Source organism: Nostoc sp. JL33 (assembly GCF_017114985.1).
Lineage (GTDB): Bacteria > Cyanobacteriota > Cyanobacteriia > Cyanobacteriales > Nostocaceae > Nostoc.
In genome coordinates, this window is record NZ_JABXKP010000038.1 from 1 (window position 1) to 57,671 (window position 57,671).

At 42.9% G+C, this 57,671-nt stretch carries 45 protein-coding genes and 1 pseudogene (1 of these 46 running past the window's edge); 33 read left to right on the forward strand and 13 right to left on the reverse strand.

Going from position 1 to position 57,671, the window contains the following annotated elements; translation table 11 throughout:
• Positions 1 to 105: 105 nt before the first annotated feature.
• Positions 106 to 285, reverse strand: a complete 180-nt coding sequence (locus tag HWQ23_RS08925; RefSeq protein ID WP_292827144.1) for a hypothetical protein — start codon at positions 283 to 285, stop codon at positions 106 to 108.
• On the opposite strand from HWQ23_RS08925, the gene HWQ23_RS08930 reads away from it, so the two are divergent.
• The 10 genes from HWQ23_RS08930 (at position 255) to HWQ23_RS08975 (ending at position 11,343) form a co-directional block, all read left to right on the forward strand.
• Complete coding sequence (locus HWQ23_RS08930; protein ID WP_292826600.1) at positions 255 to 2,918, forward strand: efflux RND transporter permease subunit; 2,664 nt, start codon at positions 255 to 257, stop codon at positions 2,916 to 2,918. The two genes, HWQ23_RS08925 and HWQ23_RS08930, sit on opposite strands and share 31 nt — an antisense overlap.
• 116 nt (positions 2,919 to 3,034) lie before the next feature.
• Positions 3,035 to 4,084, forward strand: coding sequence for a hopanoid-associated sugar epimerase (gene hpnA / locus HWQ23_RS08935; protein WP_292826603.1), 1,050 nt, complete (start codon positions 3,035 to 3,037; stop codon positions 4,082 to 4,084).
• A 63-nt stretch (positions 4,085 to 4,147) separates the two neighbouring features.
• Complete coding sequence (hpnH, locus tag HWQ23_RS08940; protein WP_292826606.1) at positions 4,148 to 5,167, forward strand: adenosyl-hopene transferase HpnH; 1,020 nt, start codon at positions 4,148 to 4,150, stop codon at positions 5,165 to 5,167.
• Positions 5,168 to 6,173: 1,006 nt separating this feature from the next.
• Positions 6,174 to 6,695 carry a phycocyanin subunit beta gene (locus HWQ23_RS08945; protein WP_292826609.1) on the forward strand — a complete coding sequence of 174 codons (522 nt, stop codon included), beginning with the start codon at positions 6,174 to 6,176 and terminating at the stop codon, positions 6,693 to 6,695.
• 84 nt (positions 6,696 to 6,779) lie between these two features.
• Positions 6,780 to 7,268 carry a phycocyanin subunit alpha gene (gene cpcA, locus HWQ23_RS08950; RefSeq protein ID WP_292826612.1) on the forward strand — a complete coding sequence of 163 codons (489 nt, stop codon included), beginning with the start codon at positions 6,780 to 6,782 and terminating at the stop codon, positions 7,266 to 7,268.
• 167 nt (positions 7,269 to 7,435) lie between these two features.
• Positions 7,436 to 8,248 (forward strand): phycobilisome linker polypeptide, encoded by an 813-nt coding sequence (locus HWQ23_RS08955; RefSeq protein ID WP_292826615.1) that lies wholly within the window; start codon positions 7,436 to 7,438, stop codon positions 8,246 to 8,248.
• Positions 8,249 to 8,369: 121 nt separating this feature from the next.
• Positions 8,370 to 9,239, forward strand: coding sequence for a phycobilisome linker polypeptide (locus tag HWQ23_RS08960; protein ID WP_292826618.1), 870 nt, complete (start codon positions 8,370 to 8,372; stop codon positions 9,237 to 9,239).
• Positions 9,240 to 9,342: 103 nt separating this feature from the next.
• Complete coding sequence (locus HWQ23_RS08965) at positions 9,343 to 9,621, forward strand: phycobilisome linker polypeptide (protein ID WP_375466467.1); 279 nt, start codon at positions 9,343 to 9,345, stop codon at positions 9,619 to 9,621.
• Entirely contained in the window at positions 9,596 to 10,438 is an 843-nt protein-coding gene (locus tag HWQ23_RS08970; protein ID WP_292826621.1) for a HEAT repeat domain-containing protein, read from the forward strand. Before HWQ23_RS08965 ends, HWQ23_RS08970 begins: the two co-directional genes overlap by 26 nt.
• 170 nt (positions 10,439 to 10,608) lie before the next feature.
• Positions 10,609 to 11,343 carry a HEAT repeat domain-containing protein gene (locus HWQ23_RS08975; RefSeq protein ID WP_292826624.1) on the forward strand — a complete coding sequence of 245 codons (735 nt, stop codon included), beginning with the start codon at positions 10,609 to 10,611 and terminating at the stop codon, positions 11,341 to 11,343.
• A gap of 339 nt (positions 11,344 to 11,682) precedes the next feature.
• Here HWQ23_RS08975 and HWQ23_RS08980 read toward each other — a convergent pair whose 3' ends face one another.
• Positions 11,683 to 12,333 (reverse strand): HD domain-containing protein, encoded by a 651-nt coding sequence (locus tag HWQ23_RS08980; RefSeq protein ID WP_292826626.1) that lies wholly within the window; start codon positions 12,331 to 12,333, stop codon positions 11,683 to 11,685.
• 315 nt (positions 12,334 to 12,648) lie between these two features.
• On the opposite strand from HWQ23_RS08980, the gene pruA reads away from it, so the two are divergent.
• Both pruA and HWQ23_RS08990 read left to right on the forward strand, forming a co-directional pair.
• Positions 12,649 to 15,636, forward strand: coding sequence for an L-glutamate gamma-semialdehyde dehydrogenase (pruA, locus tag HWQ23_RS08985; protein ID WP_292826628.1), 2,988 nt, complete (start codon positions 12,649 to 12,651; stop codon positions 15,634 to 15,636).
• Positions 15,637 to 15,798: 162 nt separating this feature from the next.
• On the forward strand, positions 15,799 to 16,236 hold the full coding sequence (locus HWQ23_RS08990) for a GNAT family N-acetyltransferase (RefSeq protein WP_292826631.1): 438 nt from the start codon (positions 15,799 to 15,801) through the stop codon (positions 16,234 to 16,236).
• A 67-nt stretch (positions 16,237 to 16,303) separates the two neighbouring features.
• Here HWQ23_RS08990 and HWQ23_RS08995 read toward each other — a convergent pair.
• Positions 16,304 to 17,908: pseudogene (locus HWQ23_RS08995) on the reverse strand (ATP-binding protein); the annotation flags it as partial.
• 265 nt (positions 17,909 to 18,173) lie between these two features.
• Between HWQ23_RS08995 and HWQ23_RS09000 the strand changes: the two are divergent.
• Positions 18,174 to 19,100 carry a cobalamin-binding protein gene (locus HWQ23_RS09000; protein WP_292826634.1) on the forward strand — a complete coding sequence of 309 codons (927 nt, stop codon included), beginning with the start codon at positions 18,174 to 18,176 and terminating at the stop codon, positions 19,098 to 19,100.
• Between the two features lie 127 nt (positions 19,101 to 19,227).
• Here HWQ23_RS09000 and HWQ23_RS09005 read toward each other — a convergent pair whose 3' ends face one another.
• The 3 genes from HWQ23_RS09005 to HWQ23_RS09015 all read right to left on the reverse strand — a co-directional run bounded on the left by HWQ23_RS09005 (position 19,228) and on the right by HWQ23_RS09015 (position 20,513).
• The gene (locus HWQ23_RS09005) at positions 19,228 to 19,530 is read right to left on the reverse strand and encodes a TMEM165/GDT1 family protein (RefSeq protein ID WP_292826637.1); all 303 of its coding nucleotides are present in this window, start codon (positions 19,528 to 19,530) and stop codon (positions 19,228 to 19,230) included.
• 100 nt (positions 19,531 to 19,630) lie between these two features.
• Complete coding sequence (locus tag HWQ23_RS09010; protein ID WP_292826640.1) at positions 19,631 to 20,062, reverse strand: TMEM165/GDT1 family protein; 432 nt, start codon at positions 20,060 to 20,062, stop codon at positions 19,631 to 19,633.
• 100 nt (positions 20,063 to 20,162) lie between these two features.
• Positions 20,163 to 20,513, reverse strand: a complete 351-nt coding sequence (locus HWQ23_RS09015; protein ID WP_292826643.1) for a YkgJ family cysteine cluster protein — start codon at positions 20,511 to 20,513, stop codon at positions 20,163 to 20,165.
• Between the two features lie 240 nt (positions 20,514 to 20,753).
• Here HWQ23_RS09015 and psb30 point away from each other — a divergent pair, with 240 nt between their 5' ends.
• Positions 20,754 to 20,888 carry a photosystem II reaction center protein Ycf12/Psb30 gene (psb30, locus tag HWQ23_RS09020; RefSeq protein WP_292826646.1) on the forward strand — a complete coding sequence of 45 codons (135 nt, stop codon included), beginning with the start codon at positions 20,754 to 20,756 and terminating at the stop codon, positions 20,886 to 20,888.
• Between the two features lie 198 nt (positions 20,889 to 21,086).
• On the opposite strand, the gene HWQ23_RS09025 is transcribed toward psb30, so the two are convergent.
• The 4 genes from HWQ23_RS09025 to HWQ23_RS09040 all read right to left on the reverse strand — a co-directional run bounded on the left by HWQ23_RS09025 (position 21,087) and on the right by HWQ23_RS09040 (position 27,271).
• Positions 21,087 to 23,186: a single-stranded-DNA-specific exonuclease RecJ gene (locus HWQ23_RS09025; RefSeq protein ID WP_292826649.1), complete on the reverse strand. Its 2,100-nt coding sequence runs from the start codon at positions 23,184 to 23,186 to the stop codon at positions 21,087 to 21,089.
• 82 nt (positions 23,187 to 23,268) lie between these two features.
• A complete protein-coding gene (locus tag HWQ23_RS09030) occupies positions 23,269 to 23,694 on the reverse strand; it encodes a hypothetical protein (protein WP_292826652.1) in 426 nt (141 codons plus the stop codon).
• A gap of 550 nt (positions 23,695 to 24,244) precedes the next feature.
• A complete protein-coding gene (locus HWQ23_RS09035) occupies positions 24,245 to 25,153 on the reverse strand; it encodes a response regulator transcription factor (protein ID WP_292826655.1) in 909 nt (302 codons plus the stop codon).
• A gap of 138 nt (positions 25,154 to 25,291) precedes the next feature.
• The gene (locus HWQ23_RS09040; RefSeq protein ID WP_292826658.1) at positions 25,292 to 27,271 is read right to left on the reverse strand and encodes a scytonemin biosynthesis sensor histidine kinase; all 1,980 of its coding nucleotides are present in this window, start codon (positions 27,269 to 27,271) and stop codon (positions 25,292 to 25,294) included.
• A 1,837-nt stretch (positions 27,272 to 29,108) separates the two neighbouring features.
• Here HWQ23_RS09040 and scyA point away from each other — a divergent pair.
• The 19 genes from scyA to HWQ23_RS09135 all read left to right on the forward strand — a co-directional run bounded on the left by scyA (position 29,109) and on the right by HWQ23_RS09135 (position 55,289).
• Positions 29,109 to 30,989, forward strand: coding sequence for a scytonemin biosynthesis protein ScyA (gene scyA / locus HWQ23_RS09045; protein WP_292826661.1), 1,881 nt, complete (start codon positions 29,109 to 29,111; stop codon positions 30,987 to 30,989).
• Positions 30,990 to 31,302: 313 nt separating this feature from the next.
• Entirely contained in the window at positions 31,303 to 32,364 is a 1,062-nt protein-coding gene (gene scyB / locus HWQ23_RS09050) for a tryptophan dehydrogenase ScyB (RefSeq protein WP_292826664.1), read from the forward strand.
• 25 nt (positions 32,365 to 32,389) lie between these two features.
• Complete coding sequence (scyC, locus tag HWQ23_RS09055; RefSeq protein ID WP_292826667.1) at positions 32,390 to 33,358, forward strand: scytonemin biosynthesis cyclase/decarboxylase ScyC; 969 nt, start codon at positions 32,390 to 32,392, stop codon at positions 33,356 to 33,358.
• A gap of 87 nt (positions 33,359 to 33,445) precedes the next feature.
• Positions 33,446 to 34,702 carry a ScyD/ScyE family protein gene (locus tag HWQ23_RS09060; protein ID WP_292826670.1) on the forward strand — a complete coding sequence of 419 codons (1,257 nt, stop codon included), beginning with the start codon at positions 33,446 to 33,448 and terminating at the stop codon, positions 34,700 to 34,702.
• A gap of 58 nt (positions 34,703 to 34,760) precedes the next feature.
• Entirely contained in the window at positions 34,761 to 36,137 is a 1,377-nt protein-coding gene (locus HWQ23_RS09065; protein WP_292826673.1) for a ScyD/ScyE family protein, read from the forward strand.
• 171 nt (positions 36,138 to 36,308) lie between these two features.
• Positions 36,309 to 37,505 carry a scytonemin biosynthesis PEP-CTERM protein ScyF gene (scyF, locus tag HWQ23_RS09070; RefSeq protein ID WP_292826676.1) on the forward strand — a complete coding sequence of 399 codons (1,197 nt, stop codon included), beginning with the start codon at positions 36,309 to 36,311 and terminating at the stop codon, positions 37,503 to 37,505.
• Positions 37,506 to 37,714: 209 nt separating this feature from the next.
• Positions 37,715 to 39,004: a glycosyltransferase family 4 protein gene (locus HWQ23_RS09075; RefSeq protein WP_292826679.1), complete on the forward strand. Its 1,290-nt coding sequence runs from the start codon at positions 37,715 to 37,717 to the stop codon at positions 39,002 to 39,004.
• Positions 39,005 to 39,022: 18 nt separating this feature from the next.
• Positions 39,023 to 40,105, forward strand: coding sequence for a bifunctional chorismate mutase/prephenate dehydrogenase (tyrA, locus tag HWQ23_RS09080; RefSeq protein ID WP_292826682.1), 1,083 nt, complete (start codon positions 39,023 to 39,025; stop codon positions 40,103 to 40,105).
• A 344-nt stretch (positions 40,106 to 40,449) separates the two neighbouring features.
• The gene (locus HWQ23_RS09085) at positions 40,450 to 41,097 is read left to right on the forward strand and encodes a DsbA family oxidoreductase (RefSeq protein ID WP_292826685.1); all 648 of its coding nucleotides are present in this window, start codon (positions 40,450 to 40,452) and stop codon (positions 41,095 to 41,097) included.
• The gene (locus HWQ23_RS09090; protein ID WP_292826688.1) at positions 41,091 to 42,299 is read left to right on the forward strand and encodes a 3-dehydroquinate synthase; all 1,209 of its coding nucleotides are present in this window, start codon (positions 41,091 to 41,093) and stop codon (positions 42,297 to 42,299) included. Before HWQ23_RS09085 ends, HWQ23_RS09090 begins: the two co-directional genes overlap by 7 nt.
• Positions 42,300 to 42,681: 382 nt before the next feature.
• On the forward strand, positions 42,682 to 44,889 hold the full coding sequence (locus tag HWQ23_RS09095; protein ID WP_292826691.1) for an anthranilate synthase: 2,208 nt from the start codon (positions 42,682 to 42,684) through the stop codon (positions 44,887 to 44,889).
• A gap of 168 nt (positions 44,890 to 45,057) precedes the next feature.
• Positions 45,058 to 45,882 (forward strand): indole-3-glycerol phosphate synthase TrpC, encoded by an 825-nt coding sequence (gene trpC / locus HWQ23_RS09100; protein ID WP_292826694.1) that lies wholly within the window; start codon positions 45,058 to 45,060, stop codon positions 45,880 to 45,882.
• Positions 45,883 to 46,102: 220 nt separating this feature from the next.
• Positions 46,103 to 46,936, forward strand: coding sequence for a tryptophan synthase subunit alpha (trpA, locus tag HWQ23_RS09105; RefSeq protein ID WP_292826696.1), 834 nt, complete (start codon positions 46,103 to 46,105; stop codon positions 46,934 to 46,936).
• A 159-nt stretch (positions 46,937 to 47,095) separates the two neighbouring features.
• Entirely contained in the window at positions 47,096 to 48,349 is a 1,254-nt protein-coding gene (locus HWQ23_RS09110; RefSeq protein ID WP_292826699.1) for a tyrosinase family protein, read from the forward strand.
• Between the two features lie 50 nt (positions 48,350 to 48,399).
• Entirely contained in the window at positions 48,400 to 49,641 is a 1,242-nt protein-coding gene (trpB, locus tag HWQ23_RS09115; RefSeq protein WP_292826702.1) for a tryptophan synthase subunit beta, read from the forward strand.
• A gap of 46 nt (positions 49,642 to 49,687) precedes the next feature.
• Positions 49,688 to 50,785: an anthranilate phosphoribosyltransferase gene (gene trpD / locus HWQ23_RS09120; protein ID WP_292827121.1), complete on the forward strand. Its 1,098-nt coding sequence runs from the start codon at positions 49,688 to 49,690 to the stop codon at positions 50,783 to 50,785.
• A 279-nt stretch (positions 50,786 to 51,064) separates the two neighbouring features.
• The gene (gene aroF, locus HWQ23_RS09125; protein ID WP_292826705.1) at positions 51,065 to 52,126 is read left to right on the forward strand and encodes a 3-deoxy-7-phosphoheptulonate synthase; all 1,062 of its coding nucleotides are present in this window, start codon (positions 51,065 to 51,067) and stop codon (positions 52,124 to 52,126) included.
• Positions 52,127 to 53,073: 947 nt separating this feature from the next.
• Positions 53,074 to 53,757, forward strand: a complete 684-nt coding sequence (locus HWQ23_RS09130; protein ID WP_292826708.1) for a hypothetical protein — start codon at positions 53,074 to 53,076, stop codon at positions 53,755 to 53,757.
• Positions 53,758 to 54,011: 254 nt separating this feature from the next.
• Positions 54,012 to 55,289, forward strand: a complete 1,278-nt coding sequence (locus tag HWQ23_RS09135) for an autotransporter outer membrane beta-barrel domain-containing protein (RefSeq protein WP_292826711.1) — start codon at positions 54,012 to 54,014, stop codon at positions 55,287 to 55,289.
• Positions 55,290 to 55,548: 259 nt separating this feature from the next.
• On the opposite strand, the gene pstB is transcribed toward HWQ23_RS09135, so the two are convergent.
• The 3 genes in view from pstB to pstC are tightly spaced (at most 51 nt apart) and all read right to left on the reverse strand, a layout consistent with a single transcriptional unit that may run on beyond the window.
• Positions 55,549 to 56,376, reverse strand: coding sequence for a phosphate ABC transporter ATP-binding protein PstB (gene pstB / locus HWQ23_RS09140; protein ID WP_292826714.1), 828 nt, complete (start codon positions 56,374 to 56,376; stop codon positions 55,549 to 55,551).
• A gap of 51 nt (positions 56,377 to 56,427) precedes the next feature.
• The gene (gene pstA / locus HWQ23_RS09145; RefSeq protein ID WP_292826717.1) at positions 56,428 to 57,327 is read right to left on the reverse strand and encodes a phosphate ABC transporter permease PstA; all 900 of its coding nucleotides are present in this window, start codon (positions 57,325 to 57,327) and stop codon (positions 56,428 to 56,430) included.
• Between the two features lie 6 nt (positions 57,328 to 57,333).
• Positions 57,334 to 57,671 carry the 3' portion of a phosphate ABC transporter permease subunit PstC gene (pstC, locus tag HWQ23_RS09150; RefSeq protein WP_292826720.1) on the reverse strand. 604 nt of this gene lie beyond the right edge of the window, so 338 of the gene's 942 nt are visible here — the last part of the coding sequence; its start codon lies beyond the right edge, outside the window; its stop codon occupies positions 57,334 to 57,336.

The following is a 57,671-nucleotide window of genomic DNA, read 5'->3' on the forward strand; positions in this document are numbered from 1 at the left end:
GGGTTAGTTATTTCCGGATTGATTACCGTGATTCACTATCCAACGAATCGCACTATTCTGCTCCCTGAGGTACCAGAATTGTGTTGATGGGCAAAAAATTAGGCACTATATAGTACGGCTTAAATTAAAAATTTTGCCATATCTGAGTGACAATAAGTAATATTGCCGTTTAGTAATAACCAAAACTCCCAAATCCAAGGTGATTGCTGTAGCATGACTAAATAATTGTGTCACCCACACGATAATTTTCCCAGATGGTAAAGCCTCATAACTCCAAATCCGCACGAGAACTCTTCAATATTTCCAAATTGGCAATTCAATTTTCGTGGCTGACAGTGAGTTTTTGGATTGCCGTAACGGTAGCTGGTGTTCTGGCTTTCAGTTCCCTTAAGTATGCCTTGTTTCCAGATATTACCTTCCCAGTAGTGGTTGTGAATGCTACAGCCCCCCTGACAACTGCCCTGGATACGGAGGCGAAGCTCACCCAACCCCTGGAAGAACGTCTTCGCTCCCTAAAAGGACTGGAAGATATCCGCTCATCCACTTATCCTGGACAAACTGCTGTTAGCCTTTCTTTTGCGGTTGGGACGAATTTAGAAACATCGACCAAAAAGGTTGAAACTGCGCTCAAGCAGTTGACTCTACCTCCGGGAGCAACTGACAAAATTATTCCCCTGAATCTAAACGAGTCAGCCGCCATTAGCTATGCCATTGAAAGTCCGACGCGGAATCTCAAAGATTTGACGAAGTTGGCGCAAGATGAGATTGTGAGTGCGATCGCTAAACTACCAGGAGTCCTGAAAGTCTCACTACTAGGGGCTACTACTGCAACTCCAAAGCTAAATCCAGCGAATGCGAGTGCAATCCCCCAAACCGGGGCAACATTAGTACGGTTTAATGGCCAAGATGCACTCGCATTTCAGGTAATCAAACGCGGCAGTGCTAACACCTTAGAAGTAGTGAGTCGAGTTGAGAAAGAAGTTCAAAGGCTCCGTTCTACCCTTAAGGATGTGAAGCTGACTTTAGCAGCCACCCAAGCAGAATATATCCGCCAAGCCACCCAGTCAACAATCGATGCTTTGCTGGAAGCAGTCTTGTTGTCAATAGTGGTAATTTTTCCTTTTTTGTGGAATTGGCGGGCAACTCTGATCTCTGCCTTGGCGATTCCGACATCTTTATTGGCGACGTTTATCGTCATGGCGATTTTCGGCTTTAACCTAGAGACGATTACGTTGCTGGCTTTAGCTTTGGTGATTGGTAGTATTGTTGATGATGCGATCGTGGATGTAGAAAACATCATGCGACACGTCGAAGATGGGGAAACTCCTCGCCAAGCGGCGCTTTTAGCTACAAATGAGATTGGGCTGACAGTTACCGCCGCCACCTTGACAGCAGTAGCGGTTTTTCTGCCCATAGGTTTGATGGGTGGGGTAATCGGTCAGTTCTTCAAGCCCTTCGGCATCACTGTTTCAGCCGCGATGCTTGCTTCGATGCTAGTTGCTCGGACTTTATCTCCAGTTCTGGCTATCTACTGGCTGAAACCTAAATCCTCGCTCTCAGAGCGTCGGGAAGCAAAAATCTGGGTAGCGTTTACCCAATTTTACAAAAATTTGCTGAGTTGGTCTTTGAATCACCGCAAGATAGTTATCGGGTTAGCTGTCCTCAGCTTCATCGCAGGTATAGCACTGATTCCACTAATTCCCAAGGGGTTTATTCCCAAACTCGATCGCGGCGAATTTAATATTGCTTATACGGCTCCTTTGCCAAGTATCCCTGATTTGGGCAGAGGGGGACGAGGGGGACAAGGGGGCGATATTCCCAATGCCCAATTCCCCATTCCCAATCCTTTAAATGATTCTCTTGAGGTTGCGAAGAAACTAGAAGAGGTTGTGAGAAAATCACCGGCAGTTGAAACAGTATTTACCACTGTTGGTTCTCGCGAGGGTGAGCCGAACAAAGGCACACTATATGTAAAGTTAAAGGAAGACCGGACAATCACAACTGCGGAACTACAAGACCAATTGCGCTCCTCCTTACCTGCTCTTTCTGGGGTAACTACTAGTGTTGAAGATATTCAATTTGTCGATTCCGGCGGTCAAAAACCTCTGCAAATAGCATTACAAGGTAATAATCTCCAAGCTCTGAGCAAAGCAGTCAAAGCGATAAAACAGAGGATTCAGAACCTACCGGGATTCGCTGATGTCACAGTTACAGGTGAAACAAATCCGCAGGGCACGGTTTTTCAGATCGAGCGTCTGAATAATCAGCGCGTGGCCTACATCAGTGCTAATCTTGGCCAGGATCTGTCCTTGGGTGATGCTACTGATAAAGTGGTAGCTGAAGCAAAGGCGGTGTTACCCTCTGATGTTTCCTTAAATTTAGGGGGAGACTCTGCCCGTCAAGATGAAGTTTTTGGCAGTTTCGGCACTACTCTAGCTCTATCTGCCCTGTGTATTGTTGTGGTACTAATTTTGCTGTTCAAAACCTGGGTAGACCCTCTGGTTATTGGTGTCTCTTTGCCTTTGGCACTGGTGGGGGCAATGTTGGCGCTACTAATCACCAAGAGCGACTTTGGCATGATCTCACTGATCGGTTTCGTCTTTTTGCTGGGGTTGGCAAATAAAAATGCGATTTTGCTTGTGGATTTCATCAACCAGCTACGCAGCACTGGCTTAGACCGCACCGAGGCGATCCTTAACACCGGACTAGTACGCCTCAGACCAATTATCATGACCACCGCCTCGACTATTTTAGGGATGCTACCGATCGCTTTAGGTTTGGGTGCTGGTTCGGAATTGCGATCGCCTATGGCTGTAGCGATCGCTGGTGGACTAGTAACTTCAACTATCCTCAGTTTGATTGTTGTGCCAGTAGTTTACACCATTTTGGATGATTGGTTTCCTCGCAAGGAATTTTAGATTTTAGATTTTTGAACAGATGATCAATGGTCTGATTGAGAAATTTACATTACTAAGTCCCACCTAAATTAGTGCGAAATTTCTGTATCCAAAATTCAAAATAAGGGAATTCCAAGTTGATAAATCCAAAATCCAAAATCCAAAATCCAAAATCCAAAAGGGTTTTTGTCACAGGGGGTACGGGTTTTATTGGTGCCCACTTGGTACGGTTGTTGCTGCAACAGGGTTACACAGTCAAAGCACTGGTACGCGATAGCAGCAATTTGGAGAATCTACGCGGTTTGGAGGTGGAAATTGTCAAAGGCGATTTGAATTCACCAAATCTCTGGCAACAGATGGGAGGTTGTCAATACTTATTTCATGTGGCAGCCCATTATTCCCTCTGGCAATCAGACCGAGAATTACTCCACCGTCACAATGTCCTGGGTACGCGCAATGTGTTGGCAGCAGCTCGCAAAGCTAACATTGAGCGCACCGTCTACACGAGTTCAGTGGCAGCAATTGGGGTAGGATCATCTGGTGAAGTCGTCGATGAAACACATCAGAGTCCCTTAGAAAAGTTGGTAGGTGACTACAAAAAGTCTAAGTTTCTGGCTGAACAAGAAGCCATACAAGCCGTTGCTACAGGTCAGGAGGTCGTTATTGTCAATCCCAGCAGCCCGATTGGCTCGTTGGATATCAAACCTACCCCCACGGGTGATATAATCTTGCGGTTTTTACGACGGCAAATGCCCTTTTACTTAGATACTGGTTTGAATTTTATCGATGTGCATGATGTGGCATGGGGGCATTTACTGGCTTTGCAGCGAGGTAAATCTGGCGATCGCTATATCTTAGGTCATCAAAACCTCAGTCTAAAGCAACTACTCGAACAACTCGCCGATATCACAGGTCTCTCGGCACCTCAACGAACTGTACCCGCTTGGTTGCCCCTTAGTGTTGCCTGGGTTGATGAAAAGATTCTTGCACCGTTGGGGAAATCGCCCTCAGTGCCATTGGATGGCGTTCGGATGGCGAAACAACCTATGTATTACAATGCCAGCAAGGCTGTACGAGAGTTGGGTCTACCCCAATCTTCACTGAACGCGGCACTCAAGGATGCTGTGGATTGGTTTGTTGCTCAGGGTTACGTCAACCCCGGAGGGAAATTCAAAATTCAAAATTAAAGACCCCACAGATAAATCTTGGGGCTGAGAAAGGGGTGTTTTGATCTACAGAGGAGTAATCGAATGGCAGTTAATATACAACAAGCTATGGATATTGGGAAGTATCTTATTACGCAGCGTTTGAAAGGGCGTAAACGCTTCCCTTTAGTATTGATGTTGGAACCTCTTTTTCGATGTAATCTAGCTTGTACTGGTTGTGGTAAAATCCAACATCCAAAGGAAATTTTAAAGCAAAATCTCACTCCAGAACAGTGCTTTGCGGCAGTAGAAGAGTGCGGCGCACCGGTTGTCTCAATTCCTGGGGGAGAACCTCTGCTGCATCCACAAATTGATCAGATTGTTCGGGGATTAGTTGAGCGCAAGAAATATATTTACTTGTGTACCAATGGTTTGTTGTTAGAAAAGAGCTTGGATAAGTTTCAACCTTCTCCTTACCTGACTTTTAGTGTGCATTTAGATGGGATGCGGGAGTTGCACGATCAGTGCGTCGATCGCCAAGGTGTTTTTGATATTGCTGTCAAAGCGATTCGCGCTGCTAAAGCTAAAGGCTTTCGTGTCACCACTAACACCACTATCTTTGAGGGTACTCAACCCAAAGATATGCAAGAGTTCTTCGACTTTCTGGAAACACTAAATACTGACGGGATGATGATTTCTCCCGGTTACAGTTATGAGTGGGCACCAGATCAAGATCATTTTCTCCACCGTGAACAAACACGCGCCCTCTTCCGGGAAATTCTAGCTCCCTTGAAAGCTGGTGAAAAAAACTGGAACTTCAATCACAATCCGCTATTCTTAGATTTTCTCACTGGTGAAAAAGACTACGAATGCACGCCTTGGGGTAGCCCTAGTTATAGCGTTCTCGGTTGGCAAAAACCTTGCTATCTGCTGAACGAAGGTTATTACTCTACCTTCAAGGAATTACTCTCACAAACTGACTGGAGTCAATACGGCCAGAAGAGTGGTAATCCCAAGTGTGCCGATTGTATGGTTCATTGCGGCTATGAACCCACCGCCGCAATCGATGCAATGCAACCGCAAAATATGGCGCGTGCCCTTGGCAGTGTGTTTGGCAGGAATTAGTAACTAGTAAATACTACATATTTCCAGGGTGCGATCGCACAGTAGCCTGCTTTTGCAGGCTTTATTTATCTTCCATTGCAAATCTAGAGCTTCCGCCGCGCTAGTAATAATCCTAAGTGTGCCGATTTGCATGGTTCACTACGGCTATGAGAGCTAGGAAGTAGCCAATGCTACAGAAATTACGGCTGCGTAGGCTAGCAAGAACGGCAGACATCGCATTCAATACGGTTCGGATAAGGTTTTTTGATGACACGCCGCTAATCGCAAAGACGCGATAAATCGCCGTCTTTACAATAATCAGTCCAATGCAAGAGACGGCGATTTATCGCGTCTTGCCTTAACCGAACCGTATTGGCATCGCATTCTTTAAGGGATTTCCCAGAAAGAAATTATCCCATCTTTTGGGATGGAAAGAACTCAATAGGGTTCGGTTAGCTTGTTGCCCAGATTCCGCACTTCATCGTGTAATACACGAAGATTTCCAGCATCCGGCTAATGTTGGTTAAATAGCAATCAGAAATTTCCAATATTCATCAGTACTAATACTTAAATAATGACCATTACTAGGAAGTATTCTTGAATATCGATACATTACATCCTGAAGTGCGGAATATCGGTTGTTGAACGCTCGAAGATACTCGTAACAGCATAGATACTTAGTGCCAGAGGCTTTTTAGCCTAACAGAGACAAGAATGTGAAGTTATGCAAAGGAAATTAACAAATGTAAGAATAATTTGTAATAAATAATGATGCGGCAGCATTGTATAAAGAGAAATTGAAAGTAAAAAACAACATCTTAATAAGCTTTTCGAGTCATTCAGAGAAGTTTAAAGTTTTCTAACAAAAGTTTTAATCTGAAAGCCTGGAGATCGTAAACTTATTTCTTGAGATGTCTGTTTTGAACCTTTCGTAACTCGTCAGGCAGTGCTGGCATCAAAAATAAACTGAACCATTCAGTTTTGAGTCCAATTATTGTTAACCAAGCAAATTCGGAGATTTAACGCAATGGTTTTAGATGCATTTGCAAAAGTAATCACCCAAGCTGATGCCCGTGGGGAATATCTCAGCTCTGCTCAGTTGGACGCTTTAGCTGCCATAGTTAAAGATGGTAACAAGCGTGCAGATACCGTAAACCGGATTACCAGCAACTCCTCAGCAATTGTTGCCAATGCGGCTCGCGCTCTGTTCGCAGAACAACCTCAGTTGATTGCTCCTGGTGGTAATGCTTACACTAACCGTCGAAATGCTGCTTGCTTGCGTGACATGGAAATCATCTTACGCTATGTCACTTATGCAATCTTTGCTGGTGATGCAAGTGTGTTAGATGACCGTTGTTTGAACGGTCTGCGCGAAACCTACTTGGCTCTAGGAACTCCTGGTGCTTCTGTAGCAGTTGGCGTACAAAAGATGAAGGACGCAGCTTTGGCTCTTGTTAACGACCCCAATAATATCACCAGAGGCGATTGCAGCGCTATATCATCTGAAGTTGCTAGCTACTTTGATCGTGCAGCCGCAGCAGTAAGCTAAACCCGCTCAAGACTATTGACTGACAACAGTTCAGTTAGACAAAACAAATTTCAACAAAATTGTAAATAGGGAGATACTAAACACATGAAGACACCTCTTACCGAAGCAGTTGCAGCCGCAGATTCTCAAGGTCGCTTTCTCTCCAGCACAGAAATTCAAACAGCTTTTGGTCGTTTCCGTCAAGCTCCAGCTAGCTTAGAAGCAGCAAAAAGCTTGTCTGGTAATGCCCAACGTTTGACAGAAGGCGCAGCTCAAGCGGTGTACAACAAGTTCCCCTACACCACTCAACAGCAAGGGCCTAACTTCGCTTCTACCAACACTGGTAAAGAAAAGTGTGCGCGTGACATCGGCTACTACCTGCGGATCGTTACCTATTCCTTAGTTGTGGGTGGTACAGGCCCCTTGGATGACTTCTTGATTTCTGGCTTGGCTGAAATCAACCGTACCTTTGATCTATCTCCCAGCTGGTACGTTGAAGCCCTCAAGTACATCAAGGCTAACCACGGTCTAAGTGGCGATCCTGCTGTAGAAGCTAATTCCTACATCGACTACGCAATTAACGCTCTGAGCTAGAGAGTGTATTTAGCCCGGAAAGGAAAACAAGCTCTGTTGGCAAATAGCTAGGAGTTGGTTTACCTTTCTGGGCAGTTTTATTTTCAAAAGGCTGTTAAAAAACTAGAAAAAAATTTTCATTTTCTAAAAAGTTATCAGTTTTGCAGTTAAAACTGAGGAGATTAGACATGGCAGCTTCGGGACAAGCAGCAAGATTAGGGATTGGAGAATTTGAAAACTCACCACTGGTGGAACTACGTCCCGATAGAACAGAATCGGATGTAGCAGTGGTTATCCGGGCAGCTTACCGTCAGGTTTTCGGTAATGAATATCTCCTGGAAGGAGAGCAGCTAAAGAGTGCGGAATCACTGTTGCAGCAAGGTGAAATCTCAGTTCGGGGATTTGTGCAAGCCATTGCTCAATCGGAACTCTATCGGAATAAGTTTTTCCACTCTAACTCCCAAACTCGGTTTATCGAGTTGAATTATAAGCATCTATTGGGGCGTGCCCCACAAGATGAGTCAGAAATTTCGTACCATGTTGAGCTTTACAACTCACAAGGTTATGAAGCTGAGATTAATTCCTACATTGACTCATTAGAATATCAAGAGAGTTTTGGGGAAAATATTGTGCCCTACTATCGTGGCTTTAAAAGCCAGGTAGGACTGAAAAACGTTGGCTATAGCCGACTGTTTCAACTGTATCGGGGTTATGCCAATAGCGATCGCGCTCAAGGGCAAAAACAAGGACGCCTAACTTGGGAAATAGCTAAGAATCTGGCTTCACCCATCTACCCAGTCTCTACAGGAGCCTTAACAGGTCTCTCAACAGGTGGTCGAGGAGAAACATACCGGATTAGGGTACTACAAGCAGCTTCTCCAAACTCAGCTGTAGTGCGGCGGGGTACTGCGGAATTGCTCGTACCCTATGAGCAGCTTTCTAGTAAATTGCAGCAGCTTAATAGTAAGGGCAGCAAGGTTATTAGCATCACATCTGTATAAATAGGAAATCGGGAATTAAGTCAGGAGTGAGGAGTTAGAAGTTATAAGTTTTGAATTCCTAATACCCCTACTCTTAACTTCTAGCTTTTCCCAATTACCAATTACAAAAGGAAAATTACCAATGGCTATTACAACAGCAGCCTCCCGTCTGGGAACAGAGGCTTTTAGTGATAACGCTCCTCTAGAATTGCGCCCAAATGCAACTAAAGAAGACATAGAGAATGTAATTGCTGCCGTCTATCGTCAGTTGTTGGGCAACGATTACTTAATGAAATCTGAGCGTCTCACAAGTGCTGAATCTATTTTGCGCGATGGGAAAAGTACAGTACAAGAGTTTGTGCGTCAAGTAGCTAAATCAGAACTGTACAAATCCAAGTTTTTCTACAACAGTTTTCAAACTCGCGTCATTGAACTCAACTATAAACATTTGTTGGGTCGTGCTCCCTATGATGAGTCTGAAGTGATTTATCACTTAGACTTATATCAAACCAAGGGATATGAAGCCGACATAGATTCCTATATTGATTCGGCAGAGTATCAAAGTAGCTTTGGTGACAATATTGTTCCTTTCTATCGCGGCTTTGAAACCCAAACAGGTCAGAAAACTGTTGGATTTAGCCGGCTATTCCAACTTTATCGCGGCTATGCGAATAGCGATACCTCCCAGCTTAGAGGTAATTCCCCCCGTCTTGCCGGTGAACTAGGTCGCAATAGTGCATCTGTTGTTGTTCCTCCATCTGGTGGCCCTTCCGGCTTTTCCTATGTTGCTCCTGAAAAAGGCGTTACCCCCAACAGTACTTTCGGTGGTGCAGGAACTTTTGGGCAAGAAGGCAGACTCTACCGGATTGAAGTGGCAGGCGTTTTTGGAGCCGGCTATCCTAGCACACGCCGGGTCAATCAAGCTGTGATTATACCCTATGAAGGACTATCTGCTTACTTCCAGAGAGTGGTAAAACAAGGTGGTAAAATCGCCAGCGTGAAGCCACTTTAGTGTTATTGGTCATTAGTCATTAGTCATTGGTCATTGGTCATTAGTCATTAATATCAGACCAAGGACTAATGAGAACTTCGATTTATAAATTTGGAATTGATTTATGCTTGGACTAATTAATGGTAGAAATAGTAACCGCTCCTTCCGCTATGAAGTAGTCGGTCTGCGCCAAAGCGAAGAAACAGAAAAAGTCGGCTATCCCATTCGTTCTAGTGCCAGTGTGTTTATCACAGTGCCTGAGAACCGGATGAATCAGGAAATGCAACGGATTACTCGCTTGGGTGGCAAAATAGTCAGCATTCAGCCATTGAACGCTGAGGCTCAAACAAATAGCGAACACAGCGATCCTTCTTCTCATGAATCCCAGTCCTCAGAAAATTGAAGATTTATCACTGACAGGTAACAATGCCGACGGTGGATCTTTAACGGTAGAGCAAGCTCTAGCTAATCTTGAGAGTGCAGATTTAGGTCTGCGGTTTTATGCTGCCTGGTGGTTGGGTAGGTTTCGCATAGGTGAACCAGCTGCGGTTAGAGGATTGATCGCAGCTTTAGAGGATGAAGCCGATAGGACACCAGAAGGCGGATATCCTCTGCGACGGAACGCAGCTAGGGCCTTAGGAAAACTAGGCGATCGCCAGGCAGTATCACCTTTAATTGGGTGTTTAGACTGCTCAGATTTTTATGTGCGGGAAGCGGCGGCACAATCTTTGGAGATGCTAGGCGATCCGGTTTGTATTCCGGCGCTAATCAAGCTATTACAAGTAGGGTTGCAGGGAGAGCAGCTGATATCACAGCCTGATTTATCTCAACCTTACGACGCCATCTTAGAAGCCTTGGGAACTTTGAGGGCAACTGAGTTCATCCCTTTGGTAAAGCCATTTTTAGAGCATCCAATCGAATTGGTGCAATATGCTGCCGCACGAGCTATGTATCAATTAACCCAAGAACCAGTTTATGGTGAACGGTTGGTACAAGCTTTAGGAGGAGAGAAATTGCAATTGCGTCGAGCCGTGTTAGCAGATTTGGGAGCGATTGGATATCTACCCGCAGCAGATGCGATCGCCGAGACTCTTGCCGAAAATAGCCTGAAGCTAATTTCTCTTAAAGGATTACTAGAACATCAAGTTAACCACACAGCAACAAGCACTTTGTCAGCAGGTGCGGTTAAAGTGATGAATTTGATGGACTCGCTGCTGTAGTCCTAAGTTCTAGATAATGAGTTGCCATTAATACGTTTAAATAAAATGTTTACCACAGATAAACCCCCAACCCAACTGCAAAATCAGGGTTAGGGGGTTTATGTATGATGTCAGCTACGGATAACTTAAGCTACAATTGGCTGACAACTAATCACCGATGAAAAATTATTATGAATAACAGTGACCTTGCCCAAATATTGATCCGTGCTGTCGAAGAAGCAGACTCCTCGGAGCGCTTATTAGACGCAGTTCAGGAGTTAGCAGCAGCCCATATAGAGGAATCTGTTCCGACACTGATTGCAGCTTTGGGCTACAACAATCCAGGGGCGGCAGTGGCGGCGGTAGATGGACTAATTGCGATCGGGGAAGCCGCAGTACCGCCACTATTGGAACTAATTGATAACTACAACTACGGTGCAAGAGCCTGGGCAATTCGTGCCTTAGCGGGAATTGGCGATGTTCGGGCGCTGGATACCTTGTTAGAAGCAGCAAAAAGCGATTTTTCCTTAAGTGTGCGGCGGGCAGCTGCTAGGGGATTAGGCACTTTGCGCTGGCAGCAAGTACCACCTGATCAAGTGAAATCTGTTCAGACTCAGGTATTAGAGGCGCTATTACTCATTTCTCAAGATCCAGAGTGGGTAGTGCGCTATGCAGCAGTGACGAGTTTAGAAACCCTAGCTATTGCAATCGCAGTCACTTTACCCGATCAAGCATCGCGGATTACAAATCAACTTCAGCAAATAGTCGATACAGATGTTGATCTGGGAGTTCGCACCCGTGTAAAGTTTGCACAGGAAAAAATTCAGCAGCAACAACAACAACATCAAGAAGTGTTTGCACCTAAAAGAAAGCTACAAAACGCTGAAGTGCCTGAAGTGCCTCATCGTGGTGGTGGCAGACGGTAAGCAATAAGAATTAAATAACATACAATTTATCAAAAAGATGGGTGTAAAACCCCGTCATAAAGGACGGCTTTAAGTTTTGTGGCAATGAGTCTTTATCCCCGTTACAAAACTGTACTTCTTTGAACGACTTCTTTAAGTCCCTGGCTTACCTCACGCTCAATCCCTCTCCTTATAAAGGAGAGGGAAGCTAGATACAGGATGAAGTTTTGCATTAGACATAGGCGTGAAATTAAATATGCGTTATCCAGAACCCTTGTAGAGACGTAGCACTGCTACGTCTCTACATTATTTTTCTTTTCCTTTGTCTATTTTATTTAATCCACGTTCCTTAGTGTAAAACTAACCAGACAATAAAGAGTAAATTTCTCCCTGGATATTGCCACGGGCAGATGGTTCGGCGAACTCTAACATTAAAGGCGTAAAATAGATATGCGATCGCAGTAAAAATCGTTCTAAAACCTGCTGACGACCTGTGATATAATCTGCCTCTGCCACCCAGCCATATTCCTGGCGAATAGCATGGGCGTATTCTCCATACTCCACTTGGTTAGTAGCCAAAATCGCTAAATCTGCATCAAGTAGAACTTGGCTTTCATAGTCATCCACCGCAGCTTGGTGGTCTTTAGTCTTCAGAATCAGACGCGTGACAGTAGTTATCGTACTTTCTGGAATACCCAAATTACTCAGCAATTCAAAAGCATAGTCTGCACTTCGTTCTTCATTATCTTGAGCTTCAGTGTCATAGACTACATCGTGAAACCAGGCTGCTAGTTGAACAGCAGCTAGGTTGTTGGTGTAGCCTTGCAAAATCTCAATTGTGCTGAGGACGTGATCAATATGTTTCAGTGTATGGTAATGGCGACCAGGGGTAGAGTAAGCTGCAACCAAGCGGTTAAAGTCTTTCTCAGCCGCTACCTGTTCAACGCCAAAGGGTTGGAGTGTGTGTTGCCACTTAGAAAATAAAATATGCGTGAGGTTTTCTGTAGGCATAAACGTAATATCCACACTCTTAGTATGACTGAGGTAATCTCTTATGTTGCAACATCTGTCTAATCAAGTTAGAAATAGATCAACAAAAGGATAACACTTGTTATTGAATTGGGCATGGGGCATTGAGCATTGGCCAAACAGGGCATTGGGAAAAAGGAGGCAGAAGTTCTTTAATGCAAGAATTTTGAATGCGTGAATGCGTGAATTAATTTCTTCCTCATCTCCCCACTCCCCACTAGATATATGAAAGCGTCAAAATAGAAGACACAGGCTTTGTACAAAAAGCCTTGCCTTGATTAACGGAGTTTATTATCAGTGGTATTACAAGTAGAAACAAGCACTTACGAAGCTAAAACCCAAGAAATTGCTAAACAACTTCTAGCAGCAACGCAGGAAAATCGTTCGTTTTTTTCTTCCCTGCGGGATCAAATGCGCTGGGATGATAAATTACTAGCTTGGGCGATGAGTAATCCTGGGTTGCGGGTGCAACTATTTCGCTTTATAGATACGCTACCTGCTTTGCACAGTAAATCAGAAATTGCCTCCCATTTGCAAGAATATTTAGGTGATGAATCTGTAGAATTACCGGCAGCTTTGAAGGGAATGCTCAATTTTGCTAACCCCGACTCTATGCCAGGACAAGTTGCTGCTACAACTGTTGGTACAGCAGTTGAGACTCTTGCCCATAAATATATTTCTGGGGAAAATATTAAACAAGTCATCAAAACAGTTGAACGGCTGCGGAAAGAAAAAATGGCTTTCACCATCGACTTACTTGGTGAAGCCGTGATTACCGAAGCCGAAGCGCAGTCTTATCTAGAACGCTATCTAGAATTAATCCAACAATTGGTGGAAGCCTCGAAAAATTGGACACCTATCCCAGCTATTGATCAGGCTGATGGCGAACTCATACCAAAAGTTCAGGTTTCTGTGAAGTTAACGGCGTTTTATTCCCAATTTGATCCTCTAGATGCTAAAGGTAGTGAGGAGCGAGTTAGCGATCGCATTCGTATTCTCTTACGTCGTGCTAAAGAGTTAGGCGCAGCTGTCCATTTTGATATGGAACAGTATGCCTATAAAGACATAACTCTCAGCATCCTGAAAAAACTGTTACTAGAAGAAGAATTTCGCCAACGCACAGATATTGGTATTACGATTCAAGCATATCTGCGTGATAGTGAGCAAGATACCAAAGACGTAATTTCTTGGTTGAAAGAACGCGGTTATCCTCTGACAATTCGCTTGGTGAAAGGCGCATATTGGGATCAGGAAACTATCAAAGCAGCACAGAAGCATTGGCTACAGCCAGTTTATAACGAGAAAGCCGCAACTGATGCTAACTTTGAAACCATCACTCAGTTATTGCTAGAAAATCATCAATATGTGTATTCTGCCATTGGTAGCCATAATGTGCGATCGCACTCTCGCGCCATTGCGATCGCTGAAAGTTTAAATGTCCCCCGTCGTCGCTTTGAATTGCAAGTCCTATACGGTATGGGTGATAAAGTTGCAAAAGCATTAGTTGACAAGGGTTATCGCGTCAGAGTTTACTGTCCTTACGGTGAATTATTGCCTGGAATGGCGTATTTAATTCGGCGGTTGCTGGAAAATACAGCTAATAGTTCTTTTTTACGGCAAAATCTCGAAAATCGACCAATTGAAGAATTATTAGCGCCGCCGATTGTCAAAGAAGAAAAAAACGTACAGACGCGATTAATCGCGTCTCCTCACTCTCATTTCTCTGGTGCTGCTGATACCGATTACGCCGAGGAAGAGGTGAGAACGAAAACGGCGCAAGCTTTCCAAAGCGTTCGTCAGCAGTTGGGTAAAACTTATTTACCCCTAATTAATGGCGAATATGTTAATCCGCCGGAATTTGTTGATTCTCTGAATCCTTCTAATTTCAGTGAGGTAGTTGGTAAAGTTGGGTTGATTAGCGTTGAACAAGCAGAACAGGCGATGCAAGCTGCGAAAGCGGCGTTTCCTGGTTGGAAGAAAACACCAGCTAAACAACGCGCTGAGATTTTGCGGAAAGCGGGTGATTTGATGGAACTCCGCCGCGCTGAACTTTCAGCTTGGATGGTTTTGGAAGTTGGGAAACCAGTTAAGGAAGCTGATGGAGAAGTTTCCGAAGCGATAGACTTCTGTCGGTACTACGCTGACGAGATGGAACGGTTAGATAAAGGCGTTAATTACGACATTCCTGGCGAAAATAATCGTTATATTTACCAGCCACGCGGTATTGTTGTGGTGATTTCTCCCTGGAATTTCCCGCTAGCGATCGCTTGTGGGATGACTGTTGCAGCTTTGGTTTCAGGCAATTGTACTCTCCTCAAACCTGCGGAAACATCTTCTGTAATTGCAGCTAAACTCACAGAAATCTTGGTAGATGCTGGTTTTCCTAAAGGTGTATTTCAATACGTACCTGGCAAGGGTTCGCAAGTCGGCGCTTATTTGGTAAATCATTCAGATACTCATGTAATTGCTTTTACGGGTTCTCAGGAAGTCGGCTGTCGAATTTACGCAGAGTCGGCAATTTTGAAACCTGGACAAAAGCACATGAAGCGGGTGATTGCTGAAATGGGTGGCAAAAATGCGATTATTGTCGATGAAAGTGCTGATTTAGACCAAGCTGTTGTGGGGATAGTGCAGTCGGCATTTGGTTACAGTGGACAAAAATGTTCTGCCGCCTCCAGGGTGATTGTGCTGCAACCAATTTATGATGCCTTTGTGCAACGATTGGTAGAAGCGACAAAATCCTTGAACATTGGGGAAGCAGAGTTACCGAGTACACAAGTTGGGCCGGTAATTGATGCTAATGCCCGCGATCGCATCCGCGAGTATATTCAGAAGGGTAAGGCAGAAGCAGAAGTAGCTTTGGAATTACCAGCACCCGAACAAGGATATTTTATCGGGCCAGTCATCTTTAGTGAAGTATCGCCAAATGCGGTAATTTCCCAGGAAGAAATTTTTGGCCCTGTGCTGGCGGTAATTCGAGTCAAAGATTTCCAGGAAGCGTTAGCAGTCGCCAACGGTACAAACTACGCTTTGACTGGCGGACTTTATTCTAGAACACCTTCGCACATTCAGCAGGCGCAAACAGATTTTGAAGTCGGGAATTTGTACATCAACCGCAATATTACAGGAGCGATCGTTGGGCGGCAACCCTTTGGTGGATTCAAACTTTCTGGAGTCGGTTCTAAAGCCGGTGGCCCTGATTATCTCTTGCAATTTTTGGAACCCCGCGCAGTGACAGAAAATATTCAGCGCCAAGGTTTTGCACCAATTGAAGGCGCAGAGTGAACTACAATAGGTAGGGCATATGCCCTACCTATTGTAGCGGTTTTCGGTTGAGTAGGTACTGAACCCCACCCCCAACCCCCTACTCGCTTGCGAGGAGGGGGCTAAGATGTACCTCATGTGATTAGGAAACGCTATATATGTAGAAAGCCTAGAGAGAATTTAATGAGTAATTTAGTTATAAAAGTTGCTGAATTACCTGAAGAATTTCCGGCAATTCAAGCAATTAGGATCGCAGTATTTCAGGAAGAACAAGGGGTAGATGCCGCTTTAGAATTTGATGGTAAAGATGCAATATCTGAACATTTAATTGCTTATTTAAATAAGGAAGTTGTGGGTACCGCCAGAATTAGATATTTAGATGATAAAACTGCCAAAATAGAACGGCTTGCTGTTTTGTCTACAGTTAGAGGACAGGGCATTGGTAAGAAAATTATGGAAAATGCCCTAGAAGTGATAGCTAACAAAAATATTCCAGAAGTAGTAATTCATGCTCAAGAATATGTGAAAGATTTATACAAAAAATTGGATTTTGTAGAAGAAGGAGAAATATTTCAAGAAGCCAGTATTCCCCATGTAAAAATGATAAAAAAATTATCGTAGTCAAAGAAAAAATACATAGCATATTTTTTCACTAATTGCTCATAAAAAAATGCATTTTTATAAGCAATTAACTCAAATATCGGATCAATAATGACTCTAGCTGGACTATCTGAATTGGCTTAACAAGGTAGTCATTGGCACTACCTGGCAGCATGGTAATTTCCTCTTCTAAAGGTTCGCTAGAGGTGATCATTACAATTGGCAACCCTTCCCAAGAAGGCTCTTGTCTAAGAATATTCAGCAAATTCAAGATGCTAACATCGCGGATTAACTCGAAATCAAAAAAAACTAAATCCGGTTGGAGGTTTTGCACCTATTTCAAAAAGTCATTTCCATTTTCTATCCGCTTGGCTTGGTAGCCAATTGTGTGCAGATAATCTTGCAACACTGTAGCAGTATTTTCCTCTTCTTCCACAACCAAAATGGTTTTATTTATGGGGATGACTGGGGAAGAGGAGAACAAGGCAAAATCTGCTCCCTCATCTCCCTCATCTCCCGGATGCACTGGATTTGGTAGAAACAGAGTGAACTGACTACCTTTTCCCAAAGTCGATGTCATGGTAACATCTCCACCATGTAAACGCGCTAATTTGCGTGTTAAAGCTAAACCCAAACCAGCGCCTTCATACTGCCGATTTAACCGACTGTCAAGCTGTTTAAACGGTTGAAATAGGAATTGAAACTGATTTGAGTCTATACCAATTCCAGTATCTGAAACTGTAAACGTTATCCCTTGCGGTACTTTTTTGACTGTCAGCGATATCTGACCGGCTGGGGTGAATTTAATCGCATTGGTGAGCAAATTGAGTAGCATTTGCTTGATGCGCCGTTCATCACCAATACAAATATCCGCTTCTAGGTCAATTTCAGATGTGAGTTGCAATCCCTTTTCTAAGGCGCGATCGCGCACTGTCCATATGGCATAATTACATAAATCTAACACTGGCAAAGGTGAGAGTAACAGTTCCTCTTTGCCTGCTTCTACCTTAGATAAATCAAGGATATCGTTAATCAGTGCCAGCAGATGTTCACCACTACTATATATAGAATTTACATATTCGTTCTGCTTTTCATTGAGAGAGCCAATTCTTTCTTGTTGCAACAACTGTGACAAACCCATAATCGCATTCAGAGGTGTCCGCAACTCATGGCTCATGGTTGCTAAAAATTCCCTTTTTGCCCGATTGCCAGCTTCTGCTGCTTCTTGACAGGCCCGCAGTTTCAACTCTGTTTGCTTTTGTTCAGTAATGTCTTCAATCATCGCTAGAAAAAACTCAGGTTCACCATTACTGCCTGGTATAACAGAAATAGAGATATGAGTCCAAACTAAGCTACCATTTTGATGTAGGCAGCGTCTTTCTATCTCAAGGCGATGTCTGGCAATAAGTTGTTCTTGATGTTCAAAGGGTTGGCAGCCGACTCTCGAAGTTTTCTTTAAGTCTGTGCGAATTTCTGACATCAGTTGTTTGTAAAGTTTTAAATCCCCCCTTTCTGTGGGAATGTAATCTGTAAAGGGCTTGCCGTATAGTTCTTCTCTGCTGTATCCAAAAATCTCGCACAGTGCCAGATTAGTATCGACTATCTGCGCTTTCATATCTATAAGCCCAATGCCGATAGGGGAACGCTCAAAAATCGCCCGGAATTGTAAAGCCTCTTGGGCTTGCTTGTACTCTGTAATACCTCTAGCCAACATCACCTGCATTAGTTGCCTTCAAGAATAAATAATTTTGCCTTGCAGTTCTAAGTAAAAAGTAGAACCGTCTTTGTATAACTACAATTACGTTAGAAGTGTTTCCCTACCCGGAAGGTATAATCTTTTAATTAAATTCTTCTTACTACTGACTAGCGAAACATCCTTGATTCCCCTAGAGAAAGATGTCTAAAGGCTTAAATTTTGCGAAAATCAGGGTAACGGCAGCTGTTGTGGAGGTAGAACGATGACGGATAGTAGTGTGAGAATTGTTTCTTTAATTCCCGGTGGAACAGAGATTTTAGCAACACTAGGGTTAGTTGATGCTATTGTGGGGCGATCGCACGAATGCGATTATCCTCCAGAAATCCAAAATCGCCCCATTTGTACCCAAGCACGTTTAAACTCCAATGCCTCCAGTAGCGAAATTAACGATCAGGTGAACAATTTATTGCAATCTGCTCTCAGTATTTATGAAATCAAAACAGATGTTTTAGAGCAGTTGCAGCCTACCCACATTCTCACTCAAGACCAATGCGATGTTTGTGCTGTCAGCTTAGACGAAGTTGAAAAGGCAGTTGCCACACTCATTGATAGTAAACCCCAAATTATTTCTTTACAACCCAATAGTCTCAAGGATGTTTGGGCTGACATTCAGCGAGTCGGCAACACCTTTGGCGTAGACTCGGTAAAAATCTTAGAAAACTTAGAAGCTCGCGTCAAAATTTGTCAGCAAAGAATCCAAGGACTTTCTTTAAATGAAGTGCCTACTGTCGCCTGTATCGAGTGGACTGATCCTTTGATGGTTGCTGCCAATTGGATTCCGGAATTAGTTAACTTAGCAGGAGGACACTCTCTATTTTGTACTACAGGTCAGCCTTCTCCTATCTTGCCGTGGGAAACACTATTAACAACTAATCCAGATGTAATTGTTTTTATGCCTTGTGGCTTTGATTTAAATCGCACTCGCCAAGAAGCCAATTTGTTAACTGAACGTTCAGAGTGGGAAAAACTGCACGCTACGCAAGCTGGGAGGGTCTACATCACTGATGGCAATTCTTACTTCAATCGTCCAGGGCCGCGACTGGTAGATTCTCTAGAAATTTTAGCAGAAATTTTGCATCCAGAAATTTTTCAATACGGCTACAAAGGAACCGATTGGCAACCTTTATAAGAAGAATTCAGAACTCAGGAGTTAGAATTCAGCAGGAATTCAAGTCCGACTGATTAAAACCTTGGCGAGTTCCAATCCCCTACGAAGAGTAATTCTGATTCCTGGATTCTGAATTCTGAATTCTTCTTTAAGGTGTTTCTTCAGAATCTGCCGATGGTTTATTGTTAAATAACAGCAGACGTGCGGCGAGGATGGCAAATCCCACAGCAGCGATCGCTTTTAACAAGCGTGTAGGTAATAATTCTGCTACTGCACCCCCTGCTAATGATCCCAACAGGCTTGTCAACAACAATGCGCCTGCTGCGCCAAAAAATACTGCACGCCCAGAATTACAACGCCCTGAAAGTGCGATCGCTGCTAGCTGACTTTTGTCACCCAATTCTGATAAAAAAACTGTAATAAAGCTCAGTCCTAAAAGATGCCAATCCATATGATTAACGGGGATGAGGGGGATGAGGGGGATGAGGGAGAATAACTTCTAACTCCTGTACAGACAAAGATTTTTCGCGTCTCTGCTCCTAACTCCTAACTTAACCTTGAAATATATCCCAAAACAGCATTAGGGAAATCACCAACAACATCACGCCTGCCGATTTTTCTACAGTTTTTGGGCTGAGTCGGGTTCCTATCCAACTACCTAAAAGCACACCTAATAAGCTGGTGGTTATCAGCGCAGTCGCAGATCCGATAAATACCACCCACGGCGAATGAGATTGTGCACTCATTAACAGCGTGGATAGCTGAGTCTTATCTCCAATTTCTGCTAGAAAAATGGTTACAAAAGTTGTACCAAAAACTACTAGCACTGATTCCTGCTTTTGAGGACTATCGGCAACTACACGCTCAACTGGCTCAACAGCGATCGCAGGAGTTAAGCTCAAATCAGTGCTGTCTTTCAGTTCTAGCTCAATCTCAGTCTGAGATATGCCAGAAATGTCCAAAGGAGCAGAGTCAAGTTTCACAGGTAATAGTTTTGTTGCTAGATTCTTTCATATTTCTATCATATTCTCAGATTGCTATAATAAATTGCAACTTTACAGAATAAAACGAGTAGTGGGAGTGTCACAGCCCTACAGCTTTATTGAAGCGTAGTATTTCCAGACTGCGATCGCCATATACTCCCTCTATTTGCTGGTGACAGCAGTCAATAGCAAAATCGTTGACTTCTTCTGGTTCAACCCCATACATATCTTGAAACACTTCTGATTCCACACGGCAGAAGCGAGGACGAGTTGAGTAGATGCGACATTCTCGTGTGGTATGGTCGAAATTAATGCACCATCCTCCTTCGCCTACCATGCTGAGGTAGAGTTCTAGTTCTGGTGGTGAGAGATATTCTTCTAAGTCTGGACGCTCTGCTGGATCAAGATTACAGCAGGCTCCACATTGCTTTACACATTGCCAAGTTGACATTTTGGATTAGGGAGTGGGGAGTAGGGAGTGGGGATTAGGGAGTGGGGAGTAGGGAGTGGGGGAGCAGGGGAGAATAATATAATGTAATGCCCAATTCCCCTATTTTACGTTTTTATATCTTTTCTTATAATTTTGTTAAGTAAATTAAATCTAACAGTCCATAGCCAGATATGATCGATTGCAGGTTTTGTAATTAACGTTATTAAATTTTTTAAGACAATTGGAAGGAGAAAAGGAAAAATGTTTGACGCTTTGTTTAACGCTTTTACCAGTATCAATTGGGAAGTTATTTTCCAATTGCTGTCAGTGGCGCTAATTGTGATTGCTGGCCCAGTGGTAATTTTTGTGCTGGCATTTCGCAACGGCAACCTATAAGAGTGGTGAGTGCTGATTGAGAGTTAGGAGGAGCCACTGCGTTGCGGAGGTTCCCCCCGTTGTAGCAAGTGGCGTTGAGGAGTTAGGAGTGAAGAATTAAATTTTATTCTCAACTCATAACTCATAACTTATAAATCAGCACTCGCAGTGTCAGAGTCACAAGTGAGAAGTTAATTAAAAACTCATAACTCATAACTCCTAACTCCTAACTCCTAACGCCTGAAGGGCAGCTTGGATAATATTGTCATACTGTGGTTGAGATATATCAATTTCTTTGGCGTTTTGACGATTAGTGCCCAGTAAACCAATTATATGCCCTGTCTGCATGGCTAAGACTTTGCCTTCAGAATTTTTAATTCTTAATTCTGCTTCAATACCGTTTTTATAGAAACCACAAGTATAATGTCGCTGGTTGTACTCAAAAGTAGTGGTTGACGGGATAGGTGGCGAAGCAAAAAATTGTTGAAGCTGAATTGGCAGTCTGACACCGATTAACTCTAGCTCGATGGTGGTGTTACCGTTAAAGTAATTTTCTCGCAGTTTGTAAGCGACATCCACTCGCGGTGGTAGCTGGAAATAGTCGCCCCAACGCCAAGCGATCGCTTTGATTTTATACTGCTGATTATCAATAGTTTGGGCAATTGTTAGTTTAATGTGACCCTTACCAACGATTTTTTGTTCAACCACTTGCACATTAGGTGTCCAGAAAATTGGATCGGGGTTGTCCATACCGCAGGGATGTAGAGCATTAAGCTGTTGGTAAAGCTGCTGATTGATATGATTGAGGTTGACTTCGGCATCAATTTTGAGCAGAGGTTTGAGATGCTGGGGTTCAAGACACTGGTTAGCAAACTCAATCAAACGCGATCGCAACACCTGTAAATTCTCTGCTGGTAGAGAGAATCCCCCGGCTGCTTTGTGTCCGCCAAATTTACCCAGTAAATCGTGACAATATTCCAAAGCTTCAAACACATGAAATTCTGGAATTCCTCGTGCTGAACCGCGTATATGTTCCTCATCCTCATAAGTACCGATGAACACGGGAACACCGTAGCGTTCTACTAAGCGGGAGGCGACAATCCCAATAACGCCATGATGCCAATTGGGTTGAACAACAACTAATACACGGTCTTTTTGTAAAGATGCAACAAATTCTGTCTCTACATAAGCGATCGCTTCTTGTTCAATTTGTTCACACATTAGCTGGCGACTAGTATTAGTTTGTTCGCACTGCTTCGCAAGTTCCAGCGCCACCCCCATATCATCTGTAGTCAGCAATTCAATCACAGTCTGGGGATTACCAATCCTACCAATAGCATTAATTCGCGGCCCCAAGCGAAACCCAATATCTTCAGGCTTTAGCGATTTTGGATTTTGGATTTTGGATTTTGGATCGGGGATTTTCTCCTCTACTCCCCCTACTCCCTGATCTCCCCTCACCTGCACGCCACCTACCTGAATTAATGCCCGCACCCCAGCTAAGTTGGATTTGGGTAAATGCTGTAAACCACGTTTCACCCAGCGCCGATTCACGCCAGTTAAGGGAGCTAAATCTGCGATCGTTCCCAGTGTAAATAGTGCTAACATCGGTTGGATCAAGCCCTTAGTCTCCCCTAGCTGTTGTGCTAGAGACACTGCCAAAATATAGGCAACACCAACACCTGCAACACCCCGATAAGGTGAGGATTCTGCTATTAGTTTCGGGTTGAGGATAGCGTTAGCTGGTGGTAATTTTTGGGGGATATCGTGGTGATCGGTGATAATCACTGCAAGACCAAGTTCTCTAGCTCTAGCAACTGGTTCAAACGCAGAGATGCCATTATCTACAGTCAGAATTAATCCCACACCTTCGCTATGAAATTCTTCGACTATGCGGTTATTAATGCCGTAGCCTTCGTGCATTCGACTGGGAATAGCATAATTTACTTGTGCGCCTAAAGTGCGGAGACTACGTAAAAGTAGAGCAGTGCTAGTCATCCCATCAGCATCGTAATCACCACAAATAGCAATTTTTGTTTGAGAGGCGATCGCATTTTGCAACAACTCCAAACTAATCGCCAAATCTGGGAAATCTTCCAACGGCGAAGGTAAAACTAAAGACTCTGGATTTAAAAATCCTTGTATCTGTTCTGGTGTTTCCATACCCCGATTAATCAACAACTGGCTGACAATCGGTGAAATGTTTGTCATAACCGCCAGATTTTGGGCAAATTCTGGTTTTTGCGGAGAAATCTGCCAGCGCTGATCAGGTAAGCGCCTGGGTTGCTTTGAGGATTCAGATACAGATCGGTCTAGCACAGTATAAATTTAGGAGCTTTTAGTTATGAGTGTTGAATTGAAAGTTGTTTCTTAACTCATAACTAATAACATTATTTGCTATCTAAAACACGTTGATCTTACCATCATTCATAATATATAACGAGCGATCGCCCGAAGAACGCAAAGTCGGATGGAGTTCAAGCCGCAATGTGCCAAAATTAGGTTTCGAGACAATTGCTTGTAGTGATAAACCCGTTTCGCTCCAAAATATCAGAGATGTATTTGGCTGCGTACCCTCTATTTGTTCTAGATTTAATTTTTGCCCTGGACTCAAGGATATTGCATCAGTCCCGGAGGGTTTTTGAATTTTAATCAGGTTAGGTGTGCTATTTATAACTTCAACTCGGATGTGTTGCCCAGGCGTAAACTGAATTGGGTGCGAACCACACTTAGAGGCACAAGTTCCAGCTAAGGTAGGACTGGGATTATTGATTGATGTAACTAGAATGGTAGATGCAACTAAAGCAAATGATAGACGCTTAAACATAGCACGCAGTATAAATACTTAATTAAAATTTTACTTTAATTAAGTACTGTCAAGCCTCAGTATATTTTCCCGAATTACTTTAGACATAGGAGTGAAATTAAATATGCGTTACCCAGAACCCTTGTAGAGACGTAGCAGTGCTACGTCAAAACAATTCTTTTTCACTGCGATACCTGGGGAGGTAACTGAGCCAAGCCGTTCGCCTCCGGTCTCGTAGAGAAGGCTTTACGCTACGCTATCTGTGACGCCTGGGTTAGTCTACACCTAACATTATGATCAAGATCAAGCGATGCCTGCGGTTCTTGCTAGCCTACGTGTGGTAATGCCTTGTATCTATTGTATCTAAGCAATAATCGTTGTAAGTTGTCATAATTACAAACGCAGACATGAGTCAACGGAGCCAAGAACACTCTTTCTGATTTCCGTTAACATAATCCCGCAGCCGACATTATTGAACTGAAAGCCTACTGCGGAGGTTTTCTATATGTCCAGGAAACGATAAAAATGGTTAGCTTTTAAACCTGAGCCGATTTTATTGGACAAGAGAAAATTACTGAGAATACTCTTTGCGCCAAGCCTGGGGAGGTAAACCGTGATGTTGGCGAAACTGGCGGGAGAAATGAGACACATCCTGATAGCCCAATGTTTTGGCTATCTTCTCGACTGTCTGATTATTATTTTGGAGTAAAAAACGAGCACCCGCCATCCGGCGTTTAACAATCCAGCAGTTTACAGTTTGTCCTGTCTGCCTTGCGACTCGGTTAGTTAAGTAAGCAGGTGAGTAACCAACAGCAATAGCCACATCACACAAAGTAATTCCTTCATGATAATGGGCTTCGATAAAGTCGAAAACTTCTTTTAATTGGGGAATGCAGGGAAAGATTGACGACGAATCAGGGTTCATGGCTTCTCTACCAGAGGCTTCTGTACCAGAGGCTTCTGTACCAGAGGCTTTGCCAACGCCAACGCCAACGCCAACGGCAACACCAACACCTCCAGCGATCGCTGTAGTATTATCTCTAAATACTGATTTTGCAGCTTTTTCAAATTTAATATTGCACCAGTATTGGAGACTAGCTTGCTTTTCCAAGCGAATAGCGATCGCTCTGAGCAATTCATCTAGTGTCGAGGGTTTGGTAAGATAGTCGTCTGCTCCCAATTCCATAGCTTTGCGAACATCTGCTTTGGTACTACTGCCAGTCAGAAAAATGAAGGGAATAATTGCTGTAAGAGGATCTTGGCGTAGCGTAGTTAAAACGCTATAACCATCCATATCAGGCATCGTGATATCGCAAATCACTAAGTCGGGTATACGCTCTTGTGCTTTTTGAATACCTGCAAGACCGTTGTCAGCACCTATGGTATCAAAACCTTTAGCCTCAAGACCCTTTAAATAAAGATTGCGAGTAACCTTATCATCTTCAATGACGAGAATTTTATTTGAGGATTCGTACACCATTTTCTATTACCATAACTTTTTGCAGAAGCTGCTTACTAGACTCTTTGGTGAGTATGTAAATAGCCATGAGATTAATTAGTTCGTTCCCAGAGTTATGATTGTTAAGTTGTTAATTAACAACTATCTTCATTTCAACACTCATAACTCGGAGCGGGGAAACTCTGATTTGATTAATGGCAACATCACGGTAAACGTCGTGCCTACATCAAGTTGACTTTCTACAGAGACTTGACCGTGATGTAAATCTACAAGGGTTTTAAGAATCGATAGTCCTAGTCCAGTACCAGGTATACTATCAATATTACTACCACGGTAAAATGGCTCAAATATTCGTTGTTGATCTACTACTGAAATACCGATTCCCTGATCTTTTACCTGAAAAATTACTTGCTCATTTTGGCAATATAATTTCAACTCAATTGCAATTTTTGAGGAAGAATACTTGATTGCATTATCGAGCAAATTCCTCAAAATAGGCTCTAAGAGTTTTTTATCTATGCAGGCTGTTAGGGACTTATCTTGACTTACAAAATTAATCGGGATTTGGCTAATACTCATCTGCATTTGTGCAACTAAATCATTACAGAACTGAACTAAATCAAGCGGTTTTGGCTCACAGTTAATTTTTGCTGATTCTGCCTTAGAGAAGAACAAAATATCATCCAACATCTGGCTGAGTTGTTCGGTAGCTTTTTCAATGTGATCGAGTAATGGTTGTATTTTTTTCTGTGTACGTTTGTCTACTTCTTCCTTTAGTAAGCTATTAGAAAATGAAACAATATTTAGGGGAGTTCGGAATTGATGGCAAACCATAGAAAGAAAACGCGCTCTAAGTTCGCTAAGTTGTTTTGCTTGTTCTAAAGCTTGGTTAAGACCTAATTCTGCATATTTGTAATCGGTAATATCGATGCCTGCAATCAGTTCGACTGGGTTTCCTCCAAAATCCAGCACTCCATCTAGCATGGCAACCGCACAGGCTAGCCAGCGCTCTGTGCCGTTTTTTGTCAAAAGATTTATCTCCTGATATTCAAAGTTACTTGCTTCACCTTGGTTGCGTACCTGCCGACGTTTTTTGCTTTTAATCAGTCGGTGCAGTCCAAAGCTTGTTAGCAGTTCCTCTTTTGTATAGCCAGTGAGTTTCTCTACTGCTGGATTTATGTAGCAAAGCCGCGTGCCTTGAATCAGAAAAGTGCTGGCATCTGTCGTTTCTGCTAAAGTCCGAAATCTAGATGCGTTCAGCCGCAATGCTTCTTCAGTCTGTTTCGATTCAGTAATGTCCCAAATACTCCACACTCTACCAATAATTTTGCCCTCAAGCCACTGAGGTTTCGAGTAGTGTGTAAAAACTCTCCCATCTTTCAACTCCAGAATGTCGTAACTCTCGAAATCAGATTGGCTAGACACTTCCCAAATCAGGCGACTAAAGGCTTGGGGATCTTTAAGTTGGCTCTCAAAAAAGTCTTTGCATCGAGGACATTTCTTAGATAGTATCAAGGACTCCGGGATCTGCCACATATCGATAAATTTCTGATTCAAACTCAGAATATCTCCCTCGAAGTTAACTGCAACAATACCAATGGCAGTAGATTCGAGAGTAGAACGAAGCAAAGAAAGAGATGTTTCTAATTCTACTTCTTTTGCCTTGAGTTGAGAAAATTCCTGTTGCAAATGGTCTTTAGCATCCCTTAATTCATCAGTCCACTTTTGCACGCTCAGTTCTACTATCTCATCACTTTTCTCACGAACAAAGGCACAGCCAAATTCCATATCTTGCTGTTTTACATAGCTCATCGATATTTCTACCAGAAAGATCCGACCTGCTTTTGTCCGGTAGCGAGATTTAAAGGTAAGGGAACCCTGTGAGCTAATATCTAACCAATTGTGTAGAGAAAAGTCTACGTCTATATCATGCAGCCTCATGGAAAGTAATTCCTCACGGGAATACTCAGTCATTAGGCAAGTGGCATCGTTGACGTAAAGAAACTGCGCGTTTGCTCCTAAACAGAAGGCAGCATCTACAGCGTGATTTATTAGGAAGTGAGCAAACTTCATTTCTACTTCTGGTTGTGCCGTCGATTGATTGTTTGATTTAGCTAATATATAATCGCCAGAATTCATACTCTTACTCCCTTCTGGTAATCAATGATCACCATAGCTATTAATGAGTTAATAGTCATGACTTACTAAAATATTTCAAGCGCTGTCACGCTGTTAAAAAATAAAACTAGTTAGTAAATTAAAACTAACATAACATTCTTAACAAAACTTATCATACCAATAAACAGTGAATTATTAAACCAAATTTTCCTAAAAAAACTAAATATTTAATTTAAAATTTATTATTGGCTTAAACAGCTTTTTATGACAGCCCAAAATTGAGACAAATCAAATCCTGATTAATCAATAAATAGAAAATACATTTTAAATTTTAACTAGCCCTGACACCAGAGCTAACTAATGGTTCACCAACCTAAAATAGCTGGGTTTCGACTGGGGAAAGGTTAAAGGATAAAAATTTTTATCCTTTAACCTTTCCTCACCAAACACTTTGGCGAACTAGTTTTGTAGAGTCGTTTGATTGTCAACATAAATGAATTTGCAGTCCTGGGCTTGCCTTAAATGAACAAATTTTACTGATCACTTCATTTTCTTAATTTATCTTAACTTACTCTCTCAGGGATTTAACTATAGATGAATATGCTTAGTCATCCGTCGTCGGGAATACATTTGTATTATAGAGATAAGTTTTATTTTACGTATGATACTATAATACATGTCATATAAAAAACCCTTGAATTGAAAACCTACTTAGCTTCTCCGAAACCATGCCTAATAACTAATAAATTTTATCGAGAAATTACGTACTTAGTATTTTAGTCATCTCTCAAAGTAAATATAAAAATTTAAAATAAGATGTATTTATCGTTACAAATAATTGACTCAAAGAGTTTTTGGTGGCAGTATATAGACCGCCAAACTGTTGTAGTTCGGCTCATGCTTTAACTGGGATAATTGATGACGGCGAGTTCAAGAGTCAATAATTGAAGAAGAATACATTCGTCAGAATTCAGGAATCAGAATCAAGACGCTCGTTCCTCTCTACAATACAAGCAAGCTACCGCAAACCCCAGTAGAGAACAGAAGACAGCCAGTCGCTCATGGGGAGCCACTTTGGAGAAGATCGGACTGTCTGATTAAGGCGCTGGCTTCCCTAAACAACTTTTAAGAAAAAATATAACAGTTGTGTAAGTCCTAAAGCAAAAGAATTGACAACCACATCAAAAGATTTTCTATTGTAAATTTGGGATATGTCGTAGCAGCGATGCCGAAGGCGGGCTACGCCTACGCAGAATTTCAATCTTTCAGAATGACTAAGTTGGAAATGTCGCATTCAGGATAAAAGCGAAAGAATTGACACCCAGATCAAACGATTTTTCATTGCAAATTAGGTTTTCATCATAATAGTTAAGAACCTTCCCAGGCGGTTTAGTAGTAAGTAGGCGTAGCCCGCCGCAGGCATCGGTGCTATTAAAGCTAGCTGTATTAAGCTTTGTAAAGATTCTGAGATGTGTTTGAGTTCAGGCTAGTTGCTAGTTTATATCGCTCTGGATGATTTAGCTTTTTCCCCGTCAATCTACTTAAGTACTGTAGGCATCACCATAGAAGCGAAAAATTTGACATGCTTATCAAAAGATTTTTGATTGCACAACGGTCTTCGTCTCCTTTATTCTGGTGACAAGAAGCACAGCCTCAACTGTTGTATGCTTTTGGTAAAAATTTTTTGGTACTGCGCTCATAAGCATTAATCAGCAGCGATCAACCATTTCTACTATCGACCAAGCTAGGTCATAGCTGTAAGAAACTACAGAGTCGTTTGTATTAAATATGTCTAGCGCTGTGATTGTAAACTAAAAAGCCTTTCTTTTGTGTAACTTTATGTAATTACGTGAAACCAATGAGTCAAAACTATACTGGTTCAAACTCTCCTCTAATCACCACTGAGCCATATAAGGAATTTCCAGCACACAGCTATGTAGAATCTACCTCTGACTCCCGTAAGCTTGATGAATCGGAGAATAACGAGGGAATTCAGCCTTTTTTAAACGACGAGATCGCCCCAACGCTCTCAGTTGCCGATGCGATCGCTCAAATGTTGGAAAATTTGGGAGTAAGCTACGCCTTTGGTGTCGCAGGTGGTGCGATGGCAAGCATTTGGGGTGCCCTATCAAATAGCAGTATAGAGGTATTAAACTTCCGCCATGAAGCAGGAGCCGCATTTGCAGCGACTGAGGCATACTTTGCCAATAGTCGCCCGGCTGTAGTTTTTACCACAGCCGGGCCAGGGATCACAAACGCTCTGACTGGATTATTTGCGGCTCGTGGTGAAGGTGCAAAGGTGATTTTGCTGTCGGCTTGCACCTCAGCACCGCAGCGTGGACGCTGGGCAATTCAAGAAACCAGCACTTACACATTGCCCAGTGGAGGAATGTTTACCTCAGGAGCGCTATTCAACTATGCAATCACTATTGAATCTGCGGCTCAACTCCCGCAAATTTTCCGCAAACTTGCTTTAGCTATGGCACAACCAGGCGGATTTGTTGCCCATTTGAGCATTCCCACTGCTGTGCAAACAAGTTTAGTTGAGAATATAGCTTTACCCCAACTAGATGTTTCTCAGTTTGCGATGACTGCTTCAAAAGAAGCGATCGCTAAATCTGTAGAGTTATTATCATCTGGCCCCTTTGCTATCTGGGTTGGTTTCGGTGCGCGTGACGCAGCAGACGAAATCCTCCAACTCGCAGAAAAAACCGGAGCTGCGGTGATGTGTTCACCCCGTGGTAAGGGTATCTTCCCGGAAGATCATCCCCAGTTTGTGGGTGTCACAGGTTTAGGCGGTCATGCTTCCGTCTTCACTTATATGGAACAGCAACCTCCACTACGCACACTCGTATTAGGAACCCGCCTTGGTGAACCGACTTCCTTCTGGAATTCGGCGCTAGTTCCAAAAAGAGGTTTTGTACATGTAGATATTGACCAAGAAGTGCCAGGGGTAGCGTATCCACACGTTGAAACTTTTGGGGTTCGGTCTGAAATCAAAGCCTTTGTGCAAGAGTTGTTGCAGCAATTACCAGATGCTCCTCGTTCCACAATGTCGTTACCTCGTCCAGAACACAAAGCAATCGAACCCGCACCAGATGTAGACTATCCAGTGCGACCAGAAGTATTGATGGCAGCAATTCAAAAGATCATTGTTGAGGGTAGCGATGCGGTAGTAATGGCAGAGTGCGGTAACTCCTTTACTTGGTCAACTCATCTACTGCAATTTGCCCAAGCCAATCGTTACCGAGTCAGCACCGGAGTTGGAGCAATGGGTCACGCTGTCACTGGAGTGTTGGGTGCAGCACTGGCGAACAATAGCAAGGCTGTAGGTATTGTTGGCGATGGAGCAATGCTGATGAATAACGAAATCAGCACAGCTGTGAAATACAAAATTCCGGCGATTTGGATTGTACTCAACGACGCGCGTTACAACATGTGCCATCAAGGGATGAAAATCTTGGGATTAAAGGGTGCAGACGCAACACTTCCACCAACAAACTTTGCGATGATTGCTCGTGGTATGGGAGCAGAAGCGATCGTCGTCGTCAGAGAGTCGGATATTGAAGCCGCATTAGAACAAGCGATCGCTTCAACTGTTCCCTTTCTGATTGATGTAGTGATTGACGCTGATCGCCCAGCACCCTCTGGTGGACGTAATAAGAGTTTAGCTGCACAAGGAGTTAAATCAAGTCCGGCGAAAAGTGCAGCCAAGCAGGTTTCATTTCCAATGGTTTGATTTTAAAAGCTGGCAATCTTATCCAATTGTTATAGACACTAAAACACTCCAAGAAAGCGGAATTTACAACGGAGTTTGGATTTGTCCATTCACCAAAAGACAAAGGATGAATTTGGAAGCAGCAAAAACTTTATTCCAGCCAAAAAACTACACCCAATCAACTGGAATTTCAAATTTTTGATTTTTGATACCTAAGTCTTTTATTAACTCTATCCAATAATAATCTTCGAGAGTGTTTTTGTGTCTATATTTTTACATTTTGTAATGGTCATTACTTTCTCTAACCAATCCCAAACAATATCGAGAGGTGAAAATGCTGCTATTTGAAACTGTTAGAGAAATGGGTCACGAACAAGTTCTCTTTTGTCATGGTAAAAATCCCGAAATTAAGGCAATTATTGCTATCCATGACACGAGCTTAGGCCCAGCGATGGGAGCTACAAGACTGTTTCCTTATGTCAACGAAGAAGCTGCTTTAAAAGATGCGCTTCGTCTGAGTCGTGGTATGACATATAAAGCTGCTTGCGCCAACATTCCGGCTGGCGGCGGCAAAGCAGTGATTATCGCTAATCCTGAAAATAAAACAGATGATCTGTTGAGAGCTTATGGACGTTTTGTTGATAGCCTGAATGGACGTTTTATTACCGGGCAAGATGTCAATATTACCCCTGACGATGTACGCACAATCAGTCAAGAAACGAAACATGTTGTTGGGGTATCAGAAAAGTCTGGTGGGCCTGCTCCCATAACATCTTTAGGAGTTTTTCTCGGAATTAAAGCTGCTGTAGAGTCTCGTTGGCAGAGCAAAAGACTTGATGGGATGAAAGTTGCAGTTCAAGGCTTAGGAAATGTAGGTAAAAATCTCTGTCGGCACTTACATGAGCATGATGTCAAGCTTTTTGTTAGCGATGTAGATCCAGCAAAAGCGGAAGAGGTAAAACGGCTTTTTGGCGCAACTATTGTAGAACCAAACGAAATTTACTCACTTGATGTAGATATCTTTGCTCCTTGTGCTTTAGGAGGAATTCTTAATAGTCATACAATTCCTTTCCTCCGAGCTTCTATTATTGCTGGTGCAGCTAATAATCAATTGGAAAATGAGCAACTACATAGTCAAATGCTTGCCAAAAAAGGGATTCTTTACAGCCCTGATTATGTAATTAATGCCGGAGGGCTAATCAATGTTTATAACGAAATGATTGGTTATGACGAAGAAAAAGCTTTCAAGCAAGTGCATAACATTTATGACACGCTATTAGCAATTTTTGACATTGCTAAACAACAGGGAATTACTACCAACGATGCTGCTAAACGATTAGCAGAAGACCGCATTCAGGGCGTTAAGCGAAAGCAAACTAAGGCGATCGCAGCTTAATTCTTATTACCTTTAGGAGTGAAAAGTGGAAAAAAATACCTTTGCAACATCAGCTTACATTGCTACATCACCAGAGAGCGCCTTTGACTACCTTTGTAGTTTAAAAAACTTAGATGAATGGACGCTTTATAGCCGGATGAAAGAGCAAATTGACGAAGATACCTGGCTCGGAACTGCATCTGGTTATCACAAAAATCTTTATTATCACGTTAAAAAGCTAGAAAACCCGCTTTTCTACGGCATTGAGTGGCACTGCGGATTAGAGTATCAGAAATATTTTCAGGTTTACCCTGTTTTGCTGTTTCCTACAGACTACATCGAGCCGGGGACAGATGAAAAAGGTGTGTACTTTCACTGGTTGAGCTTTGTTGATCCAAAACGGCAGACTCAGATGATTATGCAGGGAATTCATACAGTACACACTTCCGAATGTCGTTCTCTCAAAGGTAATTTGGAACGCAAGGCTGGTCTGACCGCAGCAGCCAAAGGAAGCCACTTTATCGATACGGACACCATTTATGTTGATGCCCCAATTGAAATTGGCATTGAATACTTAAAAGATTTACAAAACATAGATGAGTGGGCGCATTTACTGCGACCAAATGGTGAGATTGGAGTTGAATCAGGTGAATTTAAAGATGAATATGACCAGAAGGTAAAAGTTTCTGTGCGTCTGCATAGTCTGAGTAAATACTATTTGCTTGAACAGGAACACTTTTATCCAGACTACGAATATTATCAGCGTTCTGTAGCGCTACTTATTCCAACTGCTTATGCTTTCGCTGATCCCGAAGCTTCTGGTTTTATCCTGCATAGAATCACATTCTGGAAAACAGATGGTTCTGTAAGCCACGGCAAACTTCAGATTGAAGACTTTGGCGCTGAGAGCATGAACATCAAACGTTTACTCGAAGCCAAAGCCGGCAACCTCAAATCATTTGACCGGGGAATGAGCTATCTACCAAAAACTCAAGAATCGCTAGTTACTAATTAAAACCTCTGCGCTTTCCTCAGCTACCTAAAGCGTTTAAAACTCACCCCTCAGTTCCCCACGATTTTACCTAAAGCTGTATTGCAACACATGAAACTGAAACAACTTACTATTACCTTCCTCACTTTTTGTGTTGCCGCTTTTTCTGGAATGAAAGCTGCCTCAGCTGGATCATTTTCGGTAATTGCCGACGGTCTATATAATGCTGGAGGTCTGAGCTTTGGCCCTGATGGTAATCTCTATGTCACAGAGGCGGGAATCGGGGGAAGTGGAGCTTGTGTTCCACCACCAAGTGGTCAAGGCGATTCTTTGTGTTACGGCACAAGTGGCGCAGTTACCAAAATTGAGAATGGTAAGAGCGAGCGGATACTTACAGGACTTCCTTCTTTAGCATTACCAGATGGTAGTGGAGGCGCTGGGCCGCGTGATATCCAATTTGATTCTAAAGGTAAACCTTATGTTCTGATTGGGTATGGGGCTAATCCTGCCTTTCGCGATCGCAATTTAGGTAATACTGATCTCGGTAAAATCATCGCTGCCGATTTTAAGACCAATTCTTGGACGAGTGTTGCTGATTTAGCTAACTATGAACTCACCAACAATCCCGATGGTGGTGATGTCGATAGCAATCCCTTGGGTTTTGTAATAGATGGCAAGAATTTCGTTGTATCTGATGCAGGTGCAAACGATTTACTCAGTGTTAATACTGATGGTAGTAACTTGCAAGCTATTACTACCTTTCCGCAAGACATATTAACTAATCCCGTCTTTCCACCTTCTGATACACCATCCAATGAACCTGCACAGGTGCCATCTCAAGGTGAAGTAGTGCGAGCGCAGTTTGCAAGTCAACCAGTACCCTCAAGTGTGGCAAAAGGCCCTGATGGTGCTTATTATGTCAGCCAATTTACTGGTTTTCCCTTCTCAGAAGGTGGCGCAAAAATCTATCGAGTTGGTGCTGATGGCAAACCATCAGTATATGCAGATGGTTTTACCCAACTCACAGACTTGCAATTTGATACTGCGGGCAATTTATATGCTTTGCAGTACGCCAATCAGTCAGCCTGGAAGGGTAATTTTGATGGTTCTGTAATCAAAATAGCTACCGATGGCACACGCACAACTCTTCTGAGTGGCAATGGATTAGAGTCGCCTAGCGCTCTGACTATTGGTTCTGATGGTGCAGTATACGTGACAAACCAAGGCGATCGCCCTGGAAAAGGACAAGTTCTCAGAATTGAAAATATCAAGTCTGTTCCTGAACCTGATTCTGCTTTAGGCATATTAGCGATCGGTGCTTTGGGCGTTGGTTGGTTGCACAAGAAGAGAAGCCCTTCTGACTCCTGAATTCTGACTTGATAAAAGTTTCCACAAACAAATTATTTAATTCTCAATCTCCAAAGGTATGAAACTCAAATCATTTGCTCTTACATCTGTAACATTTTGTTTTGCTGCTATTTGTGGAACACCATCTGTACAAGCTGCAACGCTAACGACAATTGTCGATGGAGTCAGTAATGCACGGGGTGTTAGCTTTGGCCCTGACGGCAGTCTCTACGTAGCAGAGCCAGGTATCGGCGGAAACGGAAATTGCCAACCATCTCCGAGTACGCTGTTTCAGCCTATCTGTGCTGGTAACACTAGTTCACTCGTCAAAGTTTCAGCAGACGGCACCAAACAGCGTCTACTTAATAACTTTGAGTCTCTAGCAGAACAACCTACAGGCAATCAAGGGGCCGGTATTGAAGACGTGCAATTTGACTCTAAAGGGAATGCTTATCTTCTAACTGGGTATGCTGGTTATCCAGGAAACCGTGATCTAGAAACATTTAAACTAGGTACTCAATCCCCTATCCCACAAAATCAACTTGGTAGTTTCCCGCCATCAACAGCCGATAAAGTACTGAATAGCCCGCTTTTAGCACAACTGTACAAAGTTGACTTGAAGACGGGAGCTCTCAACAGTATTTTTGACTTTGCCAAGTATGAAATCACCAAAAATCCAGACAAAGGGGATGTGGTTACCAATCCCTATGACCTGACTATTAATGGCGATAGTGCTTATGTGGTTGACGGGGGCGGGAACGCTGCTTACAAAATTAAACTTGACGGAAGTAAGTCCGAGGCGATCGCAATTCCTAAAAACGTCATTAGTGACTCCGACTTGCCACCAGGATTACAATTACCTCCTGGGCTATTAGAGCAGCTTCCAGGAGGAAAAACAGCAATTCAAGCAGTACCCACAGGTGGCACAATTGGTCCCGATGGAGCTTTATACGTTGGTGAATATACGGGTTTTCCTTATCCAGCAGGTAAATCACGGATTTTCCGCATTGGCGATGATCTCAAACCAGAAGTTTTTCTAGATGGGTTTACGCACATCACAGACCTAACCTTTGATAAGAAAGGCAATTTGCTGGTTTTACAGTTCAGCGACAAGTCCCAGTTAGGGGGTGACATCACAGATCTACCTGGTTCTCTGATCGAAGTTGCTCCTGATGGCACTCGCACAACACTCGTTGCAGCCGGTCAAGGGCTAGATTCGGCTGATGGAATTACTATTGGCCCTGATGGCAAGATTTATATTACCAATCAGGGTGTCGGCAAAGGACGAGGGGAGGTTGTTCGGGTGGATGGTATCGTTGCCGAAAAAGTCCCCGAACCTGGTTCAGTAGTGGGCTTATTAGCACTTGCTGGTGTAGGCGCGACTGCTGCTTTCGCCAAGCGCAAACGTCCCGAAAAGTCGGATGAAGAGTTACTAGTCAATGCAGAGACTGTCTAATTCCTCTTTACCTCGTGTCAGGTAAAGCTTACAGAATAGGCTGCTGCCTCACACAGAAAGTTGCATTTCAAACAAGAGGCAGTAGCCCGAATTTTAGGGTTCCCGAACTGGGACGGGGAACAAAATTAGTCTAGGAAAGAGTATACCTCATACAACTAGGACTTCAAACTCATGGGATTAGTCAAAAATTTGTCAATCGGTATTCTCGGTACTGGATTCATGGTGTTGGCAGCAGCAGCCCAAGCCAAGGCTGTAACATTAACTTACGACAGAAGTATTGGCGAAGCTGGCTTCGGACCTGGGCAGCTTTTTGTTCCCCAAGGCATAACGGTAGATAGCCAAGGGAATACCCTCATATCTAACGGACGCGGTGTTAACCCGGATGGTACTCCTAACTACAACCTCGGTAACAAAATTGAAAAATTTAGTCCAAGCGGTCAGTATATTGGAGCAATTGGCTCCGGCGGCAAAGGACCCGGACAGTTTGACGAGCCAACAACTGTAGACTTTAATCCCGTAACAGGGGATTTGTATGCAGGTGATGTTTATAACAACCGGATCAATCAATTCGATCCTCAGGGTAAATTTATTAGATCCTTTGCAAATGGAGAATTTACCGGTCTCATACCAGGTAGGTTTTTCTTTGGACCATCTGGTGTGACATTTGACAAAGCTGGCAACGTTTACGCAGGTGATTTTAACGGCGAAAGAATCCTTAAATTCACACCTGACGGAAAGCAAATTGGTGTCATTGGTGGCACCAATGGCACTGCACTTGGAGAATTCCAAGGTGTAGCCGGTACAAGAATTTCCCCAGTTAGTGGAAATATCTTTGTAGCTGACCAGTATAACAACCGCGTTCAAGTACTCGATCCAAATGGTAAACCTCTGTACACATTTGGTTCAGCAGGTAGCGGACCTGGACAGCTTCTTCAGCCAATTGGCATCGAAGTGGACGACCAAGAGAATGTTTATGTAGCTGATTCTATCAACAGCCGCGTTCAGGTATTTGATAAAAACGGTAAATTCTTGACTTCCTACGGTCAACCAGCCCTAGATGCATCAGGCAAGCCAGTCCCGCCTCCAGGATTAACTGACGGTCCCTTTGGCAATCCCCTCGACCTCACACCAGGCAAATTTAACTGGACGGGTGGCACAACCCTCAAAGATGACAAGCTGTATGTGGGCGATTTCTTCCAAGGTCGCGTCCAAGTGTTAAACGTAGAGGGTAGAAAGCAAGTGCCAGAACCGAGTTCAACATTGGGTTTAGCATTGCTTGGATTTGGGGCTGCTACCGTCATATTGCGGAAACGTGGGCAACAAAAGTCAGTCTTGAGTTTAGAGAAGGAACTGCAAAATAATTACTAATTCGTAATTCGTAATTCGTAATTAGAAAGTTTCGTAGGGTGCATTAGCCAAGAGCATAACACACCATCTCAATAATTTCGGTGCCGTACTCTCGGCGGAAACACACCCTACGAAAATTTCAGGTTATTAAATCCGGAACAAGGGAGATAAAAACTGGATAACACAACAAAGCCAACATTATCAAGGTGCTTTTAGGACATTAAGAGTTCATGCAAATTCTGATTTATTCATACAACTATCATCCAGAACCAATTGGTATTGCACCTTTGATGACTGAACTAGCAGAAGGGCTGGTGAAGCGAGGGCATCAAGTGCGGGTAATCACAGGTATGCCTAACTATCCTCAGCGCCAGATTTACGATCGCTATCGGGGTAAGTTATACGTTACTGAACATAAAAATGGTGTCAAAATTCAGCGTAGTTACCTGCGGATTAAGTCTAAACCTAACCTTATAGATCGGCTACTGCTAGAGTTGAGCTTTGTTTTTACGAGTTTGCCACAAGCTCTCAAGGGACAGCGACCTGATGTGATTCTCTTAACAGTGCCGCCGTTACTAGTTTGCTTACCTGCAACCTTAATAGCTTGGCTATACAACTGTCCAGTAGTGCTAAATGTGCAAGATATTCTCCCGGAAGCTGCCGTGCGTGTTGGGCTAATTAAAAATAAGTTGATGATTTCAACTCTGGAAGCTTTAGAAAAATTTGCCTACCGAACTGCACATACCATTAGCGTGATTGCGGATGGCTTTGTAGATAATTTAAAAAATAAAGGTGTACCTGCTAATAAGATTGCCTGTATTCCAAATTGGGTGAATCTAAATTTTATTCGCCCTTTACCAAAGGAGAATAACTCTTGGAGAACTTCCCATCAACTCGATGGTAAATTTGTAGTGCTTTATTCAGGTAATATTGCCCTGACGCAAGGTTTGGAGACAGTAATCGAAGCAGCAGCTCGCTTGCGCGATCTAAAAGAAATTGTCTTTGTCGTCGCCGGTGAATCCCAAGCTCTCGAAAGGTTGCAAAAACATTGTCTCGCTTGTGGAGCAGATAATGTTTTACTGCTACCATTGCAACCGCGAGAAAAACTACCGCAAATGTTGGCAGCCGCAGATGTCGGGTTGATTGTGCAAAAGTGGAATGTGATTTCCTTCAATATGCCTTCTAAAATACCACTGTTGTTAGCTAGTGGTCGCCCAATTGTCGGTTCAGTTCCCGGCGCTGGTACTGCTGCCAAAGCTATCAAAGAAAGTGGCGGCGGTATTATCGTTGAGCCAGAGTCAGCAGATGCTTTGGCCGCTGCTGTATGGGATTTATATAATCAACCGGAATTAGCAGCAAAATTAGGGCGTGAAGGAAGAAAGTTTGCTGTAGAAAACTATTCCTTTGAGCAAGCGCTAGATCGGTATGAAGAGTTATTTTCTGATGTGATTGCCAAAGAAGCAACAACTTTGGATATTTTGCCGGAAATGAGTTCTAAAGAATCACTTGTTGATATTTGAAAATTGGGGAAAGGAAAAATGCCTTTGAAATCCTCTTATTCAGATCAGCTTAAAAAAACTGACCAAAGCTTGATCGCCTTACTGAGCGATCGCATATCATTATTAGCAGCATCAGAACCTCCTTCTTTAGATGAACAACTGGCTGATGTGGCTCCCCTACTTGCTCAAGCTGGTATTCCTGAGTCTGTTTGGGTAGGTGTGCTGAATAGTTGTCATGCGATGATTCCTAAATATGTAGCCAATCATGTCAGTCCCCGACAAATTACGATCATCGGTGGACGCGGCAGGATGGGAAGATTATTCAAAGAGCAACTTTCGATAGTTGGTCACAATGTTAGCGTTCTCGAACACGAGGATTGGGAGTATGCAGATAAACTGTTGAATCAGGCAGAATTAGTATTAGTAAGTGTTCCCATTGAATATACAGTTGATGTTATCAAGCGTGCAGCTAAATACCTTGCCCCAAATACAGCTTTGTGTGACATCACGAGTATTAAAACACAACCAACTCAAGCAATGCTCGAACACCATTCAGGCCCAGTCATGGGCTTACACCCAATGTTTGGGCCAAATATCAAATCGTTTTTAGGACAAAAAGTGGTAGTGTGTCCAGGTCGGAACGATGATTCATTTCAATGGTTATTAGACTTTATTAAAACTAAAGGTGGAGAGTTAATTGTTTGCACGCCGGAAGAACATGATAAAATAATGGTGGTTGTTCAAGCAACACAGCATTTCTGTAGATTTAGTCTTGGCGTTTTCTTGACACAAGCAAGAATTGACATAGAGCAGAGCTTAACAATGTCAACTCATAACTACCGTCAAGAAGTTGACATCGTTAAACGTTTGTTTTCTCAAGACCCCCGTTTATGTGTGGATATTATGCTAGCTACACAGGAACGATGTGATGCAATTGGCTTTTTAACTAATACTTACAGCCGTTTAGCGAAACTGGTGGCGAGGAAAGATAGAGACGCATTAATTAAAGAATTTGAAAATACTCAAAGCTTTTTTGAAGAGAAAATCAACACTTTTCTACAGCCTTTAAACACAACTTCTAAAACGGTTCAACGAGATTTTAAGCCAATACGGTTCAGTTAAGGTTAAAAGTCTTTCAGGACTTATACCATTTCTTTGTAAAGCTGCGCCAAACCCTTTTAACTTCTTTCTTTCTTTCTTTCTTTCTTTCTTCGCGTCCTTCGCGTCCTTCTCCCAAGGGGAGACGCTAACGCGAACGCGGTTCGTTTTTCTTTCTTGTACTTAAATATGGTTTAGCGCATCTTCATACAGAATTGGTATAAGTCCTGTCTTTATCAAAGTCATTTTTTTTTAACGAACCACAGAGGCGCAGAGAACACAGAGAGAGGAAAAAAATGCTTAACTGAACTGTATTGGATTTTAGGCCACAGATGCACACAAATATTAGCATTTAAAGAACAAAAACTATGCTGATAGACATCTTTCACGATACCGTATGCCCCTGGTGCAGAATTGGGAAAAAGCATCTATTTGATGCACTGACACAATGGCAAGAACAAGAAGTACATATTCGCTGGCATCCCTTTCTTCTAGATAATACTATTCCTGCTGAGGGATACGAATTTCGTAGCTTTATGCAAAAAAGAAAAGGTATCGAAAGAGAACAACTGCAACATCTGTTTGATAGTACGCGACGCGCAGGTGAGGCGGCTGGAGTCAAGCTAGATTTTGACAAAATCGGTTTGGCTGTCAATACTAAGCTTTCTCACGAGTTGATTACACTTGCACCCGCAAAGGTAAAAAATGATGTCGTAGAAGCTATTTATAAAGCTTACTTTGAAGACGGTTTGAACATCGCAGATATTAACGTTCTTGTTGCCATCGGTACAGCATACCAAATGGATGCTAGGGAATTACGCCTGTTATTAAATGATCGTGCTGTGGCTGATGCAGTTGTGGCTGAATCCACATTCGCTCGGTTAAATGGCATCAACAGCGTGCCGTTCTTCATGATCAATAACAATGTCAAGATAGATGGTTCTTACTCGGTAGAAATCTTCCTTCAAGCTTTGAATCGTGCAGCACTTATAGATATATCAGCAAAAATATGGTAATTGACATTAAGCAAAAAAGCAGATTCAGTCTGCAACCAATTCATCAACGTGTTTCGGTTACTTTCAACTACGAGGTTTACTTCACTCAAAATTTATTTGAGTTGAAAAACCCCACCTTAGCCCAAGTGATTGCAGCAGATGGGGAGACAAAGCCGAAGAAAGTAGTAGCGGTAGTAGACGCAGGAATATTGGAGTATCAACCTGGATTGGTTAAGCAATTAGTAGCGTATACCAAGTTTTATGCAGAAGTACTAGCGATCGCAGCCGAACCGATGATAATTTCGGGAGGAGAAGCTGCCAAAAACGATCGCACTTTAGTAGATCAAATCCAGCAACAGATTGAAGCCGCCGGATTATGTCGCCATTCCTACATATTAGCGATCGGCGGTGGGGCGGTATTGGATTTGGTAGGATATGCTGCTGCAACTGCTCACCGAGGAATTCGCCTTATCCGCATTCCGACGACTGTGTTAGCACAAAATGATTCCGGGGTTGGAGTAAAAAACGGCATCAACGCCTTTGGTAAAAAGAACTTTCTTGGCACATTTGCGCCACCTTATGCAGTTATAAATGACTCTGCCTTTTTGACAACTTTAGACGATCGCGATTGGCGTTCTGGGATCGCAGAAGCAATCAAAGTGGCGCTGATTAAGGATGCTAACTTTTTTTATTTTATCCATTTCCACAGCGCAGCCCTTGTGCAGCGAGACATGGACACTATGCAAGAAGTGATCTATCGTTGCGCTCAGTTGCACTTAGAACACATTACCAACAGTGGCGATGCTTTTGAAATGGGTTCGTCTCGTCCCCTGGATTTTGGACATTGGGCGGCTCATAAACTGGAGCATTTGACAGGTTATCGCTTGCGTCATGGCGAAGCAGTTGCGATCGGTATCGCTTTGGATAGCACCTATTCCTATTTAGTAGGACTGCTGGATTATTCAGAATGGCAACGGATATTAAATACTTTATCAGCGTTGGGTTTCACGTTGTATGTGCCTGAACTAGCTGAGAAGTTATCACAATTAGAACATCCTGATTGTCTGTTCGGAGGTTTAACTGAGTTCCGCGAACACTTGGGTGGAGAATTAACTCTAATGCTGTTACAACGCATTGGAAAAGGAATTGAAGTTCATCAGGTGGATTTGTTTTTGTATAGGCAAGCAATATCGCTGTTGCGGGAATTTAGGGTGGAATTTTAAACGCTCCAGGTAGCTGAGGGAAGCGCAGAGGAACGCTGAGGTTTAATGAGAATTTATGAGATAATTTACTACTTTTGAGGGAGGCGGAGATTTTTAAATAGGCTATCAGGAAATGTACTAGGAAAGCAGTATAAAAAGCGAATAAATTGACACCTAATCGAAAAATTGTTCAGCGTATTATCTGCTTGATATCTAGTACTCTTAAATAAGAAGCAAAAAGTTTTTCATTACATCTTTTAAAAAAAAACACACAAGTTTGGATAATTTCAATTAGATTGACATCGAATTATCTTGAGTCGTTTTTATTTTGAAGATAGTTATCAATAATAATTAATGGCTTTTGGCTAATGACTGGCTAATAAATATTCCAGAGAGATTACCTATGATTTTTGATTCCCGTTCCTACAAAACCCTTGGTGGTGTAAACGTTTCTCGCTCCATCACAGAAGTGAAGATGGACACCGCCCTGGAAGAAATACTTTTCTATCTAAATTCTCAGCGTGGAGGTTTGCTAAGAAGCAGCTACGAATATCCAGGGAGATACAAAAGATGGGCGATCGGATTTGTAAATCCACCGCTAGAATTGAGTACACAGGAAAATGCTTTCACATTGATAGCGTTGAATGAACGCGGACAAGTACTTTTACCATTACTCTTAGAGCGGTTATCTAAATCAAAACAACTTGAAAAAGTTACCCAAGAGAATAACCATATTGTAGGGTTTGTTAAACCTACAAAAAACCTATTTGCTGAAGAAGAACGTAGTAAACAACCTTCAGCATTTACTATTGTCCGCGAAATCTTATATACTTTTTCTAGTCAAGAAGACGAGCATTTAGGATTGTATGGTGCGTTTGGTTATGACTTAGTTTTCCAATTTGAACCAATTACCCAACGCTTAGAACGTCCTACAGATCAGCGAGATTTAGTGCTTTATCTGCCTGATGAATTGATAGTTGTTGACTACTATCAACAACGTGCATTTCGTCTAAAATATGAATTTGAAACAGCGCACGGCAATACAAAGAATCTTCCTCGAACAGGTGAGTCTATAGATTATCGCGGAAAACATCTTCTACAGAATCAAACTGCTGACCATAAAGTAGGCGAGTATGCGAAAAAAGTTGAGGTTGCACTCGATTATTTCCGCCGAGGCGATTTATTTGAAGTTGTTCCTAGTCAAAACTTTTTTGAGGGCTTTGAAGACCAACCTAGCAAATTGTTTGAAACCTTAAAAGAAATCAACCCTAGTCCCTATGGATTTATTTTTAATTTAGGTGGAGAATATCTAATTGGTGCATCTCCAGAAATGTTTGTGCGGGTTGAAGGTAGGCGGGTAGAAACCTGTCCCATTAGTGGGACTATTAGCCGGGGACAAGATGCTCTTGACGATGCGGTGCAAATTCGTCAGTTACTCAACTCACACAAAGATGAAGCTGAGTTGACCATGTGTACTGATGTCGATCGCAATGACAAATCCCGGATTTGCGAACCTGGTTCAGTACGAGTCATTGGTCGTCGCCAAATAGAATTATACAGCCACTTAATTCATACAGTAGATCATGTTGAAGGTACACTGCGATCGCAATTTGATGCTTTAGATGCCTTTCTCTCGCATACATGGGCAGTTACAGTCACCGGCGCACCCAAAAGAGCCGCAATAGATTTTATTGAACAGCATGAAAAGAGCGCTCGACGTTGGTATGGTGGAGCAGTTGGTTATTTAAATTTCAATGGCAATTTAAATACTGGATTAATTCTGCGGACAATTCGATTAAAAGACTGCATCGCCGAAGTGCGAGTTGGTGCTACTGTCCTTTATGACTCCATACCACAAGCAGAAGAACAAGAAACAATTACCAAAGCTGCTGCTTTATTTGAGACGATTCGCCGTGTTAAGCAAACTAGTCAGATTGATCAGTCCAGTTCGATAAAATTAACTAAAATCTTACCTTGTGCAGAAGCTGGCAAACGCGTCTTACTAATAGACTATGAAGACTCATTTGTTCATACCCTAGCCAATTACATTCGCCAAACTGGTGCAAGTGTCACCACACTACGTCATGGTTTTTCAGAATCGCTATTCGATACAGAACGCCCTGACTTAGTTGTTTTATCTCCTGGCCCTGGTAGACCAAGTGATTTTGGTGTTCCCCAGACAGTCGGCGCCCTTCTTCATCGCCAAATTCCTATTTTCGGAGTTTGTCTGGGACTGCAAGGCATTGTTGAAGCTTTTGATGGAGAATTGGGAGTTCTCAACTATCCCCAACATGGTAAATCCTCACGGATTTTCGTCACCGATTCTAATTCTGTTACCTTCAAAAACTTAGCACAATCTTTTATGGTGGGTAGATATCACTCATTGTTTGCCCTACCGCAACGTTTGCCAAAAGAACTGAAGGTGACAGCGATTTCTGATGACGACGTAATTATGGGTATTGAACATCAGACACTTCCCATCGCCGCCGTTCAGTTTCATCCAGAATCAATCATGACTTTAGCGGGAGAAGTCGGTTTGGAAATTATTAAAAATGTGGTGTCTGCATATACGCAAACCAAAGAGTCATTAGGCATTGGTCATAGGGCATGATATCATGTCCGCCAAATTAAGAACCCCACCCCCAACCCCTCCCCGCAGGCGGGGAGGGGAGCTAAAGCGCAGCTTTGGCGGGGTGGGGTTCCGGGCCGAGTATTATGCTTAATTGCCCGGACATCGTATAAGTTATTCTCCTTGTCTCTCCACTCCCTCTAGCAGTTTATGATTAACCAAGTTGTCACTTCCCGCCATATTCTCGAAGAAATTGTGTTGCATAAAAAGAAAGAAGTCGCACAAATGCAGCAAGAATTGCCTTTAGCCTCCTTGCAAAAACAGTTAAATGCAGCCCCGAATGTGCGAAATTTCTTGAATGCTTTGCAAGAAAATCCCAACCAACCTAGCTTAATTGCCGAGGTAAAAAAAGCATCACCTAGTCGTGGGATTATCCGCGCAGATTTTGACCCAATAGCTGTTGCTCAAGCTTATGAACGAGGTGGTGCAGCTTGTTTATCAGTCCTGACTGACCAAAAGTTTTTTCAGGGCAGTTTTGATAATCTGCGGGCTGTGCGATTACAAGTAGCATTACCCCTACTGTGTAAGGAGTTCATCATTAACCGCTATCAAATTTATTTAGCACGGACAGCAGGTGCAGATGCAGTCTTGTTGATTGCTGCGATTTTATCAGATCAAGAACTCCAAGATTTTTTGCGACTGATTCACGATTTGGGCATGAATGCACTGGTAGAAGTTCATACCTTGGCTGAACTAGATCGAGTGCTAAAGCTTGACGACTTACATTTAGTAGGAATCAACAATCGCAATTTAGAAGATTTTACCCTTGATTTAGGAACAACACAGCAACTTTTAGCACAGCGTCAACAACAATTACAAAGTTTAGATATCACCGTCGTCAGTGAGTCTGGACTGTTTACACCTGCTGATTTATCTCTTGTAGCTGAAGCTGGTGCGCGTGCAGTTTTGATCGGAGAGTCTTTAGTTAAACAAAGCGATGTAGAACAAGCTGTGCGTAGTCTTTTAAAGCTCTGATACTCATTAACGGAGCTAAAAGACTCGTTAACGGAGCTAAAAGACTCGTTAACGGAGTTCCAAATAAAAAAATATCCAATTATTTATTGTGGGGTGGGCATCTTGCCCGCCCAATAACCAAAGGCGGGCAAGATGCCCACCCCACAAGAGTTAGGTTTAATTGGGTTATGCAATTTAGATGTTTTTCAGCTTATTAACCAATTATTAACTATTTTTCGGCATGACTTCTATCTCCACTTCCTTTCAAACTTTACGCGATCGCCAACAGTGTGCTTTAATTCCTTTTATCACAGCAGGCGATCCTAACTTAGAAACCACTGCCGAAGCTTTACGCATCTTAGATCGCAACGGCGCTGACTTCATCGAGTTGGGCGTTCCCTACTCCGATCCTCTAGCAGATGGGCCTGTGATTCAAGCAGCAGCAACCCGCGCTTTGCAAAAAGGCACTAAATTAGAGCAAGTGCTAGAGATGTTACAAACGGTGAGTCCGAGCTTAAAAGCGCCGATAATTCTATTTACTTACTACAATCCCATTTTGCACCGGGGTATTAAACCATTTTTGGGAGAAATTGCTGCTGCTGGGGTGCGAGGGCTGGTAGTGCCAGACTTACCCTTAGAAGAGGCAGGAGAATTAATCCAAACCGCCGCATCTTTCGGAATTGAGGTAATTTTACTCGTAGCTCCCACCAGTTCTAAAGATAGGATTGAAGCGATCGCACGTCAATCTCAGGGTTTTATCTACCTTGTTAGTGTGACTGGAGTTACAGGTATCCGCTCTCAACTCCAAAACCGCGTAAAACATTTAATTACAGATTTGCGAAGCGTCACCGATAAACCCATTGGCGTTGGTTTTGGCATCTCAGATTCAGAACAAGCACATCAGGTAAAAGAATGGGGTGCAGATGCAGTGATTGTTGGTAGTGCCTTTGTTAAACGATTAGCTGAAAGTAGCCCAACAGAAGGACTGCAAGCAGTAGAAAAACTCTGTCAAGAACTTAAAACAGCGATTACAGAAACTCGGCGCGAAAGTCCATCTCTTCAAGAAGTGAGATAAATTCACCCCCCAACTTAGGGAGTTCTGAATTCTGACTCCTAAATTCTGACTCCTAAATTCTGACTTCTTCATTTCTCTCTCTTCCTCCTTTCTCCGTGCCCTCTGCGCCTCTGTGGTTCGTTTTCTTGGATAATTTATTTCTTGCAAATTCCTTAGACAATGAAACTCCTGCTGAAATCCGTCAAAATATTAATTTATAGCGTACTTCTAGTTAGCGCCTGCGCCCTTACAGTCTTTGCTCATAATCCCGTTGACCACGGACAATACAAATACCATTGGGATTACAATTTTCTAGGACAACAGGCTCACCTAGCTGTAAGAAAGAACGTAACTGACCTGACACCAGCAGAAAAAACAGCCTTTGTCAAGGCTATAAAAACCTTAAAAACGACAATTCCCGTAGGTAGCAAGCTTAGTATTTACGACCAATTCGTTGCCATACATCTAGGGGCAACACGCTTGATTCATAATCATAAAGGGCATTCCGATAGTTCCGTCCAAGAACTTGCTCATGAAAATGCCGCCTTTTTCCCTTGGCATCGAGAATATATCCGCAGATTTGAACAAGCTCTGCAAGCAGTAGACCCAACTGTTAGTCTCCCATACTGGGATTGGACTGACCCTAAAGCACTTGATGTGATTTTTAACGATGACTTTCTTGGCTCTAACGGCCAAGGAGTAACCATCAAAATTCCAAATCAGGGAAATTTTACAGGCGGCCCTGTGCCTGGGGCTTTTGCTGCTGCAAATGGCTGGGTTATGAATCCAGTATTAAACATTGACCCAGATACCAACACATCATTAGGTACATCACTTGTCCGGTTTCTACGACTACCTCCTGCCAGTGATTACCCTGTGCCCAAAAAAGATATTGAGCGTGCCCTTGCTCTTAATAACTATTCTCTATTTCGCCCTGCTTTGGAAGGATTTATCTCTGTAGATGAGCAGGGTAAAGTTACCCCAGGAGGATTCATACACAACTACATTCATGGTTTAGTCGGTGGGGTACAAATAGACGCGAGTACGACACCCATAAAGTTTAAGCCTTTAGGTACTATGAGCAATATCCCAAGTTCGCCCTATGACCCAGTATTTTGGTTGCATCATGCGAACGCAGACCGCCTCTGGGCCCAATGGCAAGAAAACGGTCATAAAGGTAGCGATTTTTATCCTCCCGATGGTCATAGTCAGCCTTATGGACACAATCTTAAAGACCTAATGTGGCCTTGGGATGGCGGGATGTCTACCCCTAAAGCTACGGGCTTAGGAGATTTACTATCCCTATTACCAAATTTTGACTCTGACGATTTGGTGCGCCCTCTAGACGTTTTGAATCACAGGAAACTAGGTTATACCTACGAAACCTCTGAAAAGAAAACGCGAAGAGAATTTTATCTGTGGAATAAGTTCTAAAAACTTAGAACAAAAGTAAAAAATACTTGAACGTAAAAGGATTTTAACCAATGGTAAGTATACAAGACATCAACACTACGATTTCGGCTGCAACTGTCCAACCAGATTCTTTGGGCAGGTTTGGAAAATTCGGCGGTAAATACGTTCCCGAAACCTTAATGCCTGCATTAAGTGAGTTGGAAGCGGCGTTTCATCAATATCGCAACGAGCCAAGTTTCCAAGCGGAACTGCAAAACTTACTGCGTGACTATGTGGGACGACCCAGCCCATTATATTTTGCTGAACGCCTGACAACAAACTACGCTAGACCAGATGGCACGGGAGCGCAAATCTACTTAAAGCGTGAGGATTTAAATCATACAGGCGCTCACAAAATCAATAATGCTTTAGCTCAGGTGCTGCTAGCTAAACGCATGGGTAAGCAACGGGTTATTGCAGAGACAGGCGCAGGCCAACACGGCGTAGCGACTGCAACTGTATGTGCGCGGTTTGGTTTGAAATGTGTGATTTACATGGGCGTTCATGATATGGAACGCCAAGCCCTCAACGTGTTTCGCATGAAGTTAATGGGGGCAGAAGTTCGCCCAGTGTCAGCAGGTACGGGAACTCTCAAGGATGCAACTTCGGAAGCAATTCGGGATTGGGTGACGAATGTGGAAACAACTCATTACATCCTCGGTTCCGTTGCCGGGCCTCATCCCTACCCGATGATTGTGCGTGATTTCCACACTGTAATTGGTGTAGAAACTCGCGCTCAGTCTCAGGAGAAATGGGGAGGATTACCAGATATTTTACTGGCTTGCGTGGGTGGAGGTTCCAATGCGATCGGCTTGTTCTATGAGTTTGTGGATGAACCTTCAGTTCGCCTAATCGGAGTAGAGGCGGCGGGTGAAGGTGTAAATACAGAAAAGCACGCTGCTACCTTGACAAAAGGAAAAATAGGTGTATTGCACGGCGCGATGAGCTATTTATTGCAAGATGATGATGGTCAAGTCATCGAAGCCCATTCAATTAGTGCCGGACTGGATTATCCCGGCGTTGGCCCTGAGCATAGTTATTTAAAGGATCTTGGTCGCGCCGAATATTACAGTGTTACCGATAAACAGGCGTTAGAAGCGTTTCAGAGGCTTTCGCAACTAGAAGGAATTATTCCCGCCTTAGAAACTGCTCATGCGATCGCATATCTCGAAACCCTTTGTCCTCAGTTAGAAGGCAACCCCCGCATCGTGATCAATTGTTCCGGCAGAGGTGACAAAGATGTGCAAACCGTCGCCAAAGTCCTTATTCCTTAATCTTCTCTTCTTGTCGTTTGCTAATGACAAGTGACAAATGACCAATATGATAGCTGTAACTAAAACTCCACCCGATAACATCCCCGTTACTCCTGAGTTCTACAACTGGCCAGTTTTATTGCAACAGTTGCTGAATCGGCAATCGTTGACGGTTTCCCAAGCTGCGGATCTGATGCAGGGTTGGCTCACAGATGCCATTCCCCATGTATTATCAGGAGCGATTTTAGCCGCAATTCAAGCTAAAGGCGTATCTGCACAAGAATTAGTAGGGATGGCTAGCGTCTTACAATCCCAATCCCCACCCCCCGTACAAACGCGATTAATCGCGTCTCCCCTAATTGACACTTGCGGAACTGGTGGAGATGGTGCTTCAACTTTTAATATTTCTACTGCTGTCGCCTTTGTTGCCGCCGCCGCCGGGGTAAAAGTTGCCAAACATGGCAATCGTTCCGCATCTAGCAAGGCTGGTTCTGCTGACGTGTTGGAAGCTTTGGGCATAAATCTCAACGCCACCCCGGAGAAAGTACAAGCCGCAGTGGGCGAGGTCGGAATCACCTTTTTGTTTGCTCCAGGCTGGCATCCTGCACTTAAGGCGATCGCTACTTTGCGAAAAACTTTGAAAGTGCGGACTGTTTTTAATTTGCTCGGCCCGCTAGTAAATCCCATGCGACCGACAGGGCAAATTATTGGTGTGAATGACCCGCTTTTACTAGAGGAGATTGTTCAAGCTTTATCCCAATTGGGATGTCAGCAAGCGATCGCACTCCACGGACGGGAACGTTTAGATGAGGCGGGTTTGGCAGATGTCACTGACTTGGCTGTACTCCAAGATAAAAAAGTGCGTTCTCTAACGCTCAATCCTCAAGAACTTGGTTTGAGTTTTGCACCGACTGCGGCGTTGCACGGTGGAGATGTCGAAGAAAATGCCGAAATCTTGAAGGCAGTTTTACAAGGTAAAGGCACTCAAGCGCAGCAAGATGTAGTTGCTTTAAATACAGCCCTCGCACTCCAAGTTGGTGAAGCCATTGATGGAGAAACTGATGTTTTAGCCGGTTGTGTTAAAGGTATTGCCCTTGCTAAGGAAATTCTGCAAAGCGGCGCTGCTTGGACGAAGTTAGAACAACTTGCTGAATTTTTGCGCTAATTGCTATTAGCCACTAAGTTATAGCGATTCTCGTTTGGATGGACATGCTGTAGGGTCACACATTTGTCATTGGCATCAACTAAGCCTTTAAATACTCTCGTTTCCAGGTTCCACCTGGAAATGCACCTCATTGCGGCTCTGCCGCTAATCAAATTAAGGAGGCAGAGCCTCCCTATGGCATTCCCAGCCTGAGGCTAGGAACGAGGCAATCTCTCAAAGCGGCTTTTAGACTAGGTTTCAGTTTAGGTTAATTACACCCAAAAACAAAAGGAAAAACAGATGATTATCATACTTAAGAGCGGTACACCTGTTGAGGAAATTACTCGGATTAGCCAAGAACTGAGTGACACTTGGGGAGTCACGGTAGAAAAAAGCATTGGCACTCATAAAGTTGTGCTGGGGCTAATTGGTGATACCACTAGCATCGATAAATTACAGGTTCAGGAGTTCAGCCCTTGGATTGAGCAAGTATTACGAGTGCAACAACCTTTCAAGCGGGTTAGCCGAGAATTCCGACATGGAGAAGCCAGCGAGGTTGTTGTACCCACGCCTAACGGTGATGTCTATTTCGGCGAACGTCACCCGATCGTGGTGGTAGCCGGGCCTTGTTCCGTTGAAAATGAAGCGATGATTGTGGAGACAGCAAAGCGGGTGAAGGCAGCAGGAGCACAGTTTCTGCGTGGCGGAGCTTACAAACCTCGCACTTCACCTTATGCCTTTCAAGGTTATGGCGAAAGCGCTTTAGATTTATTAGCCGCAGCGCGGGAAGCTACTGGTTTGGGCATCATCACAGAACTGATGGATGCTGCGGATTTATCAGCAGTGGCGAGAGTCGCTGACGTGATCCAAATCGGAGCGCGAAATATGCATAACTTTTCGCTGCTCAAAAAGGTAGGCGCTCAAGATAAACCTGTGCTGCTGAAGCGGGGGATGTCTGCAACAATTGATGAGTGGCTGATGGCGGCAGAATATATTTTGGCATCAGGAAATCCGAATGTGATTCTTTGTGAGCGGGGAATTAGAACCTTTGATGGTAAATATGCCCGCAATACTTTAGATTTATCGGTGCTTCCGGTGTTGCGATCGCTTACCCATTTACCGATTATGATTGATCCTAGTCACGGTACGGGTAGGTCTGAATATGTTCCATCAATGGCAATGGCTGCGATCGCAGCTGGTACAGATGCCTTGATGATTGAAGTTCACCCCAATCCAGCTAAGGCTTTATCCGATGGCCCCCAATCTCTCACTCCTGATAAATTTGACCGTTTAGTTGAAGAAATGTCAGTTCTGGGCAAAGTAGTCGATCGCTGGTCTACACCTGCATTTGCCTGCATTTGAGCGCATTGGTGAAAGCCACATTCTCCTCACCGAATTTTAGATTTTAAATTTTGGATTTTGGATTCTTGGGCGTTGCCTAAGAAGAGAAGATTCTTGCATCCAAAATTTAAAATTAAATGACTTGCCCCTGACTTGATTGCTCTTTTTAATTCTTCAATTCTTCAATCCAAAATCCTTGCATTGTTTGACACCAGAACTCTCAAGGTAGATAGACCCTCAAACCGATTTTTTGCAAACGGCTAAAACTGATTAACAGATTCTTTCCTTGGAAAAAATCCGTTGATCAGTTTTTCTTACACTACCCCGCCCTGCTGACACTGAGAGCGGGGTTTTTAGCTGGATTTCTCAGTTGTGAAAAATCCGGGCTAGAAGGGTAGTGATTGCAGCGTCTGTAATAGACCTCTTGTAAAAATCCCTAACACCCCAACCCCTCCTCGCTTGCTCTTAGGGGAGACAAAGCGTAGCTTTGGCGGGGTGGGGTTCTTATTTTTTATTTATACAAGAGGTCTAATGAATTTTATTACTTTGGATGTTTTTGGATTAAATAATCTGAATTTTCATACCTTTTCAAACACCCTCTAAAGATTTGACAAATTTATCAAAAGATTATTCATTGCAATATAATTCTTAATTAAAATATAACCTTATTACACACTATTGAGTCAAATGTTCTATCTTCTCCTTTAAAAATATCTAATATTTTGATAGATTTATCAAAACATTTTTCATTGTCCTTAGAAGTGAAATAGCATAAATTAGAGATGTAAGTAGCATTAACTAACAATTGATTATCTTCACTTGATAAGGTAATCAATTAAACTTAGAGCTACTAACTAGTTGTGCTAACAAAAAAACAACATAAAAGTCATAATCAAGACTTAATTTGTCTGTTTTATGTTGCTATGCTAGCAAGATTTTTATTCTAAGAACTAGGAGGATTAGTCCTGATGGCAGATTTAAATAATAGTGGTACCGGGAACTCTTCTAGTGCCGCCGACAAGTTGAGAGATTCACCCTTCGGTCGCTTAAATGAAGTTCTGAGTGATAAAGAACTCTCCAATATATTCAGTGGTACCGGTAATAAAGAAGGTAGCGGTAATCCATTTGGTGCTAGTGGCACTGGCACTGGTAGTGGCACTGGCACTGGTAGTGGTAGTAAGCCTGATTTAGCCTATGGTGGTAATCCTTTCGCCGGTGACAACTTTTGGAATATCTTTGCAGGCGGTGTAAATCCATCCGCAGGCGGTGCTAACCAGGGTACTGGCAAAGACCCTTTGACTGGTGCTGGCAGCCAGGGCAGTAGTATTAGCACAACTAAAATACCAGACGGATTGGGTTTGAGAGTTACTATTGATAACCTAGTTAACTCCAGGCTTAAAGAGGCACAGGGTGGCGGCGGCATCCCCTCATCTGGAAGTGGCGGCATCCCCTCATTTGGAAGTGGCGGCATCCCCTCATTTGGAAGTGGCGGCACCCCGTCATCTGGAAGTGGCGGTATCCCGTCATTTGGTGGTGACGGCATCACATCATTTGGAAGCGGGGGCATCCCATCATCTGGAAGTGGCGGCATCCCCTCATTTGGTGGTGGCAACATCCCCTCATTTGGTGGTGGCGGCATCCCGTCCACTTAGTAGCTAGAATCATTAGAATCTTTGGAACAATAATGAGTCTTTCAGTACATACATACTATGCTAGTTGACTATGTTATGCACTGAAACTCTTTATTAGTAAAAACTTTAGGCGAGATTTTCTGTCAGGTTGACAGTGAAGATGATTAAAGCTTTTATTTAGATAGAAAGATTTTGGGTTCAGCAAATTCATACCTGGCATAACGGGTACTGAAAACCCCAAAATTTTTTAACTAAAAATAGGAGAATTGGTACTAATGGAAGCATCTGCTGTCAATCCGATTAATGGTGAGGTTAACACTTTTAGTGCCACTGGCGATCGCAACCTGTATAGCGGTAGTTCCTTTGCTACCAATGGCAGTTTATATCCTGAAGGCAGCTTGTTGACAGGTGGTAGCAATCTCTTTGCAGGTAACAATCCCATTCCAGGTGGCGGTATCAACGCCTTTGCTGGCGATGGTGGCAGTAAGCTTCAGCAATTAATCTTTGATCGCTTGAAGTTAGTTCTGGGTGAAAATTTTTTCCAGCGCACTGACAACACATTAGCAGGTGGAAATAACCCATTTCTAAACGGTGGCAATCTCATTGCAGGTGGCAGTACCAACCCCTTTGCTGGCAACAGTAATCCTATAGCAGGTGCTGGAAGTCTGCTTCAACAATCGCCTTTCGATCCGTTGAGAGAAGTCCTTGGTAATAATATACCTTTTGGTAACAGTGGCAATACGTCTAATGCTGCTATTAGTAGCCCACCCTTTAATCAGGGCAAGGCACCCGTTGGTAATAGCAACAGGAACTTTGGTAGTAACAACGCAACCATTGGTAATTTTAACTCGGATTATGGCAGCAACAGCGCAACCATTGGCAATGGGAACTGGAACTTTAATCAGGACAACGCAACTATTGGTAATGGCAACTGGCTATTTGCAAGTGATAACACAACCCTTGGTAACGGTAATTGGTATTGGGACAAGGGAAATAATAATGCAACATTAGGTAATGGTAATTGGAACTTCAGGAGTAACAACGCAACCATTGGAAATGGCAATTGGGACTTCGGTAAGAACAACACAATTATTGGTAATGGTAACTGGGTTTTTACAAATGGAAATACAATCATTGGTAATGCCAATTGGCTAGCGGATAGTGACAACATAACCATTGGAAACATCAATAACCCCAGCATTTTAGGGTTATTTCCGCAAGGAATCAAGACTAATGTTAACAATCTGATTGACTCCCTTATAGGTAAAATAGGTCAAGATTTTGTTGGGTTAACAGGAGATTTTGATCTATCAAGTAGCCAGACATTTAACCGACTCATTTCTTCTAAAAGTGCTGGTATTAATGACACTAATTATCTTAAGGATATTGGGCAACTTTTGGCATCACTCAGCAAAATTCAAGGGAATGTGATTAATTATCAGCCTGTGCAAAACCCTCAGCCTGTTCCAGAACCTGCTTCTTCAGTGCCTCTGGTAGTAATGGGACTTGTATGTTTGCTGTTATCAGTCTTCAAAAAACAACAACGCTGTTAAGGTAAATTTAATTCTTAAAAGCTAGTAGAAAAGGTTTTAGAGGATGGCTCGTACTTGTCGTGGATTGCTCCAGACCGCAAATCCAAAAACACTAAATTTCACCATATTGCATCTAGGGCTATTTCATTCTATACATAAACCGCCCAGAACTAAAGTTCTAGGCTATACGGCAGTGAAACCCAACATGAACAAAGATCAATGTTGGGTTCCCCTGCGGGATCACTTGGCTTTTACCTTTCCGCTTTTGCTGTGATGTCTCTTAACCGAAACGTCCACTGATATAATCCTCAGCTTCTTTGGTTTGAGGAGAACTGAACATTTTAGCTGTAGGATTAAACTCTACTAATTTTCCGCGACGTTTGCCATGCTCGTCAATTTCTGTATTGAAGAAAGCCGTGAAATCTGCGACTCTGGAAGCTTGCTGCATATTGTGAGTCACCATGATGATGGTGTATTGTTGCTTGAGTTCCAAACAGAGTTCTTCTACTTGGCGGCTAGAAATTGGGTCAAGAGCAGAACATGGTTCATCCATCAATAATACATCTGGCTTCATCGCGATCGCTCTTGCTATGCAAAGCCGTTGTTGTTGTCCGCCAGATAATGCAGTACCCTTCTCTTTAAGTTTATCCTTGACTTCATCCCAGATAGCAGCGCGTCTGAGGGAATCTTCCACCAATTCATCAATGTTACCTTTGTAACCGTTAGCACGCGGGCCAAAGGAAATGTTTTCGTATATTGACTTAGGGAAAGGATTCGGTCTTTGAAAAACCATTCCGACTTGGCGGCGTAATTTTACAGAATTGATCTTAGGATCGTAAATGTTGCGATCGCGGTAATTAAGTCTACCCTCAACCTTAGCACCAGGGATTAAATCATTCATCCGGTTGAAGCAACGCAGTAACGTACTTTTACCACATCCTGAAGGCCCAATAAAAGCAATAATTTGTTTATCAGGAATCTTTAGGTAGACATCCAAAAGTGCCAGAAATCCCCCATAGTAGACCTTCACACCTTCAACATTAAATACGCCCTTGTCTTGGTCTATTGTGGCACTATCTGATTGACTTATACTATTGCTATGAGTCATTTTGCGTATCTCCTAATCTCCGTGAATATATCCAATTAGATATTTAATTACCTAAGTTATTGAGAAGCGCTGGCGAATATAAATTGCTACACCATTTAAAACTAAAATCAACACTAACAACGCAATAATTGTCGCTGCTGCTGCACTAGCAAAACCCGGTTCAGGACGAGTAATGTAACTGTAAATTTGAATGGGTAATGCCATAAATCTCTGAAACAAACCAGGGTTAAAGGTGAGAAAACCCACAGCACCGACAACAATTAGAGAGGCTGCATCACCAATAGCGCGGGATACAGAGATAATCACCCCCGTCAAAATACCAGGAACAGCATAGGGTATGACATGATTGCTGATAGTTCGCCATTTTGTGACACCTAATCCGTAAGAAGCATTTCTCAGGGAATCTGGCACAGCCCGAATTGCTTCTCTAGCCGTCACAATAATTACTGGTAAAGACAACAAAGATAAAGTAAATGCACCGGAAATTAAAGCGGGGCCAAATCCAAGCAAATAATTGAAAACTCCTAAACCTAGCAATCCATAGACAATAGAAGGTACTCCCGCCAAATTACTGATATTAATCTCAATAATCGCTGTCCACCAGGCTTTAGGTGCATACTCTTCTAGATATAAAGCTGCTCCGACACCAATTGGGACAGTCACTAAAATTACAACAGCCCCTAAAAGAATACTGCTAATAATTGCAGGACGAATACCACCTTGGTCAGGAAAACGAGAAGGAGTTTCCGTCAGAAAGCCGGGTGACAAAAATCTGCCTAATCCGTCTCGAAAAATATCAAAAAGTAGCAACGCTAGGATAAATAAACCAATCAGCAATCCTAACAAAAAAAGTCCTTCAAATACTTTCCCTAATGTCTCCCTACTCTCAACATTATCGTTAAATTCTGCCGCAGAATCTAGAGAATCATCTTGTTGATAACTTGTAGCCATATCTATTTAGTCGTATTTTTCTTTAAAGCGATTAGCAATCCAGTAACTAACAATATTCAAAATTAGGGTAAGTAGAAACAGAACAGCGCCTACAGCATATAATGTCTTGAAATTCAGACTACCGCGTGGACTATCTCCACCAGAAATTTGTGCCATGTAAGCTGTCATTGTTTCTACTGATTCCGCAAAATTAACAGTTAGTCTTGGTTGTTGTCCGGCGGCAATCAGGACAGTCATTGTTTCACCCACAGCGCGAGAAATACCCAATATAATTGAAGCGATGATTCCCGAAAGCGCGGCTGGTAGAACTACTTTAAAAATGGTTTCCAGTTTAGTGATACCTA

What these genes read in the sequence shown, in the direction of transcription:
- trpA (WP_292826696.1), top strand. Translation starts at nt 46,103, where the DNA reads ATGACTTCTATCTCCACTTCCTTTCAAACTTTACGCGATCGCCAACAG.
- psb30 (WP_292826646.1), top strand. Translation starts at nt 20,754, where the DNA reads ATGTTTGACGCTTTGTTTAACGCTTTTACCAGTATCAATTGGGAAGTT.
- HWQ23_RS09130 (WP_292826708.1), top strand. Translation starts at nt 53,074, where the DNA reads ATGGCAGATTTAAATAATAGTGGTACCGGGAACTCTTCTAGTGCCGCC.
- trpB (WP_292826702.1), top strand. Translation starts at nt 48,400, where the DNA reads ATGGTAAGTATACAAGACATCAACACTACGATTTCGGCTGCAACTGTC.
- trpD (WP_292827121.1), top strand. Translation starts at nt 49,688, where the DNA reads ATGATAGCTGTAACTAAAACTCCACCCGATAACATCCCCGTTACTCCT.
- HWQ23_RS09005 (WP_292826637.1), bottom strand. Translation starts at nt 19,530, where the DNA reads ATGGATTGGCATCTTTTAGGACTGAGCTTTATTACAGTTTTTTTATCA.
- HWQ23_RS08955 (WP_292826615.1), top strand. Translation starts at nt 7,436, where the DNA reads ATGGCAGCTTCGGGACAAGCAGCAAGATTAGGGATTGGAGAATTTGAA.
- HWQ23_RS08975 (WP_292826624.1), top strand. Translation starts at nt 10,609, where the DNA reads ATGAATAACAGTGACCTTGCCCAAATATTGATCCGTGCTGTCGAAGAA.
- HWQ23_RS09000 (WP_292826634.1), top strand. Translation starts at nt 18,174, where the DNA reads ATGACGGATAGTAGTGTGAGAATTGTTTCTTTAATTCCCGGTGGAACA.
- tyrA (WP_292826682.1), top strand. Translation starts at nt 39,023, where the DNA reads ATGCCTTTGAAATCCTCTTATTCAGATCAGCTTAAAAAAACTGACCAA.
- HWQ23_RS09075 (WP_292826679.1), top strand. Translation starts at nt 37,715, where the DNA reads ATGCAAATTCTGATTTATTCATACAACTATCATCCAGAACCAATTGGT.
- HWQ23_RS08960 (WP_292826618.1), top strand. Translation starts at nt 8,370, where the DNA reads ATGGCTATTACAACAGCAGCCTCCCGTCTGGGAACAGAGGCTTTTAGT.
- hpnH (WP_292826606.1), top strand. Translation starts at nt 4,148, where the DNA reads ATGGCAGTTAATATACAACAAGCTATGGATATTGGGAAGTATCTTATT.
- cpcA (WP_292826612.1), top strand. Translation starts at nt 6,780, where the DNA reads ATGAAGACACCTCTTACCGAAGCAGTTGCAGCCGCAGATTCTCAAGGT.
- HWQ23_RS08990 (WP_292826631.1), top strand. Translation starts at nt 15,799, where the DNA reads ATGAGTAATTTAGTTATAAAAGTTGCTGAATTACCTGAAGAATTTCCG.
- HWQ23_RS09085 (WP_292826685.1), top strand. Translation starts at nt 40,450, where the DNA reads ATGCTGATAGACATCTTTCACGATACCGTATGCCCCTGGTGCAGAATT.
- aroF (WP_292826705.1), top strand. Translation starts at nt 51,065, where the DNA reads ATGATTATCATACTTAAGAGCGGTACACCTGTTGAGGAAATTACTCGG.
- HWQ23_RS09015 (WP_292826643.1), bottom strand. Translation starts at nt 20,513, where the DNA reads ATGTCAACTTGGCAATGTGTAAAGCAATGTGGAGCCTGCTGTAATCTT.
- HWQ23_RS08945 (WP_292826609.1), top strand. Translation starts at nt 6,174, where the DNA reads ATGGTTTTAGATGCATTTGCAAAAGTAATCACCCAAGCTGATGCCCGT.
- HWQ23_RS09090 (WP_292826688.1), top strand. Translation starts at nt 41,091, where the DNA reads ATGGTAATTGACATTAAGCAAAAAAGCAGATTCAGTCTGCAACCAATT.
- pstB (WP_292826714.1), bottom strand. Translation starts at nt 56,376, where the DNA reads ATGACTCATAGCAATAGTATAAGTCAATCAGATAGTGCCACAATAGAC.
- HWQ23_RS09040 (WP_292826658.1), bottom strand. Translation starts at nt 27,271, where the DNA reads ATGAATTCTGGCGATTATATATTAGCTAAATCAAACAATCAATCGACG.
- trpC (WP_292826694.1), top strand. Translation starts at nt 45,058, where the DNA reads ATGATTAACCAAGTTGTCACTTCCCGCCATATTCTCGAAGAAATTGTG.
- HWQ23_RS09110 (WP_292826699.1), top strand. Translation starts at nt 47,096, where the DNA reads ATGAAACTCCTGCTGAAATCCGTCAAAATATTAATTTATAGCGTACTT.
- HWQ23_RS08965 (WP_375466467.1), top strand. Translation starts at nt 9,343, where the DNA reads ATGCTTGGACTAATTAATGGTAGAAATAGTAACCGCTCCTTCCGCTAT.
- pstA (WP_292826717.1), bottom strand. Translation starts at nt 57,327, where the DNA reads ATGGCTACAAGTTATCAACAAGATGATTCTCTAGATTCTGCGGCAGAA.
- HWQ23_RS09060 (WP_292826670.1), top strand. Translation starts at nt 33,446, where the DNA reads ATGAAACTGAAACAACTTACTATTACCTTCCTCACTTTTTGTGTTGCC.
- HWQ23_RS08970 (WP_292826621.1), top strand. Translation starts at nt 9,596, where the DNA reads ATGAATCCCAGTCCTCAGAAAATTGAAGATTTATCACTGACAGGTAAC.
- scyB (WP_292826664.1), top strand. Translation starts at nt 31,303, where the DNA reads ATGCTGCTATTTGAAACTGTTAGAGAAATGGGTCACGAACAAGTTCTC.
- HWQ23_RS08980 (WP_292826626.1), bottom strand. Translation starts at nt 12,333, where the DNA reads ATGCCTACAGAAAACCTCACGCATATTTTATTTTCTAAGTGGCAACAC.
- scyA (WP_292826661.1), top strand. Translation starts at nt 29,109, where the DNA reads ATGAGTCAAAACTATACTGGTTCAAACTCTCCTCTAATCACCACTGAG.
- HWQ23_RS08930 (WP_292826600.1), top strand. Translation starts at nt 255, where the DNA reads ATGGTAAAGCCTCATAACTCCAAATCCGCACGAGAACTCTTCAATATT.
- HWQ23_RS09065 (WP_292826673.1), top strand. Translation starts at nt 34,761, where the DNA reads ATGAAACTCAAATCATTTGCTCTTACATCTGTAACATTTTGTTTTGCT.
- HWQ23_RS09095 (WP_292826691.1), top strand. Translation starts at nt 42,682, where the DNA reads ATGATTTTTGATTCCCGTTCCTACAAAACCCTTGGTGGTGTAAACGTT.
- HWQ23_RS09035 (WP_292826655.1), bottom strand. Translation starts at nt 25,153, where the DNA reads ATGGTGTACGAATCCTCAAATAAAATTCTCGTCATTGAAGATGATAAG.
- HWQ23_RS09030 (WP_292826652.1), bottom strand. Translation starts at nt 23,694, where the DNA reads ATGTTTAAGCGTCTATCATTTGCTTTAGTTGCATCTACCATTCTAGTT.
- HWQ23_RS09135 (WP_292826711.1), top strand. Translation starts at nt 54,012, where the DNA reads ATGGAAGCATCTGCTGTCAATCCGATTAATGGTGAGGTTAACACTTTT.
- scyF (WP_292826676.1), top strand. Translation starts at nt 36,309, where the DNA reads ATGGGATTAGTCAAAAATTTGTCAATCGGTATTCTCGGTACTGGATTC.